This window comes from Streptomyces sp. NPDC029164, assembly GCF_055563995.1.
Window position 1 is genome coordinate 1 of the sequence record NZ_JBVHWW010000028.1, and the last position, 54,401, is coordinate 54,401.

Sequence of the window (54,401 nt, forward strand, 5' to 3'; positions counted from 1 at the left end):
GACCGTCTTCTCCCGGCTTTCCACCGGCCACCACCCCCCCCCCCCCCCCCCCCCCCCCCCCCACTCCCCCCCCCCCCCCCCCCCCCCCCCTTCCCCCCCCCCCCCCCCCCCCCCCCCCCCCCCCCCCCCCCGCGGCGCGGCGGCCCCAGGCCGCCGCTGGCTCCATGTCTCCGCCACCGCCCGCGACGGCCCCCGCCCGCTCGCGCCGCAAAAGCCCGAGAAGCGGGCAGTCAGATCTGCGAAGAACTCCGCCAGCCGCCCCACGGCGAGCACGGCCAGCAGGAGGGGGTGCAGGCCAAGCCAGCCCGGGTCACCGCGGATTGCTCTTCAACCAGATGTGGCCGGGGCGGCCGGCCTCCACGGCTTTACCCACCTGTTCGGCCCGGGGCCCGAGTCGGGCAAGTCCAGGGGGCCACTCGTTCAAATTCCGGGCAGGATCAAAGCCTGCCCGAGTTGCCGGCCAGCGTACGGCCCCCTGAACATGCCCGACCCCAACCCGAACAGGACACCGGCCAAAGCCGCTCCGGCCGGCCGCGTGGGTGAGGCGGGCGCCGTCTCAGCAACGCTCAAAGAAGGGGCGGGAGTTGATGCACCGGGCGTTGACGAGCGGGTCGTGTTGGACAGCCCGCTCCTGCTACGGTCATCCGTTCGCCGAGGAGGTCATGATGACTGTTTCCCTGCCTGTCGCTACCCGAATGGACCTGCGCCGTCAGCCGGTCGAAGACGTGCTGGAGCGTGTGGAGGGGGCCCTGCACGTGCGATTGGATCGGCAGGCGCTCGTACGTAAGCGCCGTTCCTTGGGTGGCCGAACGGAGCGGGATACGTGGGTGCGTATCGAGCGGCGGGGATTCGAGCGGATCGGCCCGCAGGGCTGGAACGGGACCGAGGCCGCCGCCGTGCTGCAAGGGGTCGCGATGCCCGAGTGGTACCAGGGCGTGGCGTGGCGCGAGCCGGGCGAGCCGGTGATGTGGCGTGCGGATGAGCTGGAGCTGCTTGCTTCGCCGTCTGTCGCCAAGGGCGCCTTGGTGCTCGAAGATCCGGGCCTGCCGGATGCGTGGTGGGCGGCGCTGAATGCCTCGCTGGACGCTCTCGCGGACCAGCAGACGCCGCGGATCGCGACGCCGGACACGGTGACGATCACCCAGGAGCAGGTGACGCAGACACTCGGCGAGGTCTTCCCCGGCATTGCCGATACGCGGATCGAGCGGTGGGCGCCGGCTCATGCGGACCTGACCTGGGCCAACCTAATGGGACCGGAGTTCTCCATCATCGACTGGGAAGACTGGGGCATGGCGCCCCGGGGCCTGGATGCCGCGACGCTGTGGGGCAATGCGCTGGCCGTCCCGGCGCTCGCGGACCGCGTCCACCAGGAGCGGCGTGCGGACTTGGAGAGCCGGGACGGCAAGCTGATGTCGCTGTTCTTCCTGTCGAAGATCGTCGGACCCCACGCGTACGAGGAGGATCCGCTGCTGGTGCCGGCCCGCAAGGAGGCCGAGCGCCTGGTGGCCGAGCTTCAGCTCTGACGATGCCCATGGAGGGCGCGCAGGTACTGACTGACGGCGGCGGTGTCGACCTCCGCGCCCAGGGCCTGGACCAGCTGGGCCAGGTGAGCAGGGTCGTCGGTGCCGACCGTCACCGCGGCAGCGGTCGGCAGGTGGAACGCCGTACGAAATGCCGCCTGCACCCGGGACAAGCCATCGTGGGGCGGTCGGAGGAACGGGCGGGGGTCGAAGTCCTCCCACACCTTCCCGTTGCCACCCCCGAAGGGGCTCATGCCCCAGGTCTCGCCCGCCTGCCAGACGTTGCTCAGGACGGCCGTGGTGTCGAGGAGGTCGATGCCCACGAGGAACCCGGCCCGGACCATGAGGACGTCCGGAGACGGCAGGTCGTCGACCTCGACCATGCCGAGCGGCCGGGTGTCCCAGGAAGACACACCCCATGTGCGGCACAGGCCCTCGCGGGCCGCATCGACCAGGGCGGTGCAAGCGCTGCCGAGGAGGGCGTGGCCATCGGCCGGGGACAGGCTCGTGAGGCTCCGTTCGGGGTTGTGGAGGAGCACGGTGTCAGGTTCCCTGCCAAGTTCCCGGGCCGCCTTCTCGATGGCCAGCCGCAGCCGGCTCGGATCGAGGGAGTGCTCAGCACTTCCGGCGCCCGGGAAGAAGCCCACCTTCGTGGACAGGGCGAACTTCGGCAGCAAATCAGCAGCCGTCTCGGCCAGCACCGCGTGCGAGCGGAAGCCGAGGTAGGAAGCAGCGGTGTCCAGGGCAGTGACGCCGAGGTCGAGTGCGGCCGTCAGGATGTCACGGTGGTGACGAGACCGGTGTAAGCCGAGGACAAGGCGGGGGTCAGCTCCGTGCACAGTTCCTCCTTCAGCAGGATTTCGGCGAGCTGTTCCACGTCCAGGCCGGTCTTCTCGGCGGCGTCGGCGATGTCGACGGGGTGGCCGCTCAGCAGCAGGGCGAGCGCGGCGCACGCCTTGCCGGAGAAGGAGACCTTCTTGCCTGCCGCGAGGACGTCCACAGTGTCGGCGTGCTGCTCGATCACGGGCTCGAAGTCGGTGACGCACACGACGGCCGCGGGCTTGCCGAACAGGCCGGTGGCCGGGACGTGCCGGGCGGCCAGGCGTTCCCGCTCGCGGGCATCGAAGAAGTCCTGCGGTGTCAGCTTCGTAGCCATCTCGGCGACAGCGTCGGCCAGGAGTCGCTGTTGCCCGTCCCACTGGCCGGGGGAGTTCCAGCGGTCCAGGTCGTACCGGAACAGCTCCTGCGTGCGGGCCTGGTCGGCGAGCCAGGCCAGCCAGTTCACGCCGACGCGCTTCACGATGCCGAAGGTGGCATGCAGGCTGTAGCCGTCGCCCTGGTCGTCCCGGGTGGCCTGGTGCCAGAAGCCGCGCGGGATGTGCATCACGTCGCCGGGCTCCATGACGCCCTGCCACACGATCTCGTCGCTGGGCTCGGAGTTGGGGGCGGAGTCGCGGTACATCGGAGCCTTGCGCGAACTACCGCGGACTTCCCAGCTCTTGCGGCCGGCGAGCTGGACGATCACGACGTCGTGGTCGTCCCAGTGGAGCTTGAAGCCGCTGGCGTCCTGGGTGGTCAGGTAGGCGTTCACCTGCACCAGCTCACGGGCCCACCACTGGAGCGCGCGGCAGGTGGCTTCCATGGCCGGGTCGAAGAAGTCGACCTCGTCCAGAACCATGGTGCAGCCCTCGCGCATCAGCGCGCCGACGCGGTGCATGTCGGCCATGGGGATGGCCTGTCCCCGCCGGGTGACCGAGGGGTGGATGTAGCGGCCAGGGTGCAGTTCGGCGCCGTCCTGGAAGATGCGGAACTGGGGGGTGGTGACGCTGCGGCGCATCACCAGGTCCAGCAGCTTTTTGGGGTTGAGCAGGCGATCGAGCAGATCAAGATCCTCGATCGTTCCCCGGGCGAAAGCCGCTCCGAGTTCCCTGGGGCCGTCCCAGCCGAGGGCTTTCTCCATCGCGGTGACGAAGTGGTGGTCCACGTGTTCCTCCGGTCTGCGTCATGGGAGTGAGAGCCGGGGGCCCGCCGTGGATGGCGAGCCCCCGGTTGGTGCTGTGGAGTGCTGGTGGTGCTACTCCTGCGGGAGGTTCAGGCCGTCGCGGTTCTCACCGTCGTCGCCCGCGGAGGTGCCGGTGGAGTCGGACTCGGCCGCCGCAGCGGTGAAGCGGTCCTGGACCTTGATCAGGCTCTCGACGCCGATCAGCAGGTCTTCCTTCTGTGCTGCCATGTGTGTCTCCATTTCCTGGAAGTCCAGGGCCGACGGGTGCCGGCCCAGCCCCGATGGGGCGTGCCTCACCAGCCCTGTTGCTTCCGGGCCGGTGAGGAGACGGGGGGTGGCGCGAGGCCACGGATCGAGCGAACTCGGGATTCGTGCCGGAAGCCGTTGCCGGTCAGCGGCCGGGATCACCGGCGATGGCCAGGGTGACCACCAGGACGATGACCGCAGCGGCGTAGAGGAGCACGGCGAGCTGTTGGCGCCAGCCCCACGGGGCTCGACCGCGTACCCGGGAATCCCGTTCTAAGGGGGCTTTCAACGTCGGAAGGCGGCCACTACGCCGCCCCCGGCGCGATGGATGCCGGCTGAAGGGCACGGGCCGACGACGACGTACCGCCACAGCGGGGGCACTCGCACGGGGGGTAGCGGCCCGGGTTGGAGAGGATGTCGAACGAGTCGCCTTCGAGGACTCGCGTGCTCGGCGACCACGTCCGGCCCGAGTCCCGCGATACCCGGATGCTCATCAGGACGCGGGTCTCTATGCCCAGGTCAGGGGTTTTCTCGAGGGCCGTTCGCTTTGTGTCAGGAGTGCCCGCCGAATCGTTCAAGGCGGTCGTCCTCGGTCGCTTCGCCATGTCCAGAAGCATCGCGATCAAGACGACGACCCAGAAAGGCCCAGCGGATTACCCAACTTGGGTAACATCACGGTCGGTTGAGACCTTGAAGCGATCCGTAGTCTTCCTCCGGAGCGTGCCCGATGCCCGAGTCACGTCGCACGAAGGAACTACCGGCAAGTCTGCTCACCGATCCCGAGATGATCGACGCGTGCCGCATGCGCGACTTCGCGAGGGTCTTTCGCCTGGTCAAGGCTCGCGCAGGCATCTACCCGTCGATGATCGCGCGCCAGTGTGAGCTGACGCCGAGCCGGGTGGGGGAGGTGATCGCGGGCCAGCGGCAGCTTCTCCACATGGACGTGATCGAGCGGATTGCCGACGGGTTGCGCATCCCGGGGCACATGCTCGGGCTTGCCCGACGGGAGTGGGAAACGCCGGTCGTGCTTGCTGTGGCAGAGCGAGAGCCACCAGAGTTGTTGCACCCGCCTGCCGGGCTCAGGGCGCTTGCAGCCTTACCCGGGGTGGAGGTGGACAGCATCCTTGCCTTGGCTGCCGGGGCCAAGCCGAGCCCTTCCACTCTCCAGGCACTCCGGTCCTCGATCGAGGACTACTGGCGCCGCGACGACGAGCACGGAGGGGAGACCCTTCGACCGGCCGTCGTCGGCCAGCTGCGATACGTCGAGGGGCTGCTGAAGGACCAGCGGCCGACGCCGATACAGAACGGCCTTTACGGCATCGCGGCGGAGCTGGTGCGGCTGACCGGGTGGACGTACTTCGACGCCCGGCAGTACCACCAGGCCCGCGCGTACTTCTCGGAAGCGCTGCAACTGGCCAGGGAGATTGACGACCATCCCTTCATGGCCAACGTGCTGGCCTGCATGAGCCTGCAAGCCACCTACCAGGACAAGCCGGCCGACGCCCTCGCCCTCGTGTCGGCCGCCCAGGACCAGGCCCGTGCCGCCAGCGGGACGACGCCGAGGGTCCGATCGATGCTGGCCATGCGCGAAGCCTTCGCCCACGCGATCCTGGGGGATCGGAAGGCGACGCACACCGCGATTTCCGAGGCCCACAGTCAGTTCGAGCGCATCCACGAGGGCGACCCGGACCCGGCATGGGTGACGTACTTCGATGAGCCGAAGCTCATCGTGGACACCGGCATTGCGCACGGCCGCCTCGGCGAGGTGGCGATTGCCGAACCGCTGATCGCGGATGCGCTGGAGCGGGAGGACCCAGCGAATCAGCGGGGCCGGGCGTTCCATGCCTTCTGGCTGGCCCGCACACAGCTCCAGCGGGGCAAGCTCGACCAGGCGTGCCATACGGCTATAGAGGCTCTGGTGCCAGCTGCAGCAGTGACGTCCGAGCGGGTGGCCGGGCACCTTCGCGAGTTCTACGAACAGCTTGCGCCCCATCGCGAGGTGCCGGCCGCGGTTGCCTTCGAGGCACGTCTACGAGCGATGCTTCCTCCGCCGGGTCAGCGAACCCCTTCGTCCATCAGGACGTAAAGGAGGCCGACCAGGGAGCCGCTGCTGACGATCTCACGGCGGTCGATCATGCCCCGGATGTTCGCCAGCGGGATCCACTCGATCCGGTCCGACTCGTTCTTCTCGGTCGGCGGCCCGTCGTACGTCGCGCCGTCGGCGCGGAACAGGTGGTGCTGGGAGTCGGTGATGCCGTTGGCCGGTTCGGCGTAGACAAGCGGCTTCATCGGACCCGGGCGCCATCCGGTTTCTTCGAGGACTTCACGGGCGGCAGCCTCGGTCGGCGTCTCGTCCGCCTCAACGAGCCCCATGGGCAGCTCCCAGGCCCATGCGTCCGTGATGAAGCGGTGGCGCCACATCATCAGAACCTCTTGGCGGTCGTTGACGACCGCGGCCACGGCAAGGTGGCGGAGCTTGACGACGTGGTGTTCCCAGCGGTGCCCGTCCGGTGTCTCGACGTCGGTGAGCCACAAGTTCACCCATGGGTTCTCGTAGATCGGACGTTCCCCGTGGATCTTCCACTGCATCTCTGCGGCCCCTCTCGATCGACCTTCAGCATCGCAGAGACACCCCGAAACACATCCGGGTTCAGACAAATTAACGTCACGGTGACGAGATATGGGGGCGACCTACGGTCCTCGCCATTGTGCTGGCGCTGGGTCTCGATCCCCCACCCCCCGGGCCTCTAGACTCAGCAAGGGAGAGAGTAGGACAAAAGGTGCACTCTTTGCATTCTTCCGTAAGGTCGGAGTAAACGACTGCACCCATGAGTCCCCGCGTCGGGGCCGCCGCCGACAGCCCACATCCCAAGGACGTGGTTTCGGGGGCTTGTGGGTCATGCGGCCTCCGCTTGCTCGGTGAGCGAACCGGTCGATCGCCGCAGACGGTACGGCTGTGCCCCTCACGAATGGTCAGGGTGACGCCGATGAAAGTAAGAGTCCAGGTCTGAGTTCGGAGGTTGGTGTCATGACGTTTGTGGAGAAGCACAGGCTCGTTGGCGGTCACACAGAGCAGGCCATGCTGAAGATCGCCTGGGAGGGGGAGATCTTCGGTGCCGCCATGTTCGAGGCGCTGGCCAAGAAGCAACCCGAGTACGCCGACCTCGCGAACGCGGTCGCGACGATGGAGTGGCTCAACGTCCACCAGGCCGAGGAGTTCGGCCACGCCGCCGGCGTCAGCGTCAGCCTGGAGCAGGCCGAGAAGCTGGGCCGTGAGGGTGCCGAGATGGTGGAGAAGCACTCGTTCGAGCACCTGGTGAACGAAGCGATGAGGGAGACTCCGGCGGCCGACAAGCTGTACATGGAGCTGGCCAAGCACGCCAAGTCTCCCGAGCTGAAGGAATTCGCCGACAACCTGATGGTGCACGAGCCCGCGCTACGGGACTGGCTCAAGTCCGAGAAGGACGGAAACTCCGACGGCGCCGAAAAGGTGTTCGCCTACCTCGAACGCCACGGAATCAGCAGAGAAGAAGCCATCACCCCCCGCAAGGACCGCGAAGACCGCGCCGGAGACAAGCAGCAGCTGGTCCTCGCGTTCTTCCCCAACGAGGACCTCGCCGACGAGGCGGCCAAGGTCTTCAAGAACTGGGACAACGCCACCGAGTACATGAAGGTCGACGGCGTCGGCGTGCTCGTCAACGACCAGAACGGCAAGGTCAAGGAACACAAACTCGGAAAGCGGGCCGGGAAGAAGGGCATGGGGATCGGCGTCGCCCTGGGCGTCGTCGCCGCCATCCCGACAGGCGGCCTCTCCCTGGCCGGAAGCGCGGCCGGCGGTCTCGTCGGAGGCGGAGTCATCGGCCACTTCTTCCACAAGGGCCTCAAGATCACCGAAGAGGACGCCGCGAAGATCACCGACCAGCTCGACGCGGGCCGCGCAGCGGTCGGCGTGCTCGCCTGGGACTTCGAAGCCGCTGAGGTGGAAGACAAGCTGAAGGAGCTGGGCGGAACGCCGCAGACCCACGAGGTGGCCAAGCTGTAGGCAGAGAACCGGAGAGGTGTCGTCGCGGTCCGCCGCACCGGGTGGACCGCAGTACGAGGGCCTTGGGCCGACGCCCCGCGTCACGGCCGAGGCCGGGAGCTGAGGTTGGGTGATGACCGCTTCGGGTTCCCGCCGTGAGACAACCCGGTCGAGCGGATGGAACGCTCGCCTGTATTGGAAGTGGATCGCGTACAACACGATCGCCTTCATCGTCGTTCTGACCACCGGGTTTGTGCTGATCGTTCTGGACGATGAGGTTCTCCACCTTGACCTGGCCAGCCACCATGTCCTGATCGCACTTCTGATCGCGACCGTCGGGGCGGCGCTCTTCGGAGGCGTGCTGGGAGCCCTGCAATGGCTCGTCGTCCGCCAGCGGGTGCCCATCCCCCGCAAGGTGTGGATCACCGCCAACATCGGACCGGCCCTGCTGGCATGGCTCCTGGTCATCATGCCCGCGGTGATCAGCGCACAGAACTCCGATGCCAACGTGTCGACGGCCTACCTGCTGGCCGCCAGCCAGAGCCTGGCGCTCGGCCCTCTGCTCGGCCTGTCCCAGTCGCTCGTGCTGCGCAAGGTCACCCGGCGCTGGGCCTGGTGGATCGGGGCGAACCTGGCCTCGTGGGTCATCGTGGACGCTGTCATCTACCTGCTCTCACGTCTGTTCAGCAACCTCAACGTCTTCACCAGTGACGGATCGATTGCTGAGATCTACGTGGCCCTGATCGCCACGACGCCACTGACCGGCCGAGCCCTGCTGTGGGTGCTCGCCCCCGCCGCCCTCACTGCTGCGGAGAATCCGAAGGCGTCGTGACTGCCAGCACCGAACGGCCCTCGGGTGGCGTTCGCAGCAGCCGGCCGGACCTACGTCCCCAGAGGCTGCTGCACTGTCGGGTAGTTGAGGCTGGCGTTCCTCAGACATGATGCAGTCGGGACCCACGGTGGGGCGCGGACACTCAGCCCGGCGGCGTGGACCAGGTGTGGACCGCCACAGGCTGAGCAAGCGTGCGAGGGTGGGGAACCAGCAGGTCGGCCACGGTGGAGGCGCTGACCGCAGCACTCTCTTGAAAACCGTCGTGGCAGCGATGTCACCGTGGGTTCAAATCCCACACCCACCGCCAGGTCAGAGAAGCAGCAGGTCAGAGGGCGAGTACCCGAACCGGGTGCCCGCCCTCTCTCACGGTGCTAGACCTGCGCACTCCTGGCGTCGCGCCGCCGCGCCACGTAGCGGAGCAGGGCCCAGATCGCCGCGGCGTTGACCAGGGCGCTGACCAGGACCGCGCCGTAGAAGCCGAATTCGGACCACATGTCGAGCTTGCTGTCGATGGATGTGTCCGGTGCCACCCAGTCGGAGGGGCGCGGGGCGGATTCCGGCAGGAACTCCATGGGCGGAGGCTCCGGAGGAGGCTGCGAGCCTTCGTAGATGGGCCCGTCGACCGGGGCCGACTCGTCCGGGGCGTCCGCCGCGGGTCCGAAGGTGCTCAGCAGCAGGAGGCTGACCGGCGCGGTGGCAAGGATCGGCCAGACTCCGAAGAACCCGATGTCCCCGGTCCGGCTGACGACCGCGACGTAGACCAGCATCGCGACCACCAGCGCCAGGTATCCGCCCGGCACCCACATCTCAGGCTTCGACCAGCGCCGCACCATGACGTTCCCCGTTCCGTTCCGCTTCGTTCGACCTGCGCCCAGTCTCGAAGCTGCCGAGGACCGCCACCTGAGTACGCCTACTCATCCTCTCGGCCGTGCGTACCTGGTCAGAGCCGTGCACGGCAAGCACGCCGGGGCCACTGCGCACCATGACGCGGTAGCGGATGCTGCCGGGGCGGCCTCGCTTTGGGCCGCACCCACCGCCGCAGCCGGGCAAAGGCCCGGCTCAGAGGTGGTGCCACCGATCCGGTGGCGGCCCTTGGTTGCTTCGCCATGGGGGGCGATCGTGCCCAGCGGAAAGCCTTGACCGACCCTTCTGGCGCAGCCGGCCATCGGGAGCAGGCGGACGCCCTCGTCGCCGTGGAGGCTTGCCGGGGTGCGCATCACCGACCAGACGGCACCCACTCGCTGCCCGTGTATGTCTGTCCCCCTGCCCGGATTGTTCTCTGCCGGGGTCTGCTTTCGCGTTCATACGTCTTTCCGGGTGGTGTTTGTCGGAACATCGGCGCGGAAGGTGGGGGCGGTGCGGTTGCGAACACATCATGACGAATGTATGCAGATCCGCCCGTCGGAACATCGCGAATCGAGGCACCCCGTCATGGCTCACCGCAGCGTCCTCTCGTCGATCTGGACCTCCCTCCTCACCGTCCTGATGGCCTTCCTCTCCTCCCTCGGTCTCGGCGGGAAGGCGGCTCTGGCCGCCGCGCCGGCCGCCGATGTCCCGGCCCCGGCGGCCGCGGCCATGGTCCCCGTCGCCCGTCCGGCTGTCGCGGCGCGGCGGACCTGGCGGGCGATGATGCGGGGCGGCTCGCTGCCGCCGACCATCAAGCAGCGGATCCGCGCCGAGGCTCACGGCAAGACCCCCTCCGTCCGCCGGTCGACCACCGCGGCCGCCATGGGTGCCGGACCGGGAGCCGCCGCTCCGCTCCTGAGCTCCGTCGCATCCCCTGTCGGAGCGCGCGCCCGAGCCGCAGTCGGAGCCTCCGTGGCCCCCGCCCGAGGAGCGCTCGCGCTGGCCGCGTGACGCCGTAGCCGTAGCCGTAGTCGAAGCCGTACTCGTAGTCGGATCTGTCGTCTTAGCCGCAGGCGTAGTTGTACGGCGCTGGAGCCCGGTCGTAGCGACCGTGGATCGCGCCGCGTGGTGCCCCCGGAGCGGGGCACGGATGGAACACCCCGGCGTGCGCCGGGGGTGCAGGGGGCGTGGAGCTTGGCATTGCAGGGCCGCAGGCCCGGGAGACGGTGGGGTTCCCGGACGGCGCGGCCCTTTTCGGCATGTCCCGGACCGGTCGGTCTGGCGGAACGCTTCCTCCCTTGTGCGCCGCGGGCCGCAGCCGGTCCCAGGGGGCTGACCTGGGCCTTCGGGGGCGCGAATGAGGTTTATCCGATGTTGGTCATACTTGCGGGGGAATCGGGGGCTCCGGGGTGGTTCGCCGGGGATTCGGTGGGCAACTCTGGTCTCGCGACGTCGTCACCACACGAACGACCGAGGCGGTCGGCCAACTGCCTTGGAGTAAGTCCCACTTCGGTTTTCTGGAGGATAAAGACATGGCAAGCATCCGTACCGCCCGCGTCATCGCCGCCGTCGCCGCTCTCCCCCTCGCCGTCGCAGTTTTCGGCGGGGTGGCATCGGCCGACAACGGCTCCTTCGCGAACGACGGATCGAATGCGAGCGTCGCCAGCATCATCGGCAGCGGCGTGGGCGGAACCAACGCCGGCAACTCGTCCACCTCGCAGCAGGTGGCCACCGGTGCCGGCGCCTCCAACCAGAACAACACCGCGCAGGTCAACGGCTCGGCCTTCACGGCGATCCACCAGGCCAACCCGAACGTGGCGGTCAACTTTCACCCCTGGTGGTAAATGCGGCCTGAGCCGCTCCGATTCTTGAGGGCGTCTGTGCGACCGGACCGGCTGGGGTCCGGTAGCGCAGGCGCCCTCGCGCATGCCCGCCGCCCCGGCCCGAGGGGAGTCCTCCGCTCCCGCCTCCTTTCCCGACCTTGACACCAGGGGTGAATCTGACGGACAGTCAGGTTTCCTCGATGATGTGATGCCGGGAGGCCAGCGCCGTGCACCTCGCCCCGACCGAAGGCCAGTTGCGGCTCCGCGCCGAACTGCGGGAGTACTTCCAGAACCTGCTGCCGGACGGAGTCCCCGAGGGCCCGGCCCGCCAGCGCGAACTGCTACGCCGCATCGGCGCCGAGGGGCTGCTCGGCCTCGGCTGGCCCGTCGAGTACGGCGGCCAAGGCCGCGGCGCCGACGAGCAGTTCGTCTTCTTCGACGAGGCCTACCGGGCCGGCGCCCCCGTCTCCATGGTCACGCTCAACACCGTGGGCCCGACCCTGATGAAGTACGGGACCCAGGAGCAGAAGGACTACTTCCTGCCCCGGATCCTCGCCGGCGACCTCGTCTTCGCCATCGGCTACTCCGAACCCGAGGCGGGCACCGACCTCGCCTCCCTGCGCACCCGAGCGGTCCGCGACGGGGCGGACTGGCTGATCGACGGGCAGAAGATCTTCACGTCCAACGCCCAGAACGCGGACTGGATCTGGCTCGCCTGCCGCACCGACCCCGAGGCCCCCAAACACAAGGGCATCTCGATCATCCTGGTGCCCACCGACGACCCCGGCTTCTCGTGGACCCCGATCGAGACCGTCGGCGGCCTCACGACCAGCGCCACGTACTACGACTCCGTCCGCGTGCCCGCCGGCAACCTCGTCGGCCCCGAGCACGGCGGCTGGGGCCTGATCACCAACCAGCTCAACCACGAGCGCGTGGCCCTCGCCGCCATCGGCATGCAGGCGGAGGACTTCTACGGGTACGCCCTCAGCCGTGCCCGCACCCCCGACCCGGTCACCGGCGACCGCCCCGCCGACCTCCCCTGGGTGCAGGCCCGCCTGGCCGAGGCCCATGCGCGACTGGCCGCCGTACGCCTCCTCAACTGGCGCCTCGTCCAGGACGTGGGCGGCGGCAGCCTGGCTCCCGGCGATGCCAGCGGCGTGAAGTTCCTCGGCACCGAGTCCACCGTCGAGGTGTACCGGATGTGCCAGGAAGTGGTGGGCGAGGAGGCACTGATCCGCGGGCCGGGGCCCGGCGTCTTCGCGGGCGGCGAGCTGGAGCGGATGAACCGGGCCGCCCAGATCAACACCTTCGGCGGCGGGGTCAGCGAGGTCCAGCGGGAGATCGTCGCCATGATGCGGCTCGGCATGAAGGGGAGGAAGCGATGACCGCGGACGCCACGGGCGCGGGCACGGGAACCGGCTGCGGCAACGGCAACGGCACCGCCATCGCCGCCGGCGTGGGTACCGATGCCGGCACCGGCACGGCCGAGGAGGCAGCCCGGTTCCACGCACTGCTCGCGGCCTTCGAGGGACAGCCGGCCGCCACCGCGGGCCGGGGCAAGGACGCGGTCAACCAGCCCATGATCCGCCACTGGTGCGAGGCGATGGGCGACGCCAACCCCGCCTACACGGGGCCGGACGCCATCGCTCCGCCCACCATGCTCCAGGCGTGGACGATGGGCGGTCTCTCCGGCCACTCCGACCGCTCCTCCGCCTACGACGAACTGTTCACCCTCCTCGACGGCGCCGGCTTCACCTCCGTGGTCGCCACCGACTGCGATCAGGAGTACCTCCGCCCCCTGCGCCCCGGTGACGCGATCACCTTCGATGCCGTCATCGAGTCCGTGTCGCCCCGCAAGACGACCAAGCTGGGCACCGGCCACTTCGTGACCACCCGCATGGACGTCCGGGCGGACGGGGAACCGGCCGGCACCCACCGCTTCCGGATCCTCAAGTACGCCCCCGCGGCCAAGCGGGAGAAGAAGCCCGAGGCCCGGCGCCCCCGCCCGGTGGTCAACCGCGACAACCAGGGTTTCTGGGACGGCGTGCGCGACCACAAGCTGCTGATCCAGCGCTGCACCTCCTGCGCCACCCTCCGCTTCCCGTGGCTGCCCGGCTGCAACGCCTGCGCCGGCCCCGACTGGGACACCGTCGAGGCCTCCGGAGCCGGCACGGTCTTCAGCTACGTCGTGATGCACCACCCGCCCTTCCCGGCGTTCGACCCGCCCTACGCGGTCGCACTCGTCGAGCTCGCCGAGGGAGTCCGGATGATCGGCAACATCACCGGCGTGCCGCACGACAAGGTGCGCATCGGCCTGCCCGTCCAGCTGGAGTTCCTGCGCGTCGACGACGACCTCGAACTCCCCGTCTTCCGCGGGAGTGAGGGCTGATGGACTTCCACCCCACCGAGGAACAGGCCGCCGCGGCCGGTCTCGCCGCCCGGATCTTCGCCGATCTCGCCACCCACGAACGCCTCGCCGCCGCCGGCACCGGCAGCGACGCCGAACTGTGGAAGGCCCTCACCACGGCGGGACTGACCGCCGCCGTCGAGGAGATCGGCCTGCTCGGACTGGTCCTCCTCCTGGAGGAACAGGGCCGCACCACCGCGCAGGTCCCGTACGCCGCCACCTGCGCGTACGGGATCCTCCCCGTGGCCGCGCACGGCAGCCCCGAGCAGCGCGCCCGGCTGCTGCCCGCCCTCGGCACGGGCGAGGCCGTCGCCACCGGAGCCTTCCCGGCACACGGCCGGATCACCGCCTCCTCCGACTGCCGCCTCACCGGTACCGCCCCTGCCGTGCCCTGGCTGCGCGACGCCACGCACGTCCTGGTCCCTGACGCGGACCGGGCGCTGTGGCTCGTACGGACCGACGCGCCCGGAGTGGAGACGGCACCGGTGGAGACCACCGCCCCCTGGTCCGCGGGCCGGCTGACCGTGACCGGTGCCGAGGCCGAACGCATCGGGAGCGACGGCGCCTACGAGGACACGCTCGCCGCCGCCCGGACCGCCTTCGCCGGGCTCCAGGCGGGCGTCTGCGCGGGCTCGCTCGCCCGGGCCGTGGAACACACCTCCACCCGTGAGCAGTTCGGCCGGCCGCTCTCCACCAACCAGGGGGTGATGCTCCGCGCGGCCGACGCCTACATGGACACCGAGGCGATCCGGGTGACCACGTACGAGGCGGCCTGGCGCATCGACCAGGGCCTGCCGGCCCGTGAGCACGCGCTGACGGCGGCCTGGTGGGCCTCGGAGGCGGGAAAGCGGGTCGTGCACGCGGGCCAGCACCTGCACGGCGGCATGGGCGCCGACCTGGACCATCCCGTCCACCGGCACTTCCTGTGGGGGCGACAGCTGGACGCCTACCTGGGCTGCGGCAGCGAGCTGCTGGCCGAACTGGGAGCCTCGATCGCTTCGACAGCCGAGGGAGAACACGCATGAACATCGGCGACACGCTGCCGCCGCTGGAGATCCCGGTCACCCGCACGCTGATCGTCGCGGGCGCGATCGCCTCCCGCGACTACCAGGACGTGCACCATGACGCGGCGCTCGCGCAGGAGAAGGGCTCCCCGGACATCTTCATGAACATCCTGACCACGAACGGCCTGGTCGGCCGGTACATCACCGACCACCTGGGGCCGCACGCCGTCCTGCGCAAGGTGGCCATCCGCCTCGGCGCCCCCAACTACCCGGGCGACACGATGACCCTCACCGGGACGGTCACCGCCGTGTCCGGGAACACCGTCGAGATCCGTGTCGTCGGTGCCAACGGCATCGGCCACCACGTGTCGGGGACGGTCACCGCGGAGGTGCCGGCATGAGCGTCCGCACCCGGGACGAGCTCGGCGGCCGGGCCGCCATCGCCGGCATCGGCGCGACCGAGTTCTCCAAGAACTCGGGCCGCAGTGAGCTCAAGCTGGCCGTCGAGGCCGTGCACGCCGCCCTCGACGACGCCGGTCTCACCCCCGCCGACGTCGACGGCATGGTCACCTTCACGATGGACAGCAACCCCGAGATCACCGTCGCGCAGGCGGCCGGCATCGGGGACCTGTCCTTCTTCTCCCGCATCCACTACGGCGGCGGCGCGGCCTGTGCCACCGTCCAGCAGGCCGCCCTCGCCGTCGCCACCGGGGTCGCGGAGGTCGTGGTCTGCTACCGCGCCTTCAACGAGCGCTCCGGGCGCCGCTTCGGATCCGGCGTCCAGCAGCGGGAGCCCTCGGCGGAGGGGGCGGCCCTCGGCTGGTCGCTGCCCTGGGGGCTGCTGACCCCCGCCTCCTGGGTGGCCATGACCGCCCAGCGCTACCTGCACACCTACCAGCTCACGCCCGACGCCTTCGGGCACGTCGCGGTCACCGACCGCCGGCACGCCGCGACCAACCCGGCCGCCTACTTCCACGGCCAGCCCATCACCCTGGCCGACCACGCCGCCTCGCGCTGGATCGTGGAGCCGTTGCGGCTGCTGGACTGCTGCCAGGAGACCGACGGCGGCCAGGCCCTCGTCGTCACCACGGCCGAGCGGGCCCGGGACCTGCGGCACGCGCCCGCCGTGATCACCGCGGCCGCGCAGGGAGCCGGACGTCGCCAGGAGGCCATGACCTCCTTCTACCGTGACGACCTCACCGGGCTGCCGGAGATGGACGTGGTCGCGCGCCAGCTGTGGCGGACCAGCGGACTGCGGCCCTCGGACATCGACGTGGGCATCCTCTACGACCACTTCACCCCCTTCGTGCTGATGCAGTTGGAGGAGTTCGGCTTCTGCAAGCCCGGCGAGGCCGCCGATTTCGTCGCCGCGGACGCGCTGCCGATCAACACCCACGGCGGCCAGCTCGGGGAGGCGTACCTCCACGGGATGAACGGCATCGCCGAGGCCGTCCGCCAGCTGCGCGGCACCGCCGTCAATCAGGTCGCGGGGGCGGCCCACGCCCTCGTCACGGCCGGGACCGGGGTGCCGACCTCGGGGCTGATCCTCGGCGCCGACGGCTGAGACCCGGTCCTCTGGGCCCCTACCCCCTCCACCTTCAGGGGGTAGGGCTCGCCCTACTCCTACAACCTGAGATGGATCCTTCATCGGCACCTGCGGCCGATCCCAGGGCGGGCGGGCGCTCCTAGCGTGGAGACATGACCACGCCTGTGTGCACGCTCGCCTCGAACCCGACGCCGTACCCGTCGTTCTCGGCGTACGTCCGGACCCGCGGCACGGTCCTGATGCGCACCGCGCGCTCCCTCACCGCCAACCCGTGCGATGCGGAGGACCTGCTCCAGACGGCCCTGGCCAAGACGTACGTGGCCTGGGACCGCATCGAGGACCACCGGGCCCTGGACGGCTACGTCCGGCGGACCCTGGTCAACACCCGTACCTCCCAGTGGCGCAAGCGCAAGGTCGACGAGTTAGTCTGCGACGAGCTCCCGGAGACCGAGGAGGTGCCGGCCTCCGATCCCGCGGAGGCGCAGGCCCTGCGCGACGCGATGTGGCGCGCCGTGACCCGGCTGCCGGACCGGCAGCGGGCCATGGTCGTCCTGCGTTACTACGAGGACCTGAGCGAGGTGCAGACCGCGGAGCTGCTGGGCGTCTCTGTCGGCACGGTCAAGAGCGCGGTCTCCCGTGCGTTGGGCAAGCTCCGCGAGGACCCGGAACTCACTCCGGTCCGGTGAGGCAGGCGGTGTTTCACGTGAAACCAAAGAATGTTTCACGTGAAACACGACGCGGTTTCTACCCCCGGGTAGTGACATGCCGAGCGGTATGTGCGCAGAATCGGCAGCATCCGTAGCCGCCGCAGCGCCGCAGCGCTCATCGGGAGGACGCTTTGCTCAGCACCATGCAGGACGTACCGCTCCTCGTCACCCGCATACTCCGTCACGGAATGACGATCCACGGGAAGTCCCAGGTCACCACCTGGACCGGGGAGGCTGAGCCGCACCGCCGCAGCTTCGCCGAGATCGGCACCCGCGCCACCCGCCTCGCAAGCGCCCTGCGCGACGAACTCGGCGTGCAGCAGGACGACCGGGTCGCGACGCTCATGTGGAACAACGCCGAGCACGTCGAGGCGTACTTCGCGATCCCTTCCATGGGCGCCGTTCTGCACACGCTCAACCTGCGGCTCCCTCCCGAGCAGCTGGTCTTCATCGTCAACCACGCCGCAGACCGGGTCGTGCTGGTCAACGGCACCCTGCTGCCGCTGCTCGCGCCGTTGCTGCCGCACCTGCCGACCATCGAGCACGTGGTGGTCTCCGGTGTCGGCGACCGCTCCGCGCTCGACGGTCTGAACGTGCGCGTGCACGAGTACGAGGAGCTGCTGGAGGGCCGGCCCGACAGCTACGACTGGCCCGAGCTGGACGAGCGCCAGGCCGCGGCCATGTGCTACACCTCCGGCACCACCGGGGACCCCAAGGGCGTCGTCTTCTCGCACCGTTCGCTCTACCTGCACTCCATGCAGGTCAACATGACCGAGTCGATGGGGCTGACCGACCGGGACACCACCCTCGTCGTGGTCCCGCAGTTCCACGTGAACGCGTGGGGGCTGCCGCACGCCACCTTCATGACCGGCGTCAACATGCTGATGCCGGACCGCTTCCTGCAGCCCGCGCCGCTCGCCGAGATGATCGAGCGGGAGAAGCCCTCGCACGCCGCGGCCGTCCCGACCATCTGGCAGGGTCTGCTGGCCGAGGTCACCGCCAACCCGCGCGACCTGACCTCGATGAAGCACGTCACCATCGGCGGCTCGGCCTGTCCGCCGTCCCTGATGGAGGCCTACGACAAGATCGGCGTCCGCGTCTGCCACGCCTGGGGCATGACCGAGACCTCCCCGCTGGGCACGATGGCGCACCCCCCGGCCGGACTGACCGCCGAGGAGGAGTGGCCCTACCGGATCACCCAGGGCCGCTTCCCCGCAGGCGTCGAGGCCCGCCTGGTCGGTCCCGGCGGCGACTTCCTGCCCTGGGACGGAGCCTCGGCGGGCGAGCTGGAGGTGCGCGGCAACTGGATCGCGAGCTCCTACTACGGCGGCGCGTCCGGCGAACCCTTCCGGCCCGAGGACAAGTTCAGCGCCGACGGCTGGCTCAAGACCGGGGACGTCGGCGTCATCAGCCCCGACGGCTTCCTCACCCTCACCGACCGCGCCAAGGACGTCATCAAGTCAGGTGGCGAGTGGATCTCCAGCGTGGAGCTGGAGAACGCGCTCATGGCCCACCCCGAGGTCGCCGAGGCCGCCGTCGTCGCCGTCCCGGACGAGAAGTGGGGCGAGCGTCCGCTGGCCACCGTCGTCCTCAGGGAGGGCGCGACCGTGAACTACACGGGACTGCGCGAGTTCCTCTCGCAGTCCATCGCCAAGTGGCAGCTGCCGGAGCGCTGGACGGTCATCGAGGCCGTGCCGAAGACCAGTGTCGGCAAGTTCGACAAGAAGGTGATCCGCCAGCAGTACGCGGACGGCGCGCTGAAAGTCACCAAGCTCGACTGACGCTGCACCGCCGGCTAACCCCGGGTGAGCCACGGCCGCAGCAGCTTGCTGACGGCCGGCATGGCCACGTAGGTCATCAGGGTGCTGAAGACGACGGCGAAGGCCGCCGTCCGCAGCACGAAGTGCAGATCCACCAGGTACGGCCCGAGCACCGCGTTGCCGACGAGCGAGATCGGGAAGATGGCCAGCCCCGAGCTGATCGCCATCTTCCACCGCGGCGGCGCGGGCCGGGTCGTACCCGGCTTGGCGACCACGTCTCCATGCCGTGCAGTTCCCGGCGGGCTATCTCCGTGTGGTGGTGGCCGAGGCAGTTGGAGAACCACTGCGCCCGCTCCGGGGAGTCCTGCCAGCGCTGGAACGCCGCCTGGTTGCGGAAGCGGTGGACCAGGAACCACGGCCCGCCCTCCGTCGCCGGGCGGAAGAGCCCGTACCCGAGGTGATCCGGGAAGCCGGCGGCCGTCTCCAGGATCCCGTGGGCCCAGGCCTCGAAGGTCTCCTCGTGCCCCGGGTCCACCTGGCGCGCGATGAGCAGGTTCACCTCCCCGTTGTCGGCGGGGACGGTGTGCTCGCTCGTGTTGGTGATGGCCATCGGGCCAGGATTACTAGTTGGTGCCGATCTTGGCCAGCAGGTCCACGATGCGGCCCTGTACGTCCGCCGTGGTGGCCCGCTCGGCGAGGAAGAGCACACTCTCGCCGGAACCCAGCCGCGGCAGGTCCGCCGGGTCGATGCCCGTCGTCGTGTAGACGACCAGCGGGGTGCGGTTCAGCTGCCCGTTGGCGCGCAGCCAGTCCACGATCCCGGCCCGGCGGCGGCGCACCTGCATCAGGTCCATGACCACCAGGTTGGGCCGCATCCGGGTCGCGAGCTCCACGGCGTCGGTGTCGGCGCCCGCCCGGGCGACCTGCATGCCGCGCCGCTCCAGGGCCGCGGTCAGCGCGGTCGCGATCTCGTCGTGCTCCTCGATCAGCAGCACCCGGGAGGGGTGCTGCTCGCTGTCGCGCGGTGCCAGCGCCTTGAGCAGGACGGCAGGATCGGCGCCGTACGCCGCTTCGCGCGTGGCGTGCCCCAGCCCGGCCGTGACCAGTACGGGCACCTCGGCGGCCACCGCGGCCTGGCGCAGCGACTGCAGGGCGGTCCGGGTGATCGGCCCGGTCAGCGGGTCGACGAACAGCGCGGCGGGGAACGCGGCGATCTGCGCGTCCACCTCCTCGCGGGAGTGCACGATCACCGGACGGTAGCCGCGGTCGCTGAGCGCCTGCTGCGTCTGCACATCGGGCGCGGGCCACACCAGGAGCCGGCGCGGGTTGTCCAGGGGCTCCGGCGGGAGCTCGTCGTCCACGGGCTGAGGGACGGGCCGGTTGACCACCTCGACGGCGCCGCCCGGACCGTCGAGCGGCTCGGGCCCCTCGTCGGAGCCCGCCTCGGGGGCTCCTATGGCGAATGCCCGGCCCTGCGGGGCGGGCTCGGCGAGCCGGCGCCGGCGGCCGGATCCGAAGCCACCAGTCCCGGCGCCGGTGGCGTTGGGGTCCACGGAGATGCCCTGTCCGAGGGTGCCGAGGGCGCGCACGCTGATCGGCTGGGCGGCCTGCCCCTCCGCCGGGGTGTCCTGCGGCCGGCGCGCTCCGGGCACGGTGGCCGGGCCGGAGGCCTCGTCGTCCTCGGAAGCGGTACGGGCCGCCGGAACCGGCCAGGCCGGGGTGCCGGGCAGCGCTCGGCGCCGCCCGGTCGGATTCTCGGCGGACTCCGCGGACTCGGCGGGCTGCGCGGCGGAGGCTTCGGGTTCGCCGCCGGGAGCGCCCAGCGGGCGGCGGCCGCGGCGCCCGGCCGGAGTGTCGGCGTCGCCTTCGGCGGGAGCGGCGGCCGGGCCGGCCATGGCGGGGGTCTGCGGAACGGAGGGGGCCGGAGTCGGGCCGGCGGGCAGCGCGAAGCCGCCCTCGGGGGCGATGGGCCGCACGGGAGCGGGCGTCGGCCCGAGCCCGGTCGCCGGAACGGGGCCGCCGGGCTGCGCCGGACCGGCCGGACCCAGCGCGCGCCGTCGCCCGGCGGGATGCTCGGTCAGCGGAACCGGGGGCACCGCGGGCACGGGCGGGAGCGCGGGCAGGTCGGTGCCCTGCGGGGGCACGGGCCGACCGGATCCGCTCTGGCCTTCGGGGCCGCTCTGGCCTCCGGTGCCGCCGGGGCCACGGACTCCGCCCGGGCCGGCGGTGCCGTCGGCCTCGCCGCTGCCGTCACCGGCCCGGCCGCGCCTGCGCCCGGTACCGAGTCCGGCCGGATTCACCGGGGACTGGGCGAGCGCCGGGCCCGCGTCGGGAAGGCCCGCCTCGCCCGCCCGCCGCCGTCCGGACGGCAGCGCCAGCGCGCTCCCGCCCTGGCCGGCCGGCGCGGCGGCCGGACCCGTGGCCTCGTCGTCCAGGAAGGCGTCCACTCCGCGCCGGCCCCGCCGGCCGCCGGAGACCTTGCCGGGGGCGGCGCCGCCGGACGTCCCGGCACCGTCCGTGGTCGGACCGGCCGGCGGCTCCTCCGGGGGCTCCGGAAGCGTGACCGTCCCGGCACCCGAGCCGAGCGGGAGCTCCAGCACGTACGCCCCGCCGGGCGCGCCCGGAACCTCCACCGTCTGCAGCACGCCTCCGTGCGCGGTCACGATCCCCCGCACGATCGGCTCGTGGACCGGGTTTCCGCCCTCGTACGGCCCGCGCACCTCGATCCGTACGACGGCTCCGCGCTGGGCGGCGGCCACCACGATCGTCGAGTCGCCGTACCCGCTGCCCTGGGCGGTCTTGCCGGTGGCGTCCACCCCGGCGACGTCCGCGACGAGGTGAGCGAGCGCGGTCGCGATCCGGGCGCCGTCCACCTCGGCCTCGATGGTCGGCGCGTGGACCGCGAACTGCACGCGGCCCGGACCGATCAGTTCGACCGCGCCGTCGACGCCCGCCGCCACGACGGTGTTGATCAGGACCTTCTTCTTCGCGAGCCGGGCGCCGCCGGAGTCCAGGCGCTGGAAGCCGAGCACGTTGTCCACCAGCGTGGTCATCCGCGAGTACCCGGCGGCCAGGTGGTGGAGCAGCTGGTTGGCCTCGGGCCACAGCTGTCCGGCGTCGTCGGCGGCCAGGGTCGCCAGCTCACCGCGCAGCTCGTCCAGCGGGCCGCGCAGCGAGTCGCCGAGGACGGCCAGCAGCTGGGCGTGCCGCGCGGCCAGGGCGTCGTAGGGCCGCCGGTCGGTGAAGGTCATGACGGCGCCGACGAGCTGCTCCCCGTCCCGTACGGGAGAGGTCGTCAGGTCGACGGCGACCGGCTGCCCGGCCTTGTTCCACAGCACTTGTCCGCGTACGCGGTGCTTGCGCCCGCTGCGCAGGGTGTCGGCGAGCGGGGACTCCTCGAAGGGGAACGGCGAGCCGTCGGCGCGGGAGTGCTGGACCAGGCCGTGCAGTTCGCGGTTGCCGAGGTCGGTGGCGCGGTAGCCGAGGATCTGGGCGGCGGCCGGATTGACCAGGACCACCCGGCCGTCGGTGTCGGTGCCCACGACGCCCTCGGCGGCCGCGCGCAGGATCATCTCGGTCTGCCGCTGGGAGCGGGCCAGCTCGGCCTCGGTGTCCACGGTCTGCGAGAGGTCCCGGACCACGAGCATCAGCAGCTCGTCACCGGTGTACGAGGGTTGCGGCTCTCGGTAGGCGTCGCGGCCGTCGAGATGGGCGCTGGTGATCTCGACGGGGAACTCGGAGCCGTCGGTGCGGCGCGCGATCATCCGCTTGGGCTTGGCGCGGCCGCCTTCGTCCTCGCCGGGCCGGCGCATGGAGCCGGGGATCAGCTTGGAGTCGAACTCGGGCAGGAGGTCGAGCACGCCGCGGCCGACGAGTCCCGTGCCGGGGCTCTCCATGACCTCGAGAGCGATCGAATTGGCGTTGACGACCGTGCCGTTGGCGTTGACGAGCAACAGCGCGTCCGGAAGAGCGTCGAGTATTGCTGCGAGGCGAGCAGCGCCTCGGGATGGCCTGCTGCTCACGACGAGCTTCCTCCCTGACCACAACTACCGGCAAGTCACGGGAGGAGTCTAAGGCCACAGGCCCGCGGCGGGGCGGCCGATGTGCGGTGGATACCGCACATTCCGCGCATCCTCCCAGGTCAGGAACGCCCACTCGGAAGCAGAGGTTCCAACTCGTCCCAGCGGCTGATTTCGCATCCGTTCGTCCGCCGGAACGTGGCGTCCACTTTGCGGCCGTTCCAGGTGCCGGTGATGCGGGCGGTGGCGGGGCCGCCGTGCTGCATGGTGCAGAGCTGCCGCTTGGAGATCGGGGCGAAGGGGTCCTTCCCCTCCTTGGCGAGCTGGTCCAGCCGCGCGCAGGCGCCGGCGGCCTGGGGGTGGTCGCCGCCGACGGGGTCGCATTCGAGCCGGTACTCCCGGTCCAACTGACGGTTACCGGTGTCGGCCATGGCGATGGTGAGGCGGTCGGGCGGCGCCAGCAGTCCGCCCAGGGGCACGGGCAGCGGCGGGAGGGGCCCCGCGGCCGCGGCGGCCAGGGCAGAGGTGACGGCGAAGGCGGCGAGACGCAGCATGGGGCACTCCAGGTCGTCCGTACGTCGTACGCCTGACCAACGACGGGGGCCCGCCGACGTTGCGTGCTGCGGCTGCTTTAAGGCTTTGCCCTTCGCCCGTCCCTCCTAGTACCGTGGGAGCGGATTGGTGAGGGGCCCTGCGCCTGTGTCATCATCTGCACGCACCCTCGTACGCGGGGGTGTGCTGGAGGCGTCGCCTAGTCCGGTCTATGGCGCCGCACTGCTAATGCGGTTTGGGGCTTACCCCCCATCGAGGGTTCAAATCCCTCCGCCTCCGCACCTCATCGAAGCCCCGGTCCTGACGGACCGGGGCTTCGATGCTTTCCGGGGCAATCCGCTTGGCTCCGACCTCTGTGCGAACCCATCCGGACGATCTTCGTCCGGGCCGTTTCCGCAGGTCAGCAGGGGTTTGGCTAATGGATTTCGCGTCCCGGCGAGGTCCATGTATTGTTGTTCTCGCAAGGCCAACGGGGCGCAAAACCCCGGGAAGCCCAAGCACTCGTAGCTTAACGGATAGAGCATCTGACTACGGATCAGAAGGTTGCAGGTTCGAATCCTGCCGAGTGCACAGCAGGCCAGAAGCCCCAGACGAAAGTCTGGGGCTTCTGCCGTTTTGGGCCGGGCTTCGTTCCCGCGGCTTACCGTACGTGCATGATCGAACATTCGAGGGAAGTGCTGTCCGACCTCTATCCGGAGCTGGCGGCACCGGGCGGCCTGCGGGAAGCGCTGGCCGGCGAGGCGGCTCGCAGCGGGCACGGTGCCAGTCCCATGGATCCCGTCGAGGGGTACGATCCCGCGGTTGCCGCATGCGGCGCACGCGGTGAGGCGCGGTTCGCCGTGTACGCCACCAATGTCGAAGAACGCGAGTTCCGCATCGAGATCTCAGCGGACTCCGGATGGCCTTGGGGTGCATTCGGCAGTACCGATGACCTCGCGGTGGTGCATGCCATCCTGCACGCCTGGCGTGATGGGGCTTCGATCGATCAACTACGTCGTGAGTGGACGTTGCTGGCGGCGGATCCTTTGGATGCGGCCCCTCCGGGGAGGGTGGTGTCGACCGCTTGGCGGCTGACTCTGGAGCGCTCGCGGCTGATCAGGCTGGGCGACGCCGAACTGGCCGAGGCCCTGTATGCGCAGCCGACCCTGCGCGTTTTCTTCCCCTTCCCGTCGCACGGTCAGTTCAGTCTGCTCACCAGTACCAGGGCTCCGTTCTACGAGGAGGTTCCGCGGGTGGTGCCAAGCGGAGACGGCCTGTGGAACGTCGTTCTCGAATGGTCGCAGTGGTCGCCGGAGATACCGTCCCGCGTGCTTGGTTCCCGCCTCGGCGCTCGCGAGGCGGCGGCGTTGGTGGCCGCGAACGTTCCCGCGGGCAGTGGCCCGGCGATCGAGGGAGGCTGGCCGCACCCCGCCCCCGGCCATTGGTGACCTCGACGGCGCATGTCCCGCGTATGTCCTGTCGGGGGTGTCTCCTCCTTGATGGGGAGGGGGTCCCCCGGAGGTATTCAGGGGTGGGATGGCTCTGGCGGGTGACGCCGACCACCCGCCGGCCTCGGTACGGTTTCCGAAGATCGTCCGAAGCTGGAAAACGGGGGCACTCATGGGACTGTTCGGGAATGCGCACACCGTCGACCCCGTGTCGGCGCAGCGGGACTACGCGCGACTGCTGGGGCAGGGGGAGCAGGTGCACGCCGCCTTCCTGTTGATCCGGGACACGATCCTGTTCACCGACAGGCGGCTGGTGCTCATCGACAAGCAGGGGCTCACGGGGAAGAAGGTGGAGTACCACTCCGTCCCCTACCGGAGCATCACCCACTTCTCCGTGGAGACCGCCGGCCACTTCGATCTCGACGCCGAGCTCAAGATCTGGATATCCGGGAGCCCGGCGCCGATCGAGAAGACCTTCACCAAGGGTGTCGACATCTACGAGGTCCAGGCGATCCTGACGCAGTTCGTCGCCCGGTAGCGGGAGCTAGAGGACCCGGGGGAGGCCGGTCACCGACATCACCAGGGAGTAGAGGGAGGTGGTGGCGGTGATGAAGAGGCGGTTGTTCTTCGCGCCGCCGAAGGTGATGTTCGAGACCGGCTCGGGGACACGGATGCGGCCGATGAGGGTGCCGTCCGGGGCGTGGCACTGGACGCCGTTCTCCATCGCGGCCGCCCACAACCGGCCCTCGTCGTCGAAGCGGATGTTGTCGACGCGGCGGCAGGCGGTGAAGACGCGGTCGTCGGTGAGGGCGCCGTCGTCGGTGACCTTGAAGGCGCGGATGTGGCCCGCGCGGGTGTCCGCGGCGTAGAGCTCGCTCTCGTCGGGGGAGAAGACGAGGCCGTTGGGGCCGAGGAAGCCGTCGGCGACCCTGCGGACCTCGCCGGTCGAGGGGTCGGCCCGGTAGAGGTTGCAGGCGCCGATCTCGCTGGCGGCGCGGTGGCCCTCGTAGTCGCTGGTGATGCCGAAGTCCGGGTCGGAGAACCAGATGGAGCCGTCCGAGCGGACCACCGCGTCGTTCGGGCTGTTGAGCCGCTTCCCGTCGAAGCGGTCGGCGATGACGGTGATGCTGCCGTCCGGCTCGGTGCGGGTGACGCGCCGGTTGCCCTGTTCACAGGTGATCAGGCGGCCTTCGCGGTCCATGGTGTTGCCGTTGGTGTGGCCGGCCCGGGAGCGGAAGACCGAGACCGCGCCGCTCTCCTCGTCCCAGCGGAGCATGCGGTCGTTGGGGATGTCGCTCCACACCAGCTGCCGCCAAGCGGGGAGGTACAGCGGGCCCTCCGCCCAGCGGCAGTCGTCGTAGAGCCGTTCCAGCCGGGCGTCGCCGTTGGCGCAGCGGCCGGTCAGGAAGCGCTCGTCCAGGATCTCGTACAAGGTGAGGTCGGCAATGGCAGACACGATTCCCCCTGAGGCAGATTTGCCGAATACTGTTCGGCCTGATGGTGAGATTGCAGGATCAGGTACCGTCTTCGCAAGGGTCGACAGGCCCAAGAGAGGAAGATTGCGTGGACGACATCGACCGTGCGCTCGTCCTGCGCCTGCAGCAGGACGCCGGCCAGTCGTACGCCGCTCTCGGCACGGCCGTCGGGCTCTCTGCCGGGGCCACCCACGAGCGCGTACGCAAACTGCGGGAGCGCGGGGTGATCCGGCGGACCACCATCGACGTCGACCCGGCGGCCGTCGGCAGTGGGGTCCTCGCCTATGTGATGGTCGACTCCAACGCCTGGATGGGTGAGTCCGGCGCCGACTTCGCCGCGATCCCCGAGATCCAGGAGGCGCACGTCATCGCGGGCAGTTCCTCCGTGCTGGTCAAGGTGCGCACGGCCTCGACCGAGCAGCTGCAGGACGTCCTGCGCCGCCTCTACGCCATCGAGGGAGTCAGCGGCACGCACGCCACGGTCGTGCTGGACACCTTCTTCGAACGGCCGCTTCCGCTGTGACCTGGTGGTGCACCGGGATCCGGTGGAAGGATGGCCGGCCGGCCATCGGGTGGTACGGGGAGGGGCGCGGCGAGCGGACGAGCGTGCCGGCGTACGGGCAGCGGCTGGCCTTCGCGGCGGACGGGGAGCGGCACTGCCTCGGCGTGTGGCGGGCCGGGAGACGCACACCCTGTCCGACCGCGGCCCTGGTGCCCGGCCGTGCCGGGAACGCGCAGTGTCCCGAATGCGCCCGCCTCGACAGGTCGTTCTCCGTCGCGGCCGACACCAACGCCGCGGACCCGCGCACCTACCGGGTCTACCTGGCCTGGTTCGGACCCGGCATGGTCAAGGTCGGGATCACCGCCGAGGAGCGCGGATCCGCCCGGCTGCTGGAGCAGGGCGCGGTGGCCTGGACCTGGCTGGGACGTGGTCCGTTGATGGCGACCCGGCGCACCGAGGAGCTGCTGAGGGCGGCGCTCGGGGTGCCGGACCGGATCGCGTACGCCCGTAAGCGCGCTGTACGGGTGCAGCTGCCGCCGGGACCGGACCGGGCCCGGGAGGTCGCCGAGCTGCACGCGCGGGCGGCGGCGCTGTCCGGGTGGCCGGAGTCGCTGGAGCGGGTGGGGTGCGAAGTCGTCGACCATGCCGCGGCGTTCGGGCTGGACGGGTTGCCGGCCGCCGCGCGGGTGCTCACCGAGATGGTTCCCGGCGGGGCCGTCGTGGGACGGCTGATGGGCGCGGCCGGCCCCGATCTGCACCTCGAGGACGGGCTCGTCGTGGACACCCGGCTGCTGGCCGGGTGGGAGCTCACCGCCCCGGAGGGCGGGGCGGTGACGTCGGTGCCCGTGGCGGAGATCCCGTCGGCCGCCGGCGCGCCCGCCGAGCAGGACGGGCTGTTCTGAGGCGTAACGCCTGCCCCCGGTCAGCCCCGGTCTGATGCCGTCGGCCAAGGTCAAAACTTGGATCCCTTTGGTCTTCCGGCGCCGTTTGCGGTGGACACGCCGGGGCGGTCCGCGGAGGGTGGACGGCATGAGCATTCAGCCGGTACCGGCCTTCGAACCGCCTTATGTCATGGCCGTTTTCAGCAATGTCCGGACCGATGACGACAGCGGATATCCCGAGACCCTCGCGCGGATGGAGGAGATGGTCGCGACGAATCCCGGATACCTCGGGTACGAGTCCGCCCGCACCCCCGGTGGTCTCGGCATCACCGTCGCCTACTTCCGTGACCACGAGTCCCTCACCGAGTGGCGGGAGGACTTGCAGCACCGGGCGGCCATCAAGCAGGGCCGCGCCGACTGGTACGAGAGCTACACCCTGCACGTCGCGACCGTCGAGCGGAGCCACGGCTTTGTCCGCAACGGCTGAGGCGGTCCGCGCCTTCCGGGAGCGCCTCGGGCTGCCCGGACTGGTCGACGTCCACACGCACTTCATGCCCGAGCGGGTCCTGGACAAGGTCTGGGAGTACTTCGACGCGGTCGGCCCGCTGACCGGCGTCGAGTGGCCCATCACCTACCGGCACGAGGAGGAGCAGCGGGTCGCGCTGCTGCGGGAGTTCGGGGTCCGGGCCTTCACGGCCATGCTCTATCCGCACAAGCCGGAGATGGCCGCCTGGCTCAACGCCTGGTCCGCAGATTTCGCCGCCCGCACCCCCGGCTGCCTGCACACCGCGACCTTCTTCCCGGAGGAGGGCGCAGCCGCGTACGTCCGCCAGGCCGTCGACTCCGGGGCCCGGATCTTCAAGGCACACCTCCAGGTCGGCGGCTACGACCCCAACGACGACCGGCTGGATCCGGTGTGGGGGCTGCTCGCCGAGGCCGGCATCCCGACCGTGATCCACTGCGGGTCGGGTCCCGTGCCGGCCAAGTACACCGGACCCGAGCCGGTCGGCCGGCTGCTGGCCCGCCACCCGCGGCTGCCGCTGGTGATCGCCCACATGGGCATGCCCGAGTACGCCGACTTCCTGGACCTCGCCGACCGGTACCCCGAGGTGCGCCTGGACACCACCATGGCCTTCACCGACTTCTCCGAGCGGATCAGCCCCTTCCCGCCCGGTGACCTGGGCCGGCTCGCCGATCTCGGCGACCGGATCCTGCTCGGCACCGACTTCCCGAACATCCCCTACCCCTACGAGCACCAGCTGGCGGCCCTCGAACGGCTCGGCCTCGGCGACCACTGGCTCCGGGCGGTCTGCCACGACAACGGTGCCCGGCTGTTCCGGCTCGACGGCTGAGAGCCCCTTTTCCGTTTCTCAGGAAATTCACAGGCAGGCACAAGAACGCTCTCAGAGGTTCCGGACAGCGTGGTCGGTATGACTGCGACGACCACCTCCCACGCGTCCACGTCCACCAGCAACCACACGGCCCTCGTGCGGCCCGACGGCGGGCCCTGCCGGGTGCTCGTCGTCGACGACGAGGCCTCGCTCTCCGAGCTGCTGTCGATGACCCTGCGGTACGAGGGCTGCGAGGTCCGCAGCGCCGGCGACGGTGCCGGTGCGGTGCGGGCGGCGCGGGAGTTCCGGCCGGACGTGGTGGTCCTCGACATCATGCTGCCCGACATGGACGGTCTCACCGTCCTCGGGCGGCTGCGCCGGGAGATCCCCCAGGTCCCCGTGCTGTTCCTGACCGCCCGGGACTCCGTGGAGGACCGGATCGCCGGCCTCACGGCGGGCGGCGACGACTACGTCACCAAGCCCTTCAGCCTGGAGGAGGTCGTGGCCCGGCTGCGCGGCCTGGTCCGGCGCTCGGGCGCGGCGCAGGCGGCACGCGGCGGCTCGGTACTGGCCGTCGGCGACCTGCGGCTCGACGAGGACAGCCACGAGGTGGTGCGGGGCGGCCGGGAGATCCACCTGACCGCCACCGAGTTCGAGCTGCTGCGCTACCTCATGCGCAACCCGCGTCGGGTGCTGAGCAAGGCGCAGATCCTGGACCGGGTGTGGTCGTACGACTTCGGCGGCCAGGCCAATGTGGTCGAGCTCTACATCTCCTACCTGCGCAGGAAGCTGGAGAGCGGCCCCGGCCTGGCTCCGATGATCCACACCCGGCGCGGCGCCGGATACCTGATCAAGCCGGCCGAGTAGTGCGCTTTCGCTTCCCTTCCCGGGGACGGCGCCGACCGCGAGCCCGCCGGCCCTGGTCGCTGCGGACCCGGCTCGTCGTCTCGGCCGTGGCGCTGATCGCCGTCGTGGGCGCGGCCATCGGGACCGTCACCACCCTCGCCCTGCGCTCGTACCTGGTCAATCAGCTCGACGAGCAGCTGATCACCTCCGTCGGGATGGCCGTCCGGATGCCCGCGGGGAAGCCGGCCCGGCAGAACAGCACCGGCTTCGTCACGGCCCCCGGCAGCCCGCTGAACGCCACCGGGGTACGTCTGGACCCCGTCGGCACGGTCCTCGGGACCGCCCGCAACGTCCGCGTCGAGGGTGTGCCCGACGAGGCGCCGGTCCTCACCGAGGCTCAGAGCAGGGTGCTCGCCGCGACCGCCCGGAAGGCCGCGCAGGCCGCGCAAGCCGTGCAAGCCGCGCAGGGCGGGCAGGGCGGGCAGGGCGGGCAGGGGGGCAAGGGCGGTCGGGCCGGGTCGGGGCCGGTGGACACCGACCTTCCGGGTCTGGGCTCCTACCGGGTGCTGGCCGCGCCCGACGGGAGCCTCGCCCTCGCCTTCCCGCTGCGCGAGGTCGACTCCATCGTGGGCACCCTGGTCGGGGTCGAGGTCTGCGTCACCCTGGCCGGGCTGATCGCGGCCTCCCTCGCCGGGCAGGCCCTGGTCGGGGTCGCGCTGCGCCCGCTGCGCCGGGTGGCCGCCACCGCCACCCGGGTCTCCGAACTTCCCCTGCACAAGGGCGAGCCCGCCCTCCACGAGCGGGTGCCCGATGCCGAGGCCGACCCGCGGACCGAAGTGGGCCAGGTCGGCGCGGCCATCAACCGGATGCTGGGCCACGTCTCCTCCGCCCTCACGGCCCGCCAGCAGAGCGAGACGCGGGTCCGGCAGTTCGTCGCCGACGCCAGCCACGAGCTGCGCACCCCGCTGGCCTCCATCCGCGGATATGCCGAACTGACCCGCCGCGGACGGGAGGAGCCCGGCCCCGACACCCGGCACGCCTTGGGCCGGATCGAGTCCGAGGCCACGCGGATGACCGGCCTCGTCGAGGACCTCCTGCTGCTGGCCCGGCTCGACGCGGGCCGCCCGCTCTCCACCGCCGACGCCGAAACCGACCTGGCCCCGCTCGTCGTCGACGCCGTCAGCGACGCCCGCGCCGCAGGGCCCGGGCACCACTGGCGCCTGAACCTGCCCGAGGAGCCCGCGACCGTACGGGCCGACCCGGCCCGGATCCAGCAGGTCCTGGTGAACCTGCTCGCCAACGCCCGCACGCACACCCCGCCCGGCACCACCGTCACCGCCGATGTTTCACGTGAAACATCGGCCATCCGGCTGCGCGTCGAGGACGACGGGCCCGGCATTCCGCCGGAGCTGGTCCCCCACGTCTTCGAGCGCTTCGCCCGCGGTGACGCCTCCCGCTCCCGCACGGCCGGCTCCACCGGCCTCGGGCTCGCCATCGTCCAGGCCGTGGTCGCGGCGCACGGCGGGCGGGTCGGCGTACAGAGCGAGCCCGGGCGGACCCGCTTCGAGGTCGTGCTGCCGCTCGCCCGGCCCGCGTGCACGGCGGAGCCGGACTCACAGACGGGGCACAGGCTCACCACACAGCGGTGACAGACCGCTCCACGAGGGTCGGAGCATGCCAACCGACACCTCTCCCGGGGCCCTTCCGGCACGGGCGCCCCTCGCGCTCGTGCCGGGTGAGCCCGTCCTCGACGTGGTGATCCCGGTCTTCAACGAGGAGAAGGACCTCGGCCCGTGCGTACGCCGGCTGCACGAGCACCTCACCAGGACCTTCCCCTACCCCTTCCGGATCACGGTCGCCGACAACGCGAGCACCGACCGCACCCCCGAGGTCGCGGCGGGGCTCGCCGCCACGCTGGACGGCGTACGCAGCACCCGGCTGGAGGAGAAGGGCCGGGGCAGAGCGCTGCGCACCGTGTGGTCCGACTCCGAAGCCCCCGTCCTCGCCTACATGGACGTGGACCTCTCCACGGACCTGAACGCCCTGCTGCCGCTGGTCGCACCGCTGATCTCCGGTCACTCCGACCTGGCCATCGGCACCCGGCTGGCCCGTTCCTCACGAGTGGTGCGGGGAGCCAAGCGGGAGTTCGTCTCCCGGGCCTACAACCTCCTGCTGCGGTCCTCGCTCGCCGCCCGGTTCAGCGATGCCCAGTGCGGGTTCAAGGCCATCCGGCGCGAGGTCGCCGAGCGGCTGCTGCCGCTGGTCGAGGACGCGGGCTGGTTCTTCGACACCGAACTGCTCGTCCTCGCCGAGCGGGCCGGGCTGCGGATCCACGAGGTGCCCGTGGACTGGGTCGACGACCCCGACTCCACGGTCCACATCGTCAGGACCGCCACCGAGGACCTGAAGGGGGTCTGGCGCGTGGGCCGGGCACTGGCCGTCGGAGCGCTCCCGCTCGACCGGCTCGCCCGCCCCTTCGGCGACGATCCGCGCGACCGCACCGCGCTGCCCGGGGTGGACCGCGGCCTGGCCCGCCAGCTCCTCGGCTTCTGCGCCGTCGGAGCCCTGTCCACCCTGCTCTACCTGCTGCTGTACTCCGCCTTCCGCGCCGGGACCGGCCCGCAGACGGCCAACGGCGCCGCCCTGCTGCTCTCCGCCGTCGCCAACACCGCGGCCAACCGCCGGCTCACCTTCGGCGTCCGCGGCCGGGACCGGGCCGTGCGCCACCAGGCCCAGGGGCTGGTGGTGTTCGGCATCGGGCTGGCCCTGACGAGCGGTTCCCTGGCGGCGCTCGGAGCGGCCACCGCCGATCCCGCGCACGGCACCGAACTGGCCGTTCTGATCACCGCCAACCTCGCCGCCACCGTGCTGCGGTTCCTGCTCTTCCGCGCCTGGGTCTTCCCCGACCGGCGCGATACTCCTGCGAAGGACGACATTCGATGACCACCGCGGCGACTCCGCTCTTCCCGGTCCCCGAGACCCGGGCCCGTACCGGCCGGCGCGCCGTCGAACGGCCCCGCTGGGAACGGCCCGCCCTCGCCGGACTGCTGATCGCCACCGCCGCCCTGCTGCTGTGGGACCTCGGCTCCTCCGGCTACGCCAACTCCTTCTACTCCGCCGCCGCACAGGCGGGCAGCGAGAGCTGGAAGGCCTTCTTCTTCGGCTCCTCCGACGCCGGCAACTCCATCACCGTCGACAAGCCCCCGGCCGCCCTGTGGCCGATGATGCTGTCGGTCCGGCTGTTCGGGCTCGGCTCCTGGCAGATCCTCGTCCCGCAGGCCCTGATGGGCGTCGGCACGACGGCCGTGCTGTACGCCGCCGTACGCCGCCAGTTCGGCCCCGGTGCGGCGCTGCTGAGCGGAGCGGCCTTCGCGCTCACGCCCGTCGCGGCCCTGATGTTCCGCTTCAACAACCCCGACGCCCTGCTGACGCTGCTGCTGACCGTCACCGTCTACTGCGTGCTGCGGGCCCTCGACGGGGCCCGCACCCAGTGGCTGGTCTGGGCCGGTGTCGCCGTCGGCTTCGCCTTCCTCACCAAGACCCTGCAGGCCTTCGTCATCCTGCCGCCGCTCGCGCTGCTGTACGCGGTCTGCGCGCCGACCCGGCTGCGCAGGCGCCTGGGCCAGCTGTTGCTGGCCGGGCTCGCGATGGTGGCGGCCGGCGGCTGGTGGGTGGCGATCGTGGAGCTGTGGCCCGCGTCCTCCCGCCCGTACATCGGCGGTTCGCAGAACAACTCCTTCCTGGAACTGACCCTCGGCTACAACGGCCTGGGCCGGATCAACGGCAACGAGACCGGCAGCGTCGGCGGCGGCACCCGGACCGGCGGGGCCGCGGCCTACGGCCTGCCCGAGGCCGGTATGGGCGGCCCGGGCGGCAGGGCAGGGGGAGGCGGCTGGGGGGAGACCGGCTTCGACCGGCTGTTCTCGGGCAACATCGGCGGGCAGATCTCCTGGCTGCTCCCCGCGGCGCTGGTGCTGCTGGTGGCCGGGCTGGTGGTGACCTGGCGGGCCCGCCGGGCCACCGACTCGCTGGACGGCATGGCCCGGGCGGCCTTCCTGGCCTGGGGCGGCTCGCTGCTGATCACCGTGATCGTCTTCAGCTACATGCAGGGCATCTTCCACGAGTACTACACCGTGGCCCTGGCGCCGTTCGTGGCCGCGCTGATCGGCATGGGCGTCGCCGTCCTGTGGGAGGAGCGGGGCAGCGCGGCCGCCGCGATCACCCTCTCCGGCACGCTGGCCCTGACGACCGTCTGGTCGTACGTCCTGCTGGGCCGCGCCACCGGCTATCTGCCGTGGCTGCGCTGGGCGGTGCTGGTGGGCGGGCTGCTCGCCGCGGCCGCACTGCCGTTCGCGGCGCGGGCGGGCCGCCGGATGCTGCCGGTCGTGGCGGCGCTGGGAGTGGCGGCGTCCTTGGCCGGACCGCTGGCGTACTGCCTGACCACGGTGAACACCGGACACACCGGTTCCATCGTGACCGCCGGACCGGCGGTGGCGGGCGGCCGGGGCGGCCCCGGCGGCATGATGGGCGGCTTCCGGGGCGTTGCCGGCGAGCTGCCGCAGGGCGGGCCGGGTGGCCAGGGAGCCCAAGGAGCCCAAGGCGGGCAGCCGGGCACGGGCGGGCCCGGCGGCGGTCAGCCGGGTGCCGGTCAGCCGGGTGCCGCGCTGCCGGGCGGTGGGCTGCCGCAGGGCGGTATGCCGCCGGGCCAGGGCACCGCCGGCGGACGCGACGGCGACCGCGGCGGCGCGCGCACGGGCGGCGGGCCGGGCGGCGCGGGCGGTCTGCTGAACGGGGCGCAGGTCGGCGCCCAGGCCAAGGCGGCCCTCACCACCGACGCCGGCTCGTACACGTGGGCGGCGGCCGCCATCGGCTCGCAGAACGCGGCCAGTTACCAGCTGGCCTCGGGCGCGCCCGTCATGGCGATCGGCGGCTTCAACGGCAGCGACCCCTCGCCGACCCTGGAGCAGTTCAAGGCGTACGTGCGGGAAGGGAAGATCCACTGGTTCATCGGCCAGGGCGGGACCAGCGGCGGACCGGCCACCACCGGCGGCCCCGGCACCACCGAGGGCGGCGCGCGGATGGGCGGCGGGCCGGGCGGCGGCACCAGCAGCGAGATCGAGAGCTGGGTCAAGGCCGGCTTCAAGGAGTCCACGGTCGGCGGGGCCACCTTCTACGACTTGACCGCCCCGACGTCATGACCCGGTCGGATCCGGTCCGATCGGGTCTCATCCGGCCCGATCGACAGGACACCCCCTAGCATCAAGAGGGCGGACCGGGCATTCCGGGCTGATCCACCTGTCGTGAGGAGGGTGCCTGCATGGTGACCGCGGCCGATCCGGGCGAGACACGGACCAGTGTGTGGCTGACCGCCAGGCCCGCCGCCCCCGCCAGACGCCGCACCGAGGCACCCTCCGGACTCGACCGGGAGCGGATCACCGCCGCGACCGTACGGCTGCTCGACGCCGAGGGGCTGGCCCGCTTCTCGATGCGGCGGCTCGCCGCCGGTCTCGGGGTCACCGCGATGTCCCTGTACTGGTACGTGGACACCAAGCACGATCTGCTCGAACTCGCCCTGGACCGTGCCCTGGGCGAGTTCAGGCTGCCGGCCGCGCCGCCGGGGACCGGCGAGGCGGGCTGGCCGGCCCGGTTGCAGACCCTGGCCCGTGGCTACCGGCGGGTGCTGGCGGACCATCCGTGGGTGGCTCCGCTCACCGCCGCCTATCCCAACATCGGCCCGCACGCGCGGGCCTTCGACGCCGCACTTCAGCGACTGCTGGACGCCACCGGGCTGGCGCACGCCGCCCGGACCGGCGCCCACCTGGCCGTGTCGCAGTTCCTGCAGGGCTGTGGGGGCGCGGTCCGGCGGGCGCCCGAGGCCGATTTCTGCCTCGCGCTCGACGTCCTGATCGCGGGCATCGAGGCCAAGGCGCAGCCCGAGGCCAAGGCCACCGCTGGAGGCCGCGGCTCAGGGCCCTGACACCGCCAGGGCCCGGACACCGCCACGGCCCCGACACCGCTCAGGCCTTGACGGTGCTCTCGGTGGCCGCCGCCGGCTGGGGCGAAGCCGCCGCCGGGGAGTGGGCCGCAGGCTTGGACTTCAGCGCGACCTCCTTGATGAACAGCACCAGCACCAGGCCGAGGAGCGCGAACGGGGCGGCGTAGAGGAAGACGTCGCCGACGCCGTGCCCGTACGCGGACTCGATGACCTCGCGGATGGGTGCGGGCAGCTTGTCGAGGTCGGGGATCCCGCCCCCGGCGGTGCCGCCCCGGCCCGCGGCCGCGGCCTTCGGCCCGAGTGCGGCCAGCCCGTCCTGGACGTAGTGCGTGACCCGGTTGGCCATGACCGCGCCGAGCGCGGAGACGCCCATGGCGCCGCCGAGCGAGCGGAAGAAGGTGACGACCGAGCTGGCCGCGCCCAGGTCCTCGGGAGCCACCTGGTTCTGGGTGGCGAGGACCAGGTTCTGCATCATCATGCCGAGACCGAGGCCGGTCAGCGCCATGTACATCGCGATGTGCCAGTACGGGGTGTCGTACCGCAGGGTGCCCAGCAGGCCCAGACCGACGGTCAGCAGCACGCCGCCGGAGACGAGCCAGGCCTTCCACTTTCCGGTCTTGGTGATCACCTGACCGGAAAGGGTGGAGGAGACGAAGAGGCCGGCGATCATCGGAATCGTGAGGACTCCGGACATCGTGGGGGACTCGCCGCGGGCCAACTGGAAGAACTGGCTGAAAAACACGGTCCCCGAGAACATCGCGATGCCCACGAACAGGGAGGCCGCCGACGCCAGGCTGATGGTCTTGTTGCGGAAGAGCCGCAGCGGGATGATCGGGTCGCTCGCGCGGGACTCGACGAGGACGAAGAGCAGTCCGAGCAGCACCGCGCCGCCCGTCATGGCCCAGGTCTGCCAGGAGATCCACTCGTAGGAGTCGCCGGCCTGGGTGACCCAGATCAGCAGCAGCGAGACGGCCCCGCTGATCAGGAAGGCGCCCAGCCAGTCGACCTTGACGTCGCGGCGGACGACCGGGAGGTGCAGGGTCCGCTGGAGCACGATCAGGGCGATGATCGCGAACGGCACGCCGACGTAGAAGCACCAGCGCCAGCCCAGCCACTCGGTGTCGGTGATGACACCGCCCAGCAGCGGGCCGCCGACGGTGGCGACGGCGAAGACCGCACCGAGGTAGCCGCTGTACCGGCCGCGCTCACGCGGGGAGATCATCGCGGCCATGACGATCTGGGCGAGGGCCGACAGACCGCCGACGCCTATGCCCTGGACCACGCGGCAGGCGATGAGCGTGCCGGTGTTCTGGGACAGACCCGCGACCACGGAGCCGAGGACGTAGATCACGAGGGAGATCTGGACCAGCAGCTTCTTGCTGAAGAGGTCGGACAGCTTGCCCCACAGCGGGGTGGCCGCCGTCATCGACAGCAGGGCCGCCGTGACCACCCAGGTGTACGAGGACTGGGTGCCGCCGAGGTCGCTGATGATCTGGGGCAGGGCGTTGGAGACGATCGTGGAGGACAGGATCGCCACGAACATGCCGAGCATCAGCCCGGACAGCGCCTTCATGATCTGCGGGTGGGTCATGGTCACGGCCGCGGAAGCGGATGCTCCCGCGGCCGCGGCCTTGGGTGTGTTGTCGGTCGTCGTCTCCGACTGGGCCATGTCTTTCCTTACGTCCGGAAGCTCGATCGGAGTCGGGCCAACAGGGTGTTGAGTACGTCGATGTCCTGGGCGGACCAGTCGTGCAGGGCTCTCTCCAACGCGGCCGTGTGGCGGGCGCCGAGCTCGGCGAGCAGCGCCCGGCCGGTCGGCGTGAGCCGCAGGATCCGGCAGCGTCCGTCGCCGGGGTCGGTCTCTCGCTCGATCCAGCCGCGGTCGGCGACGTGCGTGACGTGCCGGCTGGTCACCGAGATGTCCACCGCCATGAACTCGGCCAGCCGGCTCAGCCGCATCTCCCCGTGCCGGTCGAGCACGGTGAGGACGGCAGCCGCGCCGGGCGGACAGTCCGGGGGCAGGCTGCGGGCGAGCTCGCGCTTGACCGCGCCGATCCCGGTGAGCTGGCGGGCCAGCTCACCGTGCGGAGTGGTCGGAGCAGTCGGAGCAGTCGGTGCGTTCGGTGCGGTCGCAGTCGTCCGCGCGGTCATCGTCACCGGGTCCCTCCATCTTGTTGCTTCAGGCAACCATAGAAGCGAATGGTTGCTACAGGCAAACGAATCTGGGGGGTGGGGCGGTAAAAGAATCGGAAAACCGGCTAGGGTCCTGCTCCATGGCTGAGAACCACAACTCACAGGTCCCCGAGGGCAACTACGACCCCGCGGGCAGCACGCAGATGTTCCGGGCGTTCGTCGAGGAGGCCGCACCGGCCCGCCAGGCGGCGCCGGGCTCCCGCCAGCAGCGCCGCGCCGCGGAGCAGGAGCGGTCCGGGTCCTCGGGCTCGACCGCGAAGGTTGCCCTGATCATCGGGCTCGTCCTCATGATCGGCGCGGCCGCCTGGGTGGTCCTGCACTGACGGCTCCGGCGCGGGCCGGGTCCGCCGGCCTCAGCTCCAGGTGGCGGTGACGTTCCGGGTGTCCACGTGCATGCCCAGCGGCACCCGCCAGGCCTCCACGCACACGGTGTAGGTCTGCGTCTTCGAGGCTCCGCCCGCGAGGGGCGCCGGCAGCGGCTGGGTCGTGGTGATCGTGGCCCAGTCGATGCCGAGCGCGCCGATGATGTGCGTCGCGAAGCTGACCGTGCCCGCGCGGGCCGCCGTCGTGCCGGTGTTCGTGAAGGTGACCGTGACCCGCTCGCACCAGCGGTCGGCCGCGGCCGCCCTGGTCGGCGCCGACAGCGTCAGTTGCGCCGGGGTCGTGGGCGGGGCCGGGGGCGTGGTGCCGGGCTTGGCGGACGGGCCGCCCGGGCCGGTGGGCGAGGTCGACGGAGTCCCCGGAGCGTTCGGCGTGCCCGCCGCCGGCGGGGTCCGCCCGGGACCGGCCGGGGCGCCGGGGGCGCCCGCGGAGCCGCCGGGGGCGGTGCCCGCGGCTCCGCCCGGGGTGAAGCCGCCCGGAAGTCCGGATCCGGGAGTCTGGGCCGACGTACCGGACGGCATACCGGACGACGTACCGGAAGGCGCGGAGGATCCGCCCGCCGCGGACGGACCGCCGAGCTGCTGGAACTCCACGCCTCCCCGCGGCGCCACGTTCTGCCCCGCGCCCCGTTCGGGGCCCGGGGCCGCGGCGCCCACGGCGACGTAGCCGTCCCGCGCCGGGCCGCCGCAGCCGGTGAGGCCGGCGACGGCCGTGCAGCACAGGGCGAGGAGGGCGGTGGCCGCTCGCGATCCCTTTCGCATCGCGCCAGTTTTCCTGACGGAACGTCAATTGGGAAGCGGGCGGCGCCCGGTCACTCTCCGATGAGACCCGCGCGCAGCTGCGCGAGGGTACGGGTCAGCAGCCGGGAGACGTGCATCTGGGAGATGCCGACCTCCTCGCCGATCTGCGACTGCGTCATGTTCGCGAAGAAGCGCAGCATGATGATCTGCCGCTCCCGGGGCGGGAGTTTGGCGAGCAGCGGCTTCAGGGACTCGCGGTACTCGACGCCTTCGAGCGCGGTGTCCTCGTAACCGAGGCGGTCCGCGAGCGAGCCCTCGCCGCCCTCGTCCTCCGGGGAGGGCGAGTCGAGCGAGGAGGCGGTGTAGGCGTTGCCGACGGCGAGACCGTCGACCACGTCCTCCTCCGAGACCCCGAGCACGGCGGCGAGCTCCGGCACGGTCGGCGAGCGGTCCAGCTTCTGGGCGAGCTCGTCGCTGGCCTTGGTCAGCGCCAGGCGCAGCTCCTGGAGCCGCCGCGGGACGCGGACGGACCAGGAGGTGTCCCTAAAGAATCGTTTGATCTCGCCCACGACGGTCGGCATCGCGAACGTCGGAAACTCCACGCCGCGTTCGCAGTCGAACCGGTCGATCGCCTTGATCAGGCCGATGGTGCCGACCTGGACGATGTCCTCCATCGGCTCGTTGCGGCTGCGGAAGCGGGCCGCGGCGTACCGCACAAGGGGCAGGTTCAGCTCGATCAGGGTGTCGCGTACGTACGCCCGTTCGGGGCTGTCCGCGTCCAGGGCGGCGAGTCGCTGGAAGAGGGAGCGGGAGAGGGTGCGGGTGTCGATGGCTTCCGAGCGGTCGGACACTGCCGGCGGCGTCACGCTCTTGACGAGTGTGAGCACCTTGGAGCTGCCCTGGTCTACGGACATGCCACCCCCTTGAGGTCGCGGACGGTCGCGTACGGCGCGCCCGTCGGAGGAACGCAGCCTCCACCTGAATACCGGAGGCGGGGCTGCGGCAAACGCGGTTCAAGCAGAATGTCACATGTCGGCAACACGCTGTAGCGCCAAGTCGACATATATCTCCAGCGACAGGAGCGCCCGGAAGGCGATCAGCCCGATCTGTCGGGAAACGTGCGGATGATCTCCACTCGTTACGGTTACGCCTCGATCCTGTTTGCGGATCTCAGTCGGGCGAAGCTCCGGGCGAGCAGCCGCGAGACGTGCATCTGGGAGACCCCGAGCTCGGCGCTGATCTGTGACTGCGTCAGGTTGTTGTAGTACCGCAGGAGCAGGATCCGCTGTTCGCGCTCGGGCAGTTGTACGAGGAGGTGGCGGACGAGGTCGCGGTGCTCGACCCCGGCCAGCTCCGGGTCCTCGTAGCCGAGCCGGTCCAGCAGCCCGGGCATGCCGTCGCCCTCCTGGGCGGCCTCCAGCGAGGTCGCGTGGTAGCTGCGCCCGGCCTCGATGCAGGACAGCACCTCGTCCTCGGTGATGCGCAGGCGTTCGGCGATCTCCGGGGTGGTCGGGGTGCGCCCGTGCAGCGTGGTGAGGTCCTCGGTGGCGGCGTTGACCTGGACCCACAGTTCGTGGAGGCGGCGCGGTACGTGGACGGTGCGGACGTTGTCGCGGAAGTACCGCTTGATCTCGCCCACGACGGTCGGCATCGCGAAGGTCGGGAACTGCACGCCGCGGTCCGGGTCGAAGCGGTCGATGGCGTTGATCAGGCCGATGGTGCCGACCTGGACCACGTCCTCCATCGGCTCGTTGCGGCTGCGGAAGCGGGCGGCCGCGTACCGGACGAGCGGGAGGTTGGCCTCGATGAGGGCCCCGCGCACCCGGGTGTGCTCGCTGGTGCCCGGCTCCAGTCCCTTCAGCTGGCCGAAGAGGACCTGGGTGAGGGCCCGGGTGTCCGCGCCCCGGCTCGGGGGTCTCGGTGGGGCCGGGGGTTCCTCGGGCGGCTCCTGGCGGGGCTCGATGAGGGGCTCCGGGCGGGCTTCCCGGGGAGCTTCCCGCAGGGCTTCCGGGCGGGATTCCCGCCCCGGCTCGCGCCCCGGCTCCTGACCGGACGCCTGACCGGTTCCCTGGCCGGATTCCTGGCGGGGCTCTTGCTGGATCGGCACCTGGGGGTCCTGCTGGGGTGGCACTTGAGGCGCAGTACTGGCCGGCACGGTCACGCCACCCCTTCAGTCAACTCATCCGTCAAAAGCGGTCATAGCATCACAAGAGATGTGCACTGTGTGCAAGTACCGTATAACGCCGTGTTGAGGGCAAGTTGGGCATATCAGGGCAATATGCTCAGTGATGGGTATGCAAAAACCCCCCACCCGTCGGAGTGGGGGGCCGGAATTCCGGGAACCGCTTCAGCGTACGGGGTCAGCGCACCAGTTCGGTCATGAACTCGCCGATGCCGGATGCGGCATCCGATATCCCCTGGAAGCCTATTTCCACCATCTCGGCCGCCCTCTTCGGCTGGGTGATGATCACGAAGAGGACGAACACGGTGAGGGCACCCGTGATGAGTTTCCTGGTGTCCACGAGCGGGCGGCCTCCCCAACCGGTCCTTGCGAGTCGGGTGAGTCTAACCGGTCAAGATTGGGCACTGACGTGTCCTTTAAGGACCAATGACCCGGCACTCCGGGTCCTTTGCCGCTGTGTCGGGGGTTGTGGCGGGCGCAGGATGGGGGTGAGCCCACCGGTTCTGGCAGGAAATCGGTGGGTGAGGGACAGGACCTCACCGCGGGGTCCGAGCCGCGAGCTTCCCCCTGACCGCGGCCCGGACTGGCAGGTCCGTCCTCGTCGGGGGAAGTGGCTTTGTCCCCCCGATGCCACTTCCCCCGTCCCACACGTCGAAGGCCCCGACCCCGGTCGGGGCCTTCGACGTGTCGTACGGGACTACTCGATGCCGCCGGCCAGTCCCAGCACGGGCTCCACGGGGGCGATCACGGGGTACAGCTGGTTCGGCACCTCCATCAGCGCGTTGAGCTGGTTCGCACCCTCGCTGAGCTTCGACCCGATCTCCGAGACGGAAGTGGGCTGGGCCCCCGCCGGAATCCCGGGCGCGGCCGTCGGCAGGTCCGGGAGGGCGAGGGGGGCGATTGGGGCGGCCGAGGCGGCGGGTGCGGCGAGGCCCGCGGCGGCCCCCGCGAGGGCGATGGCGGCGAGGATGCGCTGGGTCTTGGTCATGCCGTGACAACGGCCGAAGGGGCGGGCGGTCACGCGGCTGTCCGCCGGACGGGAGCGCCCCGAACGCCGAGGGCCCGAACGCCGAGAGCCCCGACCCTTGCGGGGCGGGGCTCTCGTTCAGAGCGGTAGCGGTGGGATTTGAACCCACGGATAGCTTGCACCATCACACGCTTTCGAGGCGTGCTCCTTCGGCCGCTCGGACACGCTACCGAGAGAGAGCTTAGCCCAAGGTGGCCCGTGCGCCGAAATCCGTATCCGCGTGCCCGCCGTCACAGCTCACGGAAGAAGTCCGTCAGCTGTCGGGCGCACTCTTCGGCGAGGACGCCGCGGACCACCTCGGGGCGGTGGTTGAGCCGGCGGTCCCGTACGAGGTCCCACAGGGACCCGGCCGCGCCCGCCTTCTCGTCGTCCGCGCCGTAGACGACGCGGGCGACGCGCGACTGCACGAGCGCGCCCGCGCACATCACGCACGGCTCCAGGGTCACCACGAGGGTGCACCCCGGAAGCCGCCATTCGCCGCGCGCGGCGGCCGCCCGGCGCAGCGCCACGACCTCGGCGTGCGCCGTGGGGTCGCCGGTCGCCTCGCGTTCGTTGTACCCGGTGGCGAGGATTTCCCCGTCCGGGCCCAGCACGACGGCGCCGACCGGCACATCGCCGGCCGGCACCGCCCGGGCGGCCTCCTGGAGCGCCAGGCGCATGGAGTCCCGCCACGGGTCCCGTACGGGATCGGTGGTGTGCGTGTCGCGCGTGCGGATCACTAGCGGACGGCCTCCAGGACCTCGGTGGCGCCGAGGGACTCGGCGATCTCCGAGAGGGCGTCCCCGTCCAGGGTCATCAGTTGTTTGTTGGTCACCCCGAGGTCGTCCAGCAGCAGGGGGTCGCCGAGCGGGCCGGCCGGTACCGGCTCCGCTCCGGTCCCGCCCGCCCCGTCCTCGTCGGCGTCCTCGTCCGTGTAGGCGGCGATGGCGTCCTCCTCGCCGTCTTCGGTGCCGTCCAGGTCCAGCTCGTCGAGTTCGTCGTCCTCCTCGTCGCTGCCCAGCAGCTCTTTGGTCAGCATCGAGCCGTAGGAGCTGCGGGCGGCCACGGAGGCGTTCGATACGAAATACCGCGGGTCCTCCTCGCCGTCCACGCGGACGACGCCGAACCAGGCGTCCTCCTGCTCGATGAGGGCGACCACCGTGTCGTCGTCGACAGCGGCGGAACGGGCGAGATCGATCAGATCACTGAGGGACTCGACGTTGTCGAGTTCCATGTCGCTCGCTTCCCACCCGTCTTCGGTGCGCGCGAGCAGTGCGGCGAAATACACCGTGACTCTCCCACTGGTCTTAGGCGTGCCGGTTGGAGGTCCCCCCGGCCGGAGGTTGGGGCCGCAACGGCCGCGTGCTCGCCGTTCGTGCCCCGCCCAATCGGCATCGTGGCAGAAACAGCGGCTTTGCGAGAGGTCTTCGGCGCTTGCGTCGTGCCGTGCCGTGTCCCTGCGGGGGGCTTGCGGGGTTGTGGGGGCGGGGCGGCGGGGCCGTGCCGGGGGGTGCGCGGCGGGCGGTACGGCTCGGCCGTGTCGCGGCGCGCCGGGCCTGCGGCCGGCTACCCCGGGGCACCGCTCCGGACCCGGCGCCTCACACGCCGGCGGGGCTGGATGGGGCGGCGGGGCTGGACGGGGGGCGGCCGGGCTGGATGGGGCGACAGGGCTGGATGGGGCGGCGAGGCTGGATTTACCAGCGGAAGGTGCGCATGCGCATCTGTTGGCGCATGCGGGCTGCGCGGGCTCGGCGGGGCTGGACGCGGTCGCGCAGGGCGCGGGCCTCCATCAGGTCGCGCAGGAACTGCGCGCGGCGTGCTCGGCGCTGGGCCGCGGTCTCCGGCGCATCGTCGCTCGGCTGCGTGTCGGGCATCGGCCACCACCCTGGGCTGGTCGGTCGTTTCCCCCTGCACCCACCTTCCCCCGGACGGGGCGTTTGATGCCACCCCTGTGCAGGTCAGGCGTCGTCCTTGAGGGTCGGGACGATCGCCACCGGGCCGTGCGCGTGGTGCAGTACCGCATGGGCCACCGAGCCGATCTGCAGGGACATGGCGGTGCGCCGCGGGTGGTGGCGGCCGACCACGACCAGGGCCGCCGACCGCGAGGCGTCGACCAGCCGGCCCGCCGGGTCGCCGGGGACCGCGGCCTGCTCGACGGGGACGTCCGGGTAGCGCGTGCGCAGGGGCGCCAGCCGCGCGGTCTGGGAGCGGAGCATCTCCCGCTCGGCCGGTACGCCGTCCCCCTCGTCGGCGAGCCCCTCCGGCGGGATCACCTCGAAGGGCCGGTCGATCACCAGGGCCGGCGCGGGCGGGACGGCGTACGCGGAGACCACCTGGACGGTGGTCCCCCGCACGGCCGCCTCCGCGAAGGCGAAGGACAGGACGTCGTCGGGCGTCTCGGCGGCGTGCAGCCCGAGCACCACGCGCCCGGCGGACTCCTCGGAGGCCGCCGCCCCGGCGTTGCGCTCCGCGTGCGGGACCACCACCACCGGGCACGGGGCCGTCGACGCGACCGCCCTGCTGCTCGAACCGAGCAGCAGGGCGGCGAAGCCGCCGCGCCCCCGGGAGCCCATCACCAGCATCAGGGCCCCCGCGCCGATCACCCGCAGCGCCTCGGGTACGGAGCCCTCCAGGGCCTCGTACCGGACCCCCTCGGGCAGCTCGGGGCCGCCGCCCAGCAGGGCCCGTACCCAGTCCTTCACGGGGTCGGCGAACTCCTCCGGCTGCGAGGCGTCGTGCAGGGCCGCCCGGCGGCCGGCATACAACTGCGCGTGGTCGGGCAGAACATGGGCGATCATCAGCTCCGTACCGTGCCGGACGGCTGCGGCCCTCGCCCACTCCAGGGCCCTGAGGCTGTGTTCGGACCCGTCGACGGCTGCGATCACCGGTGCGTTGCTCATCCGTCCAGCGTGCTGGGCGTCCGCGCGGGTCGCATCCGCAGGCCGCTGCGGGCGTGGCAGCCGCTGCGGACGCGAAGGGGCCGCGTCACCGCGTAGCCTTTTGGGTGCAGGTCGCGTCGTGCGGCCGTTTTTGCTGGTCGCAGGCTCAGTTTTGGAGGATGTTGTGCGTTTGCAGGTCGTCGATCACCCCTTGGTGGCGCACAAACTCACCACCCTGCGCGACAAGCGCACCGACTCCGCCACCTTCCGGCGGCTCGCCGACGAGCTGGTCACCCTGCTCGCGTACGAGGCCACCCGCGACGTGCGCACCGAGCAGGCCGACATCGAGACGCCGGTCGCCCCGACCACCGGCGTGAAGCTGTCCCACCCGCGCCCGCTGGTCGTGCCGATCCTGCGGGCCGGCCTGGGCATGCTCGACGGCATGGTGCGACTGCTGCCGACCGCCGAGGTGGGCTTCCTGGGCATGGTCCGCAACGAGGAGACCCTGGAGGCCTCCACGTACGCGACCCGCATGCCGGAGGACCTCTCCGGGCGCCAGGTCTACGTCGTCGACCCGATGCTCGCCACCGGCGGCACGCTCGTCGCGGCGATCCAGGAGCTGATCAAGCGCGGCGCCGACGACGTCACCGCCGTGGTGCTGCTGGCGGCGCCCGAGGGCGTCGAGATCATGGAGCGCGAGCTGGCGGGCACGCCGGTGACCGTGGTGACGGCCGCGGTGGACGAGCGGCTCAACGAGCACGGCTACATCGTGCCGGGGCTGGGCGACGCGGGCGACCGCATGTACGGCTCGGCCGAATAGCCGTCCGGCGGCCGGCGGCCGCCGCACTCCAGCACTCCATCGGTGGAGCGCTGGAGCGGCAGGCCGGTGCGCCGGTACGCGGTTCAGGCGTTCAGCATGTGGCGGGCGCGGGCACGGGGTTGGCCAGGACGGCCAGCGCCTTGTCCGCGTCCTCCTTCGTACTGAGCTCCTTGAAGGCGTCGCCCAGGATCAGGTCGATGTCCGCGCCTTCGCGGGTGTCGGTCTGCTGGGTGGTGCCGGCGAGCTGAGTGCCCAGTACGGAGTAGGCGGCCTTGTCCGTCGTCGGGGAGCCCAGCAGTATCCCGGTGCCGGGGACCTTCTTGTCGAAGTCGGCCGGGGCGTTGCCGACGTGGCCGATGACGAAGCCGCGTTTGGCCAGTTCGTCGCCGACGGCCTTGGCCAGGCCGGCGCGCGGGGTCGCGTTGTAGACGTTGACCGTGATCTCGCCGGGCGGCGGGAGCACGACCGCGGGTTTCGCGGCGGCCGAGGCGGTGGAGGCGGCCTCGGGGCCGCCCTTGGCCGCGCCCTTGGGAGGTGTCGTCGGGCAGTCCTTGGCACCCGCAGCCGTATTCCGCTTGGGGCTGTCGCCGCGGAACACGTCGATGAGCTGCATTGCCCCGTAGCCGACCAGGGCAAGCGCGAGGACCGAGCCGAGGATGGCGAGGACGATCCGAGGACGGCTCCGCTTGCGGCTCATACGGGGGTAGGCGGCTCCCGTGACGCGGTACTTTCCGCCCATGCCGGGGGGAGTGAGCATGCTCATGGGCGCAGCGTAGTGCGGCCCGGTGGCGATGCCTACTAAATGATCTGCTGATAGGTCAATGGTGACCCGAAAGGCGCAATCTACGCGAACACGTCAGTCCATCTCGAGGACGCGGGCGTGCAGGACCTGGCGCTGCTGCAGGGCGGCGCGCACGGCGCGGTGCAGCCCGTCCTCCAGGTAGAGGTCGCCCCGCCACTTCACGACATGGGCGAACAGGTCGCCGTAGAAGGTGGAGTCCTCGGCGAGCAGCGTTTCGAGGTCCAGCTGTCCCTTGGTCGTCACGAGCTGGTCGAGCCGGACCGGGCGCGGCGCGACGTCCGCCCACTGCCGGGTGGTTTCCCTGCCGTGGTCGGGGTACGGCCGCCCGCTTCCGATGCGCTTGAAGATCACACGGAAAGCCTACCGGGCCCGCGCCTGCGGGCGCAGCCTCGAAGCGGTAGTGCAAAAGTGGCGAACAGTGCTATTTGGGGAGTGATCCATGAGCGAGAGCACCGACCCCGCCGTCCCGGCGGACCAGACGTGCCCGGCCGACAAGATCGCCGCCGGGTACGCCTTCACCGGACCCGCGCTCGATCTCGGGGCCCTGCTCTGGGACGGCGGCTGCCTGCCCGACCGTCAGATCCGCATCCCGCTGTCGATGCTCAACCGCCACGGGCTGGTCGCCGGCGCCACCGGCACCGGCAAGACCAAGACGCTCCAGCTCATCGCCGAGCAGCTGTCGGCCCACGGCGTGCCGGTCTTCCTCGCGGACGTCAAAGGGGACGTCTCGGGGATCTCGGCGCCCGGCACGGCCGACCCGAGGATCGGCGAACGGGCCCGGGAGGTGGCCCAGAAGTGGGAGCCGACCGCGTATCCCAGCGAGTTCTACTCCCTCGGCGGGATCGGCCCCGGGATCCCCGTCCGCTCCACCGTCACCAGCTTCGGCCCGGTCCTGATGTCCAAGGTGCTCCAGCTCAACCAGACGCAGGAGCAGTCCCTCGGCCTGATCTTCCACTACGCCGACACCAAGGGCCTGGAGCTCATCGACCTCAAGGACCTGCGCGCGGTCGTCGCCTTCCTCGTCTCCGACCAGGGGAAACCCGAACTCAAGGGGATCGGCGGACTGTCCGCGGCGACGGCCGGGGTGATCCTGCGGGCGCTGACCGCCTTCGAGCAGCAGGGCGCCGGGGACTTCTTCGGAGAGCCGGAGTTCGACACGAGCGAATTCCTGCGCACGGCACCGGACGGCCGCGGGCTGGTCTCCGTACTGGAACTCCCCGCGGTCCAGGACAAGCCCCAGCTCTTCTCCACCTTCCTGATGTGGCTGCTGGCCGACCTCTACAACGACCTGCCGGAGGTCGGCGACCTGGAGCAGCCCAAACTCGTCTTCTTCTTCGACGAGGCGCACCTGCTGTTCAGCGAGGCCTCGAAGGCCTTCCTCACCTCCATCACCCAGACCGTGCGCCTCATCCGCTCCAAGGGCATCGGCGTCTTCTTCGTGACGCAGACCCCCAAGGACGTACCGGCGGACGTGCTCGCCCAGCTCGGCAACCGGGTGCAGCACGCACTGAGGGCCTTCACCCCCGACGACGCCAAGGCGCTGAAGGCGACCGTGAAGACCTTCCCGAACTCCGCGTACGACCTGGAGGAGCTGCTCACCGGGCTGGGGACCGGCGAGGCGGTCATCACCGTGCTCAGCGAGAGGGGCGCTCCGACCCCGGTCGCGGCGACCCGGCTGCGCGCCCCGCAGTCGCTGATGGGGCCGATCGAACCCGCCGCCCTGGACCGGGCGGTGAAGTCCTCGCTGCTCTGGTCGCGCTACGCGGAGCCCGTCGACCGCGAGTCGGCGTACGAGAAGATCAGCGCCGAGCAGGCCGCGGCCGAGGCGCAGGCGGAGGCCGCGGCTGCCGCCGCCGAGGCCGAGAAGCAGGCCAAGGAGGCGGAGAAGGAGGCGGAGAAGGAGGCGGCGAGGGCCGCGCGCAGCGCTCCGAAGCCGGATCCCTCACTGGCCGAACAGGTGGTGGGGAGCGGCCTGTTCCGCTCACTGGCGCGGTCGATCGGGACCCAGCTGGGCCGGGAGATCTCGCGCTCCGTCTTCGGGACGGCCCGCAAACGGCGGTGACACCCCCGGGCGGGCGCCCGCTTCGAGGCGGAGTCGAGCGAACCGATTGCCGCTACCCGGGTGCGCGCTGACAGACTCGTCGTATGCGGACCGAACTCACCGACACCACGTCCAGCAAGGTCAACCGGGCCCTGCTCGAAGCCCGCCGGGCCATAGGCAGCCCCGCCATGGGGCTGGTGCTGACCCTCGTCGTCGTCACCGACGAGGAGAACGCCTACGACGCCGTGCGCGCGGCCTCCGAGGCCTCGCGCGAGCACCCGTGCCGCATCATCGCGGTGATCAAGCGGGTCTCGCGCGGCCCGCTCACGCTCCGCGCCACCCGGATGGACGCCGAGCTGCGGGTCGGCACCGACGCCGGGACCGGGGAGATCGTGCTGCTGCGCCTGCACGGGGCGCTGACCGAGCACACCGCCTCGGTCGTACTGCCGCTGCTCGTGCCGGACGCGCCCGTGGTGGCGTGGTGGCCGGCCGACGCCCCCGCCGACCTGGCGGGCGACCCGCTGGGCGCGCTCGCGCAGCGCCGGATCACCGACGCGTCCGCCGCCGCGGACCCGGTCGCCGTGCTCGACGAGCGGGCCGCGGGCTACCAGCCCGGCGACACCGACCTGGCCTGGACCCGGCTGACCCAGTGGCGTGCGCTGCTGGCCGCCGCCCTCGACCAGAAGCCGCTGCCGGTGACGGGCGCGACGGTGGAGAGCGAGGCCGGGAACGTGAGCGCCGAGCTGCTGGCGCGCTGGCTGGAGGACCGGCTCGGGGTGCCGGTCGACCGGGCGGAGAGCCCCGGCCCGGTGATCACCCGGGTCAGCCTGCGGACCACGGGCGGCGAGATCCGGGTGGACCGGCCCGCGGGCGCGCTGGCCACCCTGGTCCTGCCCGGGAGCGTCGACCGCAGGGTGGCCCTGAAGATCCGCAGCAACGCCGAACTGATCTCGGAGGAACTGCGCCGCCTCGACGCGGACGTGGTCTACGGCTCCGCGCTGCGGCGGCGGCCGCTCCAGACGGGGCTCTCCGCGTAGTGGTTGTCGTAGGTGGCCGAGCTGTCCTTGATGTCCTGCACGGTGGCCTCGCCCGCGTTGACCCGGCCGAGGAGCCGGTAGTAGTCGAAGCGGGCCATGCCGGGGGTGAAGCCGACGAAGACGCTCGCCTTGTGGCCGGGCGCGGGGGCGAAAGCGTGCTTGACGCCCGGCGGGACCGCTATGAAGTCGCCCGCGCCCAGGGTGTGGATCTCGTCGTCGACGAGGACGTCGAGCTGCCCGGCGGTGACGTGGAAGAACTCGGTGGCCTTGGTGTGGAAGTGCACCGGAGCCCCGGCCGCGCCCTCCTCGAAGGTGGCGGTGTTGCACGTGAGTTCGGTGGTGTCGGTGAGCAGGGTGATGAGGCTGCCGGGGGCGTCGTAGATGGCTTCGGCCGTGGCGGCGCGGGTCAGGTTCGCTGTCATGTGCCTCAATCTACGGTTCCGCCGGGGGAAGTGGATCTTCCTTTTCCCGGCCCCGTCAGGACCCGCCGGCGGCCTTCGCGGCCTTGGCGGCGGCCTTCATCTCCTGCTTGTGCGCCCGTACTTTGGCCAGCGACTCCGGGCCCGTGATGTCGGCCGCCGAACGGTAGACGTTGGCCTGGCCGTACCCGCCCGCGGCCTCCCGCCACCCCGTGGGGCGCACGCCGAGCCGCTTGCCCAGCAGGGCGAGGAAGATCTGCGCCTTCTGCTCCCCGAAGCCCGGCAGTGCCTTGAGCCGCTTCAGCAGCTCCCGGCCCGTCCCGGCGTCGGCCCAGACCGCCTCCGCGTTCCCGCCGTAGTGCTCCACCAGGTACGCGCACAGCTGCTGGATCCGCGTCGCCATCGACCCCGGATACCGGTGCACGGCGGGCTTCTCGGAGAGCAGGGCGGCGAAGGCCTCCGGGTCGTACGCGGCGATGGCGTGCGCGTCCAGATCGTCTGCGCCCATCCGCCGCGCGATCGTCCAGGGCCCCGAGAACGCCCACTCCATGGGTACCTGCTGGTCCAGCAGCATCCCGACGAGCGCGGCGAGCGGGCTCCGGCCGAGCAGTGCGTCGGCCTCCGGCTGCTGCGCCAGCCGGATGGTGATGTCCTTGTCCATGGCACCAGCGTCCCGCGTGGGCGCGTTCCCCGCGCGGTCGGCACACCGCCCGCCTAGCGTGAGTACGACACAGGGACGGGACGACAGCTACGAGTCGAGGAGTCGATCGATCATGCCTGAGTTCTCCGAGGGCGCGCCGTGCTGGGTGGACGCGATGTTCGCCGATGTGGAGGGTGCCAAGACCTTCTACGCCGACGTGCTGGGCTGGACCTTCGGCGAAGCGAGCAGCGAGTACGGCAACTACACGCAGGCCTATTCCGACGGCAAGGCCGTGGCGGCCGTCGTGCCGCCGATGCCGGGGGTCGACGCCCCCTCCCAGTGGTGTCTGTACTTCGCCTCGCCCGACGCGGCGGCCACGGCCGAGAAGATCACCTCGTCCGGCGGCGAGGTGCTGATGGGCCCGATGCAGGTGGGCGCCTTCGGCACGATGGTGATCGCCAAGGAGCCGAGCGGCGCCGTCTTCGGCGTCTGGCAGCCGGGCGAGCACAAGGGCTTCGAGAAGATGGGCGAGGCCGGCTCGTACGCCTGGGCGGAGGTCTTCACCCGGGAGCCGGCCAAGCCGGACGCCTTCCTTCCGAAGGTGTTCCCGTACGGCGCCCAGCAGATGGACCCGGGCGACGACCCCGAGATGGCGAACATGGACTTCAAGGTCTTCAGTGTCGGCGGCGGCGGGAACCCGGTGCTCGGCCGGATGAAGATGGACGAGGACTTCCCGCCGGAGCTCCCGTCGTACATCCAGATTTACTTCGGGGTCCCGGACTGCGACGAGGCGGTCGCGAAGACGAAGAAGCACGGCGGGAAGCTGCACTTCGGGCCGATGGACAGCCCGTTCGGCCGGTTCGCGGCGGTCACGGACCCGCAGGGCGCCGCCTTCGCGGTGATCGACATGTCGACGACGGTCGGGGAGATGCCCTCCTTCGGCTGAGCGGGGGCGCGTGTGGGGCGGGGCGTGGCGTGGCGGGTCGCGGATCGCGCGGCCCGCCGAACCGTGGCGCAGCACCGCCCGGCGCCGTCGACGTCTGCCGCGCCGTCGTCGCCGTCCGTGCCGCCTTCGCCCGCGACTGCCTCGCCCGTGCCGTCGTCGCCCGAGGCGCCCTCGACGTCCGGGCCGGCCGCGCCGGTCGGGGAGGGGCAGGTCATTCCCGCCGACGCCCCGCTGCTGGAAGCGGTGCGCCGGCACCACCCGGAGGCCAGGGGGCAGGGCGACGACTCGGTCATCGTGATCCACCGCGAGCCCGTGGCCGGCGCGGGCGAGTTCGCCTGGATGCCGGACGACCGCCACTACTGCCTCGCCGTGGTCCGTGGCGAGCGGGCGGACCTCACCTGCAGGGCGCTGCCCACCTTCTGGGCGCGGATCGGGATCCGGCTGGTGACCAAGGGCGGGCCGTACCCCGGCGAGTCCGGCGCGAGCGGCACCCGTACGGTCTTCCTCGCCGTCGTGGACGGCGGCCACGGCCCGTACCGGTACGCCGGCTCCGCGACGCCCGGCCCCGGCGCCGGGCCGGTCCGCGACGCCACGGCCGTCTTCGGCTCGGGCCGGACGCTGAGCCTGCTGACGTACGAGCTCCCCTCCGCGGACGTCGCGCAGCGCGGCGGCCCCGACATCTGCAGCGCGGACAACGCCGTCTGCTTCCCGGCGTTCGACGCGTACGTCGGCTAGCCGAAGGCGCCCGGCGGCGCGGGATTCCGGGCGCCGCCGTCGGACTGTGGGCGGCCGGCCGCGCCTCCTGCGCCTGCCACGGGGTGGCGAGCGTGGCCAACCCGCTGCCCGTGGACGAGCGGACGCCGTTCGTACCGGGCTCGGTCACCAAGACCTACACGGCGAGGGCGCTGATGCGCCTGGCCGCGGAGGGCCGGGTCGAGCTGGACGCGCCGGTGCGCCGGTACCTGCCCGAGCTCGTGCTCGCCGACGAGCGGGCCGCGGCGCGGATCACCGTGATGCAGCTGCGATGTCCCCCGGGGCGCGGCCGGCGTCCAGGGTCCGTCGGATGCTGGCGGAGCTGAACCGCCACACCGAGGCCGTGCCACTGGTTTCCCGGTCAGCGGTGGCATCGAGGACCATGGCGACCCGCGCGGCCGGGGTGCCGGCGACGACGGCGGTGAGGTCGCCGCCGATCCGGGCGGTTTCGGCGGCCGGGGGCAGCAGCCGTCGGCAGATGGCGGTCAGTGCCTCCTCGTCGTAGGCGAGCAGATGGACGCCCAGAGCCGACAGGGCGCCTCGGGCGATCACTCCGAACGTTTCGGCCTCGTGGATCACCGTGGCGAAAGGGGTGATGTCCGTGGGCGAGGTGTCGGCGAGCGGGCGGTGCCAGGCCATCGCCGGTCCGAGATCGGAAGCGTTCTTCACCCCCTGACCCGCCGGGAGCTGTGCCGCTGCGGCGAACAGCCCGTGGCGGGCCTGACGGCAGCCGTTACAGGGCGGTGCTCCCGCGAGGGCAGGTAGCGCTTTGTTGTCCTCGTCGCGCGCCCGGGAGGCGGTGAGCGGCAGCTCGCGCCATGCCTGGAGCAGCGTGGCAAGCCGCTCTGCGGGCTCCTGTTCCGCCCAGACGTCGTATGCCCGGGTCGGTGCCACGCGGTCGCCGACCCGGGCCAGCAGCCCGGCCGTGTACGCGGCCTCCAGGGTGATGCGGACCACGGCATCGTCGGCATGGGCGGCCTTGCCGATCCGGGTCGGCTCACGCGCGCCGATCCCACCGGACTTGAGTCTGGCGGGCGGAGCCGAGGAACAGGCCGAGAGGACCGAGGCGGCCTGGGTCAACAACGCCGCGGCCGAGGCTGCGGCCTCCCGCTCCACCTCGGCAGGGGCGATGGACACCAGCTGAGGGGACGGTGGAAGCGGGTCGAAGGGGGCGCGCCAAGTGGGCCCGCGCAACGCCAGCGCGACTTCGACGGGCATGCGCGCGGGACCGTAGCGGCGGCGGTCCTGGATCAGCAGTCCCCGGTCGAGTGCCCATCGCGCCCCCGGTTCGGGGACGGGGCCAGGGGTCCCGAACAAGATGGCCTGCGGCTGCCTCGGCGCAGACCCTGCCCGGTGGGTGAGCAGCTTCTGTGTGACCGCGGGCGCTCGTGCCACGACTTCGGCAATGACGTCGGGGTCGCTGTGGTGCGCGACGAGCGCCGCCATACGCTGCTGTTTGGTGCCGGGCGGCTTGATGCCCAGCGCCGCCAACATGCCGCGCAGCTCGTCGGAGGTCATGTCCGCCAGCAGCTCCGCGAGTGGTGCGTCCAGCCCGAGCGGCGCGTGCCCGGCCAGAGTCTCCAGGACCGCTTCCAGCGCGAGGCCGGCCTCGCCTGCCGTCGCTCCCAGCAGCTTCGCCAGGGCCTCGCGCGACGCGGTCGTACCGAGCGCTGCCACGGCCTCGGCCACCTGCACGTCGGGCAGGGTGAGCAGGGGCAGCGCGAGTGCCACCGACCCCGGCCGCTGAAGGCGGTCCGCCGGCTCCCCCACCGAGCGGGGCTCCGGCGGGGCCGCGGTGTCGTTCCGTGTCGTGAGCACGC

Annotated in this window: 56 protein-coding genes, 3 tRNA genes and 3 pseudogenes; 33 read left to right on the top strand and 29 right to left on the bottom strand. The window is 71.5% G+C overall.

Annotated features, from left to right (window positions below):
• Window positions 1-665: 665 nt before the first annotated feature.
• Window positions 666-1,523, top strand: coding sequence for a hypothetical protein (locus ACZ4VT_RS25375; RefSeq protein ID WP_467952944.1), 858 nt, complete (start codon window positions 666-668; stop codon window positions 1,521-1,523).
• On the opposite strand, the gene ACZ4VT_RS25380 is transcribed toward ACZ4VT_RS25375, so the two are convergent.
• The 4 genes from ACZ4VT_RS25380 to ACZ4VT_RS25395 all read right to left on the bottom strand — a co-directional run bounded on the left by ACZ4VT_RS25380 (window position 1,514) and on the right by ACZ4VT_RS25395 (window position 4,057).
• Window positions 1,514-2,359, bottom strand: coding sequence for an aldo/keto reductase (locus ACZ4VT_RS25380; protein ID WP_467952946.1), 846 nt, complete (start codon window positions 2,357-2,359; stop codon window positions 1,514-1,516). The genes ACZ4VT_RS25375 and ACZ4VT_RS25380 overlap by 10 nt on opposite strands.
• On the bottom strand, window positions 2,293-3,504 hold the full coding sequence (locus ACZ4VT_RS25385) for a JmjC domain-containing protein (protein ID WP_467952947.1): 1,212 nt from the start codon (window positions 3,502-3,504) through the stop codon (window positions 2,293-2,295). The genes ACZ4VT_RS25380 and ACZ4VT_RS25385 overlap by 67 nt, the downstream gene beginning before the upstream one ends.
• 90 nt (window positions 3,505-3,594) lie before the next feature.
• Entirely contained in the window at window positions 3,595-3,750 is a 156-nt protein-coding gene (locus ACZ4VT_RS25390; RefSeq protein ID WP_157853303.1) for a hypothetical protein, read from the bottom strand.
• Window positions 3,751-3,913: 163 nt separating this feature from the next.
• The gene (locus ACZ4VT_RS25395; protein ID WP_467952949.1) at window positions 3,914-4,057 is read right to left on the bottom strand and encodes a hypothetical protein; all 144 of its coding nucleotides are present in this window, start codon (window positions 4,055-4,057) and stop codon (window positions 3,914-3,916) included.
• A 438-nt stretch (window positions 4,058-4,495) separates the two neighbouring features.
• On the opposite strand from ACZ4VT_RS25395, the gene ACZ4VT_RS25400 reads away from it, so the two are divergent.
• Window positions 4,496-5,854: a hypothetical protein gene (locus ACZ4VT_RS25400; protein WP_467952951.1), complete on the top strand. Its 1,359-nt coding sequence runs from the start codon at window positions 4,496-4,498 to the stop codon at window positions 5,852-5,854.
• On the opposite strand, the gene ACZ4VT_RS25405 is transcribed toward ACZ4VT_RS25400, so the two are convergent.
• Entirely contained in the window at window positions 5,824-6,357 is a 534-nt protein-coding gene (locus tag ACZ4VT_RS25405; protein WP_467952953.1) for an NUDIX hydrolase, read from the bottom strand. The two genes, ACZ4VT_RS25400 and ACZ4VT_RS25405, sit on opposite strands and share 31 nt — an antisense overlap.
• Window positions 6,358-6,796: 439 nt before the next feature.
• On the opposite strand from ACZ4VT_RS25405, the gene ACZ4VT_RS25410 reads away from it, so the two are divergent.
• Both ACZ4VT_RS25410 and ACZ4VT_RS25415 read left to right on the top strand, forming a co-directional pair.
• A complete protein-coding gene (locus ACZ4VT_RS25410; RefSeq protein ID WP_467952954.1) occupies window positions 6,797-7,810 on the top strand; it encodes a hypothetical protein in 1,014 nt (337 codons plus the stop codon).
• Between the two features lie 112 nt (window positions 7,811-7,922).
• The gene (locus tag ACZ4VT_RS25415) at window positions 7,923-8,621 is read left to right on the top strand and encodes a hypothetical protein (RefSeq protein ID WP_467952956.1); all 699 of its coding nucleotides are present in this window, start codon (window positions 7,923-7,925) and stop codon (window positions 8,619-8,621) included.
• A gap of 371 nt (window positions 8,622-8,992) precedes the next feature.
• Here the strand turns inward: ACZ4VT_RS25415 and ACZ4VT_RS25420 are convergent, their stop codons facing one another.
• A complete protein-coding gene (locus ACZ4VT_RS25420; protein WP_467952958.1) occupies window positions 8,993-9,454 on the bottom strand; it encodes an SCO4225 family membrane protein in 462 nt (153 codons plus the stop codon).
• A gap of 598 nt (window positions 9,455-10,052) precedes the next feature.
• Here ACZ4VT_RS25420 and ACZ4VT_RS25425 point away from each other — a divergent pair.
• The 9 genes from ACZ4VT_RS25425 to ACZ4VT_RS25465 all read left to right on the top strand — a co-directional run bounded on the left by ACZ4VT_RS25425 (window position 10,053) and on the right by ACZ4VT_RS25465 (window position 18,735).
• A complete protein-coding gene (locus ACZ4VT_RS25425) occupies window positions 10,053-10,478 on the top strand; it encodes a DUF6344 domain-containing protein (RefSeq protein ID WP_467952960.1) in 426 nt (141 codons plus the stop codon).
• Window positions 10,479-10,999: 521 nt separating this feature from the next.
• A complete protein-coding gene (locus ACZ4VT_RS25430; protein WP_467952962.1) occupies window positions 11,000-11,311 on the top strand; it encodes a hypothetical protein in 312 nt (103 codons plus the stop codon).
• A gap of 206 nt (window positions 11,312-11,517) precedes the next feature.
• Window positions 11,518-12,675 carry an acyl-CoA dehydrogenase family protein gene (locus ACZ4VT_RS25435; RefSeq protein ID WP_467952963.1) on the top strand — a complete coding sequence of 386 codons (1,158 nt, stop codon included), beginning with the start codon at window positions 11,518-11,520 and terminating at the stop codon, window positions 12,673-12,675.
• On the top strand, window positions 12,672-13,679 hold the full coding sequence (locus tag ACZ4VT_RS25440) for a bifunctional MaoC family dehydratase N-terminal/OB-fold nucleic acid binding domain-containing protein (RefSeq protein WP_467952965.1): 1,008 nt from the start codon (window positions 12,672-12,674) through the stop codon (window positions 13,677-13,679). The genes ACZ4VT_RS25435 and ACZ4VT_RS25440 overlap by 4 nt, the downstream gene beginning before the upstream one ends.
• On the top strand, window positions 13,679-14,722 hold the full coding sequence (locus ACZ4VT_RS25445; RefSeq protein WP_467952966.1) for an acyl-CoA dehydrogenase family protein: 1,044 nt from the start codon (window positions 13,679-13,681) through the stop codon (window positions 14,720-14,722). The genes ACZ4VT_RS25440 and ACZ4VT_RS25445 overlap by 1 nt, the downstream gene beginning before the upstream one ends.
• On the top strand, window positions 14,719-15,102 hold the full coding sequence (locus tag ACZ4VT_RS25450; protein ID WP_467952967.1) for a MaoC family dehydratase: 384 nt from the start codon (window positions 14,719-14,721) through the stop codon (window positions 15,100-15,102). Before ACZ4VT_RS25445 ends, ACZ4VT_RS25450 begins: the two co-directional genes overlap by 4 nt.
• Window positions 15,099-16,265 (top strand): lipid-transfer protein, encoded by a 1,167-nt coding sequence (locus ACZ4VT_RS25455; RefSeq protein ID WP_467952969.1) that lies wholly within the window; start codon window positions 15,099-15,101, stop codon window positions 16,263-16,265. Before ACZ4VT_RS25450 ends, ACZ4VT_RS25455 begins: the two co-directional genes overlap by 4 nt.
• Before the next feature lie 134 nt (window positions 16,266-16,399).
• A complete protein-coding gene (locus ACZ4VT_RS25460) occupies window positions 16,400-16,933 on the top strand; it encodes a SigE family RNA polymerase sigma factor (RefSeq protein WP_467952971.1) in 534 nt (177 codons plus the stop codon).
• A 152-nt stretch (window positions 16,934-17,085) separates the two neighbouring features.
• Complete coding sequence (locus ACZ4VT_RS25465; protein ID WP_467952973.1) at window positions 17,086-18,735, top strand: long-chain fatty acid--CoA ligase; 1,650 nt, start codon at window positions 17,086-17,088, stop codon at window positions 18,733-18,735.
• A 14-nt stretch (window positions 18,736-18,749) separates the two neighbouring features.
• Here ACZ4VT_RS25465 and ACZ4VT_RS25470 read toward each other — a convergent pair whose 3' ends face one another.
• The 5 genes and pseudogenes from ACZ4VT_RS25470 to ACZ4VT_RS25490 all read right to left on the bottom strand — a co-directional run.
• Window positions 18,750-18,989 (bottom strand): putative antibiotic biosynthesis monooxygenase, encoded by a 240-nt coding sequence (locus ACZ4VT_RS25470; RefSeq protein WP_467953111.1) that lies wholly within the window; start codon window positions 18,987-18,989, stop codon window positions 18,750-18,752.
• Window positions 18,990-19,114: 125 nt separating this feature from the next.
• Window positions 19,115-19,324: pseudogene (locus tag ACZ4VT_RS25475) on the bottom strand (antibiotic biosynthesis monooxygenase); the annotation flags it as partial.
• 13 nt (window positions 19,325-19,337) lie between these two features.
• A complete protein-coding gene (locus ACZ4VT_RS25480; protein ID WP_467952975.1) occupies window positions 19,338-22,736 on the bottom strand; it encodes a PAS domain-containing protein in 3,399 nt (1,132 codons plus the stop codon).
• 48 nt (window positions 22,737-22,784) lie between these two features.
• Window positions 22,785-23,030: pseudogene (locus ACZ4VT_RS25485) on the bottom strand (hypothetical protein); the annotation flags it as partial.
• Window positions 22,949-23,287, bottom strand: a pseudogene (locus tag ACZ4VT_RS25490) (SSI family serine proteinase inhibitor); the annotation flags it as partial. The pseudogenes ACZ4VT_RS25490 and ACZ4VT_RS25485, both read right to left, overlap by 82 nt.
• A 186-nt stretch (window positions 23,288-23,473) precedes the next feature.
• Here ACZ4VT_RS25490 and ACZ4VT_RS25495 point away from each other — a divergent pair.
• The 4 genes from ACZ4VT_RS25495 to ACZ4VT_RS25510 all read left to right on the top strand — a co-directional run bounded on the left by ACZ4VT_RS25495 (window position 23,474) and on the right by ACZ4VT_RS25510 (window position 25,250).
• Window positions 23,474-23,564: transfer RNA gene (locus tag ACZ4VT_RS25495), tRNA-Ser, on the top strand.
• A 218-nt stretch (window positions 23,565-23,782) separates the two neighbouring features.
• Window positions 23,783-23,855 (top strand) — tRNA-Arg (locus tag ACZ4VT_RS25500).
• Window positions 23,856-23,938: 83 nt separating this feature from the next.
• Window positions 23,939-24,712, top strand: a complete 774-nt coding sequence (locus tag ACZ4VT_RS25505; RefSeq protein WP_467952977.1) for a DUF6193 family natural product biosynthesis protein — start codon at window positions 23,939-23,941, stop codon at window positions 24,710-24,712.
• Window positions 24,713-24,884: 172 nt separating this feature from the next.
• Entirely contained in the window at window positions 24,885-25,250 is a 366-nt protein-coding gene (locus ACZ4VT_RS25510) for a PH domain-containing protein (protein WP_467952979.1), read from the top strand.
• A 6-nt stretch (window positions 25,251-25,256) separates the two neighbouring features.
• Here ACZ4VT_RS25510 and ACZ4VT_RS25515 read toward each other — a convergent pair whose 3' ends face one another.
• Entirely contained in the window at window positions 25,257-26,168 is a 912-nt protein-coding gene (locus tag ACZ4VT_RS25515; protein ID WP_467952981.1) for an SMP-30/gluconolactonase/LRE family protein, read from the bottom strand.
• 107 nt (window positions 26,169-26,275) lie between these two features.
• Here ACZ4VT_RS25515 and ACZ4VT_RS25520 point away from each other — a divergent pair, with 107 nt between their 5' ends.
• The 9 genes from ACZ4VT_RS25520 (at window position 26,276) to ACZ4VT_RS25560 (ending at window position 35,724) form a co-directional block, all read left to right on the top strand.
• A complete protein-coding gene (locus tag ACZ4VT_RS25520; RefSeq protein ID WP_467952983.1) occupies window positions 26,276-26,710 on the top strand; it encodes an Lrp/AsnC family transcriptional regulator in 435 nt (144 codons plus the stop codon).
• Window positions 26,707-27,591, top strand: a complete 885-nt coding sequence (locus ACZ4VT_RS25525) for a DUF2797 domain-containing protein (protein ID WP_467952985.1) — start codon at window positions 26,707-26,709, stop codon at window positions 27,589-27,591. The genes ACZ4VT_RS25520 and ACZ4VT_RS25525 overlap by 4 nt, the downstream gene beginning before the upstream one ends.
• 127 nt (window positions 27,592-27,718) lie before the next feature.
• A complete protein-coding gene (locus ACZ4VT_RS25530; protein ID WP_467952987.1) occupies window positions 27,719-28,057 on the top strand; it encodes an antibiotic biosynthesis monooxygenase family protein in 339 nt (112 codons plus the stop codon).
• Window positions 28,041-28,922 carry an amidohydrolase family protein gene (locus ACZ4VT_RS25535; protein ID WP_467952989.1) on the top strand — a complete coding sequence of 294 codons (882 nt, stop codon included), beginning with the start codon at window positions 28,041-28,043 and terminating at the stop codon, window positions 28,920-28,922. Before ACZ4VT_RS25530 ends, ACZ4VT_RS25535 begins: the two co-directional genes overlap by 17 nt.
• Window positions 28,923-29,000: 78 nt before the next feature.
• Window positions 29,001-29,768 carry a response regulator transcription factor gene (locus tag ACZ4VT_RS25540; protein WP_467952991.1) on the top strand — a complete coding sequence of 256 codons (768 nt, stop codon included), beginning with the start codon at window positions 29,001-29,003 and terminating at the stop codon, window positions 29,766-29,768.
• A gap of 86 nt (window positions 29,769-29,854) precedes the next feature.
• Window positions 29,855-31,396 carry a sensor histidine kinase gene (locus ACZ4VT_RS25545; protein WP_467952993.1) on the top strand — a complete coding sequence of 514 codons (1,542 nt, stop codon included), beginning with the start codon at window positions 29,855-29,857 and terminating at the stop codon, window positions 31,394-31,396.
• Window positions 31,397-31,421: 25 nt separating this feature from the next.
• Complete coding sequence (locus ACZ4VT_RS25550) at window positions 31,422-32,690, top strand: bifunctional glycosyltransferase family 2/GtrA family protein (protein ID WP_467952995.1); 1,269 nt, start codon at window positions 31,422-31,424, stop codon at window positions 32,688-32,690.
• Window positions 32,687-34,945, top strand: coding sequence for a glycosyltransferase family 39 protein (locus ACZ4VT_RS25555; protein ID WP_467952997.1), 2,259 nt, complete (start codon window positions 32,687-32,689; stop codon window positions 34,943-34,945). The genes ACZ4VT_RS25550 and ACZ4VT_RS25555 overlap by 4 nt, the downstream gene beginning before the upstream one ends.
• Window positions 34,946-35,064: 119 nt before the next feature.
• Entirely contained in the window at window positions 35,065-35,724 is a 660-nt protein-coding gene (locus ACZ4VT_RS25560) for a TetR/AcrR family transcriptional regulator (protein WP_467952999.1), read from the top strand.
• 40 nt (window positions 35,725-35,764) lie between these two features.
• On the opposite strand, the gene ACZ4VT_RS25565 is transcribed toward ACZ4VT_RS25560, so the two are convergent.
• The gene (locus tag ACZ4VT_RS25565) at window positions 35,765-37,333 is read right to left on the bottom strand and encodes an MDR family MFS transporter (RefSeq protein ID WP_467953100.1); all 1,569 of its coding nucleotides are present in this window, start codon (window positions 37,331-37,333) and stop codon (window positions 35,765-35,767) included.
• An 86-nt stretch (window positions 37,334-37,419) separates the two neighbouring features.
• Window positions 37,420-37,893 carry a MarR family winged helix-turn-helix transcriptional regulator gene (locus ACZ4VT_RS25570; protein WP_467953102.1) on the bottom strand — a complete coding sequence of 158 codons (474 nt, stop codon included), beginning with the start codon at window positions 37,891-37,893 and terminating at the stop codon, window positions 37,420-37,422.
• 122 nt (window positions 37,894-38,015) lie between these two features.
• Here ACZ4VT_RS25570 and ACZ4VT_RS25575 point away from each other — a divergent pair, with 122 nt between their 5' ends.
• Window positions 38,016-38,258: a hypothetical protein gene (locus ACZ4VT_RS25575; RefSeq protein ID WP_030707923.1), complete on the top strand. Its 243-nt coding sequence runs from the start codon at window positions 38,016-38,018 to the stop codon at window positions 38,256-38,258.
• 30 nt (window positions 38,259-38,288) lie between these two features.
• On the opposite strand, the gene ACZ4VT_RS25580 is transcribed toward ACZ4VT_RS25575, so the two are convergent.
• From ACZ4VT_RS25580 to ACZ4VT_RS25625, 10 genes are all read right to left on the bottom strand, one after another.
• Window positions 38,289-39,077, bottom strand: a complete 789-nt coding sequence (locus ACZ4VT_RS25580; RefSeq protein WP_467953002.1) for a hypothetical protein — start codon at window positions 39,075-39,077, stop codon at window positions 38,289-38,291.
• 50 nt (window positions 39,078-39,127) lie between these two features.
• Window positions 39,128-39,970, bottom strand: coding sequence for an RNA polymerase sigma factor SigF (locus ACZ4VT_RS25585; RefSeq protein ID WP_319733636.1), 843 nt, complete (start codon window positions 39,968-39,970; stop codon window positions 39,128-39,130).
• A gap of 230 nt (window positions 39,971-40,200) precedes the next feature.
• On the bottom strand, window positions 40,201-41,019 hold the full coding sequence (locus ACZ4VT_RS25590; protein WP_467953104.1) for an RNA polymerase sigma factor SigF: 819 nt from the start codon (window positions 41,017-41,019) through the stop codon (window positions 40,201-40,203).
• Window positions 41,020-41,416: 397 nt separating this feature from the next.
• Window positions 41,417-41,578 carry a hypothetical protein gene (locus ACZ4VT_RS25595; RefSeq protein ID WP_199808029.1) on the bottom strand — a complete coding sequence of 54 codons (162 nt, stop codon included), beginning with the start codon at window positions 41,576-41,578 and terminating at the stop codon, window positions 41,417-41,419.
• 357 nt (window positions 41,579-41,935) lie between these two features.
• Window positions 41,936-42,226: a hypothetical protein gene (locus ACZ4VT_RS25600; protein WP_467953005.1), complete on the bottom strand. Its 291-nt coding sequence runs from the start codon at window positions 42,224-42,226 to the stop codon at window positions 41,936-41,938.
• A 123-nt stretch (window positions 42,227-42,349) separates the two neighbouring features.
• Window positions 42,350-42,436: transfer RNA gene (locus ACZ4VT_RS25605), tRNA-Ser, on the bottom strand.
• Window positions 42,437-42,495: 59 nt separating this feature from the next.
• Window positions 42,496-42,924: a tRNA adenosine(34) deaminase TadA gene (gene tadA / locus ACZ4VT_RS25610; protein WP_362802796.1), complete on the bottom strand. Its 429-nt coding sequence runs from the start codon at window positions 42,922-42,924 to the stop codon at window positions 42,496-42,498.
• A gap of 59 nt (window positions 42,925-42,983) precedes the next feature.
• Window positions 42,984-43,532, bottom strand: a complete 549-nt coding sequence (locus ACZ4VT_RS25615; RefSeq protein WP_362802622.1) for a tRNA adenosine deaminase-associated protein — start codon at window positions 43,530-43,532, stop codon at window positions 42,984-42,986.
• A gap of 406 nt (window positions 43,533-43,938) precedes the next feature.
• Window positions 43,939-44,118, bottom strand: a complete 180-nt coding sequence (locus tag ACZ4VT_RS25620) for a hypothetical protein (protein ID WP_030027564.1) — start codon at window positions 44,116-44,118, stop codon at window positions 43,939-43,941.
• An 84-nt stretch (window positions 44,119-44,202) separates the two neighbouring features.
• Window positions 44,203-45,144, bottom strand: a complete 942-nt coding sequence (locus ACZ4VT_RS25625; RefSeq protein WP_467953008.1) for a universal stress protein — start codon at window positions 45,142-45,144, stop codon at window positions 44,203-44,205.
• A 163-nt stretch (window positions 45,145-45,307) separates the two neighbouring features.
• Between ACZ4VT_RS25625 and upp the strand changes: the two genes are divergently transcribed.
• Window positions 45,308-45,943, top strand: a complete 636-nt coding sequence (upp, locus tag ACZ4VT_RS25630) for a uracil phosphoribosyltransferase (protein ID WP_030010426.1) — start codon at window positions 45,308-45,310, stop codon at window positions 45,941-45,943.
• Window positions 45,944-46,034: 91 nt separating this feature from the next.
• On the opposite strand, the gene ACZ4VT_RS25635 is transcribed toward upp, so the two are convergent.
• Complete coding sequence (locus tag ACZ4VT_RS25635) at window positions 46,035-46,706, bottom strand: LytR C-terminal domain-containing protein (RefSeq protein ID WP_467953010.1); 672 nt, start codon at window positions 46,704-46,706, stop codon at window positions 46,035-46,037.
• Between the two features lie 93 nt (window positions 46,707-46,799).
• On the bottom strand, window positions 46,800-47,096 hold the full coding sequence (locus ACZ4VT_RS25640; protein WP_030010424.1) for a type II toxin-antitoxin system VapB family antitoxin: 297 nt from the start codon (window positions 47,094-47,096) through the stop codon (window positions 46,800-46,802).
• A gap of 88 nt (window positions 47,097-47,184) precedes the next feature.
• Here ACZ4VT_RS25640 and ACZ4VT_RS25645 point away from each other — a divergent pair, with 88 nt between their 5' ends.
• Window positions 47,185-48,807 (top strand): helicase HerA-like domain-containing protein, encoded by a 1,623-nt coding sequence (locus ACZ4VT_RS25645; protein ID WP_467953012.1) that lies wholly within the window; start codon window positions 47,185-47,187, stop codon window positions 48,805-48,807.
• Between the two features lie 83 nt (window positions 48,808-48,890).
• Window positions 48,891-49,823 carry a glucose-6-phosphate dehydrogenase assembly protein OpcA gene (opcA, locus tag ACZ4VT_RS25650; protein ID WP_467953014.1) on the top strand — a complete coding sequence of 311 codons (933 nt, stop codon included), beginning with the start codon at window positions 48,891-48,893 and terminating at the stop codon, window positions 49,821-49,823.
• On the opposite strand, the gene ACZ4VT_RS25655 is transcribed toward opcA, so the two are convergent.
• Both ACZ4VT_RS25655 and ACZ4VT_RS25660 read right to left on the bottom strand, forming a co-directional pair.
• Window positions 49,772-50,245: a cupin domain-containing protein gene (locus ACZ4VT_RS25655; protein ID WP_467953016.1), complete on the bottom strand. Its 474-nt coding sequence runs from the start codon at window positions 50,243-50,245 to the stop codon at window positions 49,772-49,774. The genes opcA and ACZ4VT_RS25655 overlap by 52 nt on opposite strands.
• 55 nt (window positions 50,246-50,300) lie before the next feature.
• On the bottom strand, window positions 50,301-50,903 hold the full coding sequence (locus tag ACZ4VT_RS25660) for an HhH-GPD-type base excision DNA repair protein (protein WP_467953018.1): 603 nt from the start codon (window positions 50,901-50,903) through the stop codon (window positions 50,301-50,303).
• A gap of 112 nt (window positions 50,904-51,015) precedes the next feature.
• On the opposite strand from ACZ4VT_RS25660, the gene ACZ4VT_RS25665 reads away from it, so the two are divergent.
• From ACZ4VT_RS25665 to ACZ4VT_RS25675, 3 genes are all read left to right on the top strand, one after another.
• Window positions 51,016-51,828: a VOC family protein gene (locus tag ACZ4VT_RS25665; protein WP_467953020.1), complete on the top strand. Its 813-nt coding sequence runs from the start codon at window positions 51,016-51,018 to the stop codon at window positions 51,826-51,828.
• A 147-nt stretch (window positions 51,829-51,975) separates the two neighbouring features.
• Window positions 51,976-52,563, top strand: a complete 588-nt coding sequence (locus tag ACZ4VT_RS25670; protein WP_467953022.1) for a hypothetical protein — start codon at window positions 51,976-51,978, stop codon at window positions 52,561-52,563.
• Between the two features lie 44 nt (window positions 52,564-52,607).
• Window positions 52,608-52,907 (top strand): serine hydrolase, encoded by a 300-nt coding sequence (locus ACZ4VT_RS25675; RefSeq protein WP_467953106.1) that lies wholly within the window; start codon window positions 52,608-52,610, stop codon window positions 52,905-52,907.
• On the opposite strand, the gene ACZ4VT_RS25680 is transcribed toward ACZ4VT_RS25675, so the two are convergent.
• Window positions 52,834-54,399: a helicase-associated domain-containing protein gene (locus ACZ4VT_RS25680; RefSeq protein ID WP_467953024.1), complete on the bottom strand. Its 1,566-nt coding sequence runs from the start codon at window positions 54,397-54,399 to the stop codon at window positions 52,834-52,836. The two genes, ACZ4VT_RS25675 and ACZ4VT_RS25680, sit on opposite strands and share 74 nt — an antisense overlap.
• Window positions 54,400-54,401 lie beyond the last annotated feature (2 nt).

What these genes read in the sequence shown, in the direction of transcription:
- ACZ4VT_RS25455 (WP_467952969.1), top strand. Translation starts at nt 15,099, where the DNA reads ATGAGCGTCCGCACCCGGGACGAGCTCGGCGGCCGGGCCGCCATCGCC.
- ACZ4VT_RS25620 (WP_030027564.1), bottom strand. Translation starts at nt 44,118, where the DNA reads ATGCCCGACACGCAGCCGAGCGACGATGCGCCGGAGACCGCGGCCCAG.
- ACZ4VT_RS25550 (WP_467952995.1), top strand. Translation starts at nt 31,422, where the DNA reads ATGCCAACCGACACCTCTCCCGGGGCCCTTCCGGCACGGGCGCCCCTC.
- ACZ4VT_RS25660 (WP_467953018.1), bottom strand. Translation starts at nt 50,903, where the DNA reads ATGGACAAGGACATCACCATCCGGCTGGCGCAGCAGCCGGAGGCCGAC.
- ACZ4VT_RS25555 (WP_467952997.1), top strand. Translation starts at nt 32,687, where the DNA reads ATGACCACCGCGGCGACTCCGCTCTTCCCGGTCCCCGAGACCCGGGCC.
- ACZ4VT_RS25375 (WP_467952944.1), top strand. Translation starts at nt 666, where the DNA reads ATGACTGTTTCCCTGCCTGTCGCTACCCGAATGGACCTGCGCCGTCAG.
- ACZ4VT_RS25570 (WP_467953102.1), bottom strand. Translation starts at nt 37,893, where the DNA reads ATGACCGCGCGGACGACTGCGACCGCACCGAACGCACCGACTGCTCCG.
- ACZ4VT_RS25585 (WP_319733636.1), bottom strand. Translation starts at nt 39,970, where the DNA reads ATGTCCGTAGACCAGGGCAGCTCCAAGGTGCTCACACTCGTCAAGAGC.
- ACZ4VT_RS25540 (WP_467952991.1), top strand. Translation starts at nt 29,001, where the DNA reads ATGACTGCGACGACCACCTCCCACGCGTCCACGTCCACCAGCAACCAC.
- ACZ4VT_RS25665 (WP_467953020.1), top strand. Translation starts at nt 51,016, where the DNA reads ATGCCTGAGTTCTCCGAGGGCGCGCCGTGCTGGGTGGACGCGATGTTC.
- ACZ4VT_RS25425 (WP_467952960.1), top strand. Translation starts at nt 10,053, where the DNA reads ATGGCTCACCGCAGCGTCCTCTCGTCGATCTGGACCTCCCTCCTCACC.
- tadA (WP_362802796.1), bottom strand. Translation starts at nt 42,924, where the DNA reads ATGCGCCTGGCGCTCCAGGAGGCCGCCCGGGCGGTGCCGGCCGGCGAT.
- ACZ4VT_RS25635 (WP_467953010.1), bottom strand. Translation starts at nt 46,706, where the DNA reads ATGAGCATGCTCACTCCCCCCGGCATGGGCGGAAAGTACCGCGTCACG.
- ACZ4VT_RS25420 (WP_467952958.1), bottom strand. Translation starts at nt 9,454, where the DNA reads ATGGTGCGGCGCTGGTCGAAGCCTGAGATGTGGGTGCCGGGCGGATAC.
- ACZ4VT_RS25645 (WP_467953012.1), top strand. Translation starts at nt 47,185, where the DNA reads ATGAGCGAGAGCACCGACCCCGCCGTCCCGGCGGACCAGACGTGCCCG.
- ACZ4VT_RS25505 (WP_467952977.1), top strand. Translation starts at nt 23,939, where the DNA reads ATGATCGAACATTCGAGGGAAGTGCTGTCCGACCTCTATCCGGAGCTG.
- ACZ4VT_RS25400 (WP_467952951.1), top strand. Translation starts at nt 4,496, where the DNA reads ATGCCCGAGTCACGTCGCACGAAGGAACTACCGGCAAGTCTGCTCACC.
- ACZ4VT_RS25580 (WP_467953002.1), bottom strand. Translation starts at nt 39,077, where the DNA reads ATGCGAAAGGGATCGCGAGCGGCCACCGCCCTCCTCGCCCTGTGCTGC.
- ACZ4VT_RS25445 (WP_467952966.1), top strand. Translation starts at nt 13,679, where the DNA reads ATGGACTTCCACCCCACCGAGGAACAGGCCGCCGCGGCCGGTCTCGCC.
- ACZ4VT_RS25655 (WP_467953016.1), bottom strand. Translation starts at nt 50,245, where the DNA reads ATGACAGCGAACCTGACCCGCGCCGCCACGGCCGAAGCCATCTACGAC.
- ACZ4VT_RS25510 (WP_467952979.1), top strand. Translation starts at nt 24,885, where the DNA reads ATGGGACTGTTCGGGAATGCGCACACCGTCGACCCCGTGTCGGCGCAG.
- ACZ4VT_RS25430 (WP_467952962.1), top strand. Translation starts at nt 11,000, where the DNA reads ATGGCAAGCATCCGTACCGCCCGCGTCATCGCCGCCGTCGCCGCTCTC.
- ACZ4VT_RS25390 (WP_157853303.1), bottom strand. Translation starts at nt 3,750, where the DNA reads ATGGCAGCACAGAAGGAAGACCTGCTGATCGGCGTCGAGAGCCTGATC.
- ACZ4VT_RS25415 (WP_467952956.1), top strand. Translation starts at nt 7,923, where the DNA reads ATGACCGCTTCGGGTTCCCGCCGTGAGACAACCCGGTCGAGCGGATGG.
- ACZ4VT_RS25530 (WP_467952987.1), top strand. Translation starts at nt 27,719, where the DNA reads ATGAGCATTCAGCCGGTACCGGCCTTCGAACCGCCTTATGTCATGGCC.
- ACZ4VT_RS25460 (WP_467952971.1), top strand. Translation starts at nt 16,400, where the DNA reads ATGACCACGCCTGTGTGCACGCTCGCCTCGAACCCGACGCCGTACCCG.
- ACZ4VT_RS25405 (WP_467952953.1), bottom strand. Translation starts at nt 6,357, where the DNA reads ATGCAGTGGAAGATCCACGGGGAACGTCCGATCTACGAGAACCCATGG.
- ACZ4VT_RS25410 (WP_467952954.1), top strand. Translation starts at nt 6,797, where the DNA reads ATGACGTTTGTGGAGAAGCACAGGCTCGTTGGCGGTCACACAGAGCAG.
- ACZ4VT_RS25450 (WP_467952967.1), top strand. Translation starts at nt 14,719, where the DNA reads ATGAACATCGGCGACACGCTGCCGCCGCTGGAGATCCCGGTCACCCGC.
- ACZ4VT_RS25560 (WP_467952999.1), top strand. Translation starts at nt 35,065, where the DNA reads ATGGTGACCGCGGCCGATCCGGGCGAGACACGGACCAGTGTGTGGCTG.
- opcA (WP_467953014.1), top strand. Translation starts at nt 48,891, where the DNA reads ATGCGGACCGAACTCACCGACACCACGTCCAGCAAGGTCAACCGGGCC.
- ACZ4VT_RS25565 (WP_467953100.1), bottom strand. Translation starts at nt 37,333, where the DNA reads ATGACCCACCCGCAGATCATGAAGGCGCTGTCCGGGCTGATGCTCGGC.
- ACZ4VT_RS25600 (WP_467953005.1), bottom strand. Translation starts at nt 42,226, where the DNA reads ATGACCAAGACCCAGCGCATCCTCGCCGCCATCGCCCTCGCGGGGGCC.
- ACZ4VT_RS25625 (WP_467953008.1), bottom strand. Translation starts at nt 45,144, where the DNA reads ATGAGCAACGCACCGGTGATCGCAGCCGTCGACGGGTCCGAACACAGC.
- ACZ4VT_RS25440 (WP_467952965.1), top strand. Translation starts at nt 12,672, where the DNA reads ATGACCGCGGACGCCACGGGCGCGGGCACGGGAACCGGCTGCGGCAAC.
- ACZ4VT_RS25575 (WP_030707923.1), top strand. Translation starts at nt 38,016, where the DNA reads ATGGCTGAGAACCACAACTCACAGGTCCCCGAGGGCAACTACGACCCC.